Origin of the sequence: Amycolatopsis iheyensis, from assembly GCF_024703995.1 — a bacterium.
GTDB lineage: Bacteria > Actinomycetota > Actinomycetes > Mycobacteriales > Pseudonocardiaceae > Amycolatopsis > Amycolatopsis iheyensis.
Genome location: NZ_JAMXQV010000011.1, coordinates 1 through 56819, shown reverse-complemented (window position 1 = coordinate 56819; position 56819 = coordinate 1). Strand labels below are relative to the sequence as shown.

The following is a 56819-nucleotide window of genomic DNA, read 5'->3' as shown; positions in this document are numbered from 1 at the left end:
CGTTCAGCAGCCGGGACGCGTCGAAGTGCTTGCTCTTGAACGGCTCGTCGCCCTCGGCCCACATCTGCAGGACGTACTGGAGGTTCTCTTCCAGCAGCTCGAAGCGCTCGGCGACCGGCGGGAACGGGAAGCCGAGCCCGCGGGACTCGTCCTCGTTCCAGCCCGCGCCGATGCCGAGGATCGCGCGGCCGCCGGAGAGGACGTCCAGCGTCGTGATCGCCTTGGCGAGCAGGCCCGGGTGCCGGTAGAGCACCCCGGTGACGACGGTGAGCAGCTTCGCGCGTTCGGTGTGCGCGGCGATGAAGCCGAGCGTCGTGTACGCCTCGAGCATGTCGTTTTCGACGGGGCCGACCCCGCCGATCTGGAAGAAGTGGTCCATCACGGCGATGGAGTCGAAGCCCGCCCGGTCGGCGGTGCGGACGACGGCGGCCAGGTCGGCGCCCAGTGCGGACGCCCCGTTGGGCCAGGTGAAGTCGGGGATCTGCAGTCCGAGTTTCATGCTTTCCGACCGTATACCTGGAGTTACCCCAGCTGCCCACCTAGAAATCGCGGATGACGGAAACCCTGCCGTGCAACGGATCCGTGACGAACACCGTGCGCGTGCGCTGGTCGACGGCGACGTCGCCGGGGTTCACGCCCAGCGACACCTCGCCGGTCAGCGTCCCGCTCCCGCCGTCGACCCGGCTCAGCCCGTTCTGCCCGCCGTTGGTGTAGACGGTGTTCGTGCCCTGGTGCACGGCCAGCGCCGACGACTCGCTGCGTAGCAACACGGTCTTGCGCTCGGCGCGGGTCGCCGGGTCCACAATGGACATGTGGTGGATGCCGGAGTTCGCGACGTACACCGACCCGCTCGCGGCGTGCACGGCGACGGCGGTCGGCTTGGCCCCGACCTTGACGCTGGCGACGAACTTCCCGCTGTCGGCGCTGAACACCTCGACCGAATCCGTCGCGGTGCTGGCGCAGTAGGCCAGCTTGCGGCCGGGGTCGACGGCGATGCCGGCGAGGTTCGGCTTCGGGCCCGGCACGAGCGCGGCGAGGGTGCAGCTGACGCCGTCGAGCACGGCGAGCGTGCCGGTGGCGGCGCTGGCCGCGTAGACGCGGTTGGCCTCCTCGTCGACCGCCAGCGCGGACGCGCCGGCACCCGCGCCGATCACGCTCACCAGGTCGTGGGTGTGCCCGTCCAGCACCACGACCGTGCCGGCCGGCGGGTTCGCGACGTAGATCCGGTTGGCCTTCGCGTCGACCGCGATGCCACCCGGCTCGCCGCCGACGTGCACCACCGCGCCGATCGAGGCGGCGCGCGGGTCGATCACCGACACCGTGCCCGACTCGGCGTCGGTGACGTAGGCGAGCCCGGTGACGGGATTCACCGCGAGCCCGCCGGGTGTCCCGCCGACCTCGACCGACCGGACGTCTTCGGCGTGCGCCACCCCGGGCAGGAACAGGGCCCCGGCGCCCGCCGTGACCAGGGCGAACAGTGTCCTCCGGCGTACCTGGCGACCTCGCATCGGCGCCTCCGCTCATGATCAGCTCGCCGGCCGAGCCTAACCCGCGCGATGATCAAGTGAAGGAACTTCGCGTCCCCCGATCGCGTTGTTTCGACTGGGTATCCCCTGGAGAGCGGACGGAGGCGAGCACGCGTGCACGGGCACCAGAACGGACTCAAGACGGCGATGCTGCTCGGCCTGCTGTCGGCGATCATCATCGCGATCAGCGGGCTCTTCGGCCGGGGCGCCCTGGTCATCGGCCTGGTCATCGCCCTCGGGATGAACGCGTTCGCCTACTTCAACTCGGACAAGCTGGCGTTGCGCGCGATGCACGCGCGGCCGGTGTCCGAGGTCGAGCAGCCCGCGATGTACCGGATCGTGCGCGAGCTCGCCCAGGTCGCCCGCCAGCCGATGCCGCAGCTCTACCTGAGCCCGACGGTCGCGCCCAACGCGTTCGCGACCGGCCGCAGCCCGCGGCACGCGGCGGTCTGCTGCACCACCGGCATCCTCGACCTGCTCGACGAGCGCGAGCTGCGGGCGGTGCTCGGCCACGAGCTGTCCCACGTCTACAACCGCGACATCCTGATCTCGTGCGTCGCCGGCGCGCTGGCCAGCGTGATCAGCGTGCTGGCGAACATCGCGCTGTTCTTCGGCGGCAACAACCGCGACGGCAGCCCGCTGGTCAGCCTGATGCTGGTCTTCGTCGGCCCGATCGCGGCCGCCGTCATCCGGATGGGTGTCAGCCGGTCGCGGGAGTACCAGGCCGACGCGTCCGGCGCCGAGCTGACCGGCGACCCGCTGGGCCTGGCCTCCGCGCTGCGGAAGCTGGAGGCCGGCACGCGGGCCCGGCCGCTGGTCGCCGAGCCGCAGCTGGTGTCGCAGTCACACCTGATGATCGCGAACCCGTTCCGCCCCGGCGAGGGCCTGAGCAAGCTGTTCTCGACGCACCCGCCCATCGCCGACCGCATCGCCCGCCTGGAAGAAATGGCCCGCCGCCAGTTCTGACCCAAGCGGCACTTTCCCTATGAAAGTGCCGCTTTGAAGCGCAAAGCGTAGCTTTCACGTGAAAGCGGCGCTTTTCCCAGCTGGTGGGAGGAGGAATCCGGGGCCTGGCCGCGGAGTTCTCCAGGCATGGTCTCCGCAGAGCTGCACCTGGGCGTCGCCATCGACGGGGCCGGGTACCACCCGGCCGCGTGGCGGGTCTCCGCGGTCGAGCCCGCCGCGTTGTTCACCTCCGGTCACTACCTGAAGTACGCGAAGCTCGCCGAAGCGGCTTCGCTCGACTTCGTGACCCTCGACGACTCGCTGGCGCTGCAGTCCGGGGGCGAGGGGGTCGTGCGCGGCCGTCTCGACGCGCTGCTCACGCTGTCCGCCATCGCGGCGGGGACCAGCCGGATCGGCCTGGTCCCGACCGTCACGACCACGCACACCGAGCCGTTCCACGTCTCGACGTCGGTCGCGACCCTGGACCACGCGAGCCACGGCCGCGCGGGCGTGCTCGCGGTGCCGTCGCTGACCGACGCCGAGGCCGCGCACTTCGGCCGCCGCCCGGCGCCGTCTCCGGCGGACGGAGAGGCGGAGACCACCGAGGTCCTCGACGTCATCAGCCGGCTGTGGGACAGCTGGGAGGACGACGCGATCGTCCGCGACGCCGCCACCGGCCGGTTCATCGACCGGGAGAAGCTGCACTACGTCGACTTCGAGGGGCGCTTCTTCAGCGTGAAGGGCCCCTCGATCACGCCCCGCCCGCCGCAGGGGCACCCGGTGACCGCGGTCTACGGCGACTCGCCGCACGCGGTCGGCGCCGACCTCGTCGTGACCAAGGCGGACCACCTCGAGGCCGTGCGCGCCGCGGCCGTCCGGTTCCCCGGCGCGAAGGTGCTGGCCACGGTGTCGGTCGTGCTCGCCGAGACCGAGCAGGGCGCGCGCGACCGGCAGCGTCACCTCGACGCCCTGACGCCGTTCGAGCCCGAGGGCCTCGCGTTCACCGGCACACCCGCGCAGCTGGCCGCCGAGCTGCCGCGCTGGGCCGCCGAGACCGGCGTCGCCGGCTTCCACCTGCGGCCCGCCGTACTGCCTGACGACCTGGACCTGCTGGTCGGCGAGGTCGTCCCGGCCCTGCGCGCGGCCGGCGCGTTCCGGACCGCCTACCGCGGTGAGACGCTGCGGGAGCACCTCGGCCTCGGCCGCGCCGTCAACGCCTACGCCGTCACCCCGGGAGCGTGAGATGACCAAGCAGATCAAGCTCGCCGCGCACTTCCCCGGCGTCAACAACACGACGGTGTGGAGCGACCCGGCGTCGGGCAGCCAGATCGACTTCGCCTCCTTCGAACACCTCGCCCGCACCGCCGAGCGCGGCAAGTTCGACTTCCTCTTCCTGGCCGAGGGCCTGCGGCTGCGCGAGCACGCGGGCAAGATCCTCGACTCCGACGTCGTCGGCCGCCCCAACACGACCACCGTGCTGGCGGCGCTGGCCGGCGTCACCACGCACCTCGGCCTGGCCGGCACGCTGTCCTCGACGTTCAACGAGCCCTACGAGGTGGCCCGGCAGGTCGCGAGCATCGACCACCTGTCCGGCGGCCGGGCGGCGTGGAACGTCGTGACGTCGCCGGACGCGTGGACCGGCCAGAACTTCCGCCGTGGCGGCTTCCTCAAGCGCGAGGACCGCTACGCGCGGGCCGAGGAGTTCCTGGCCACCGTGCGCGAGCTGTGGGACAGCTGGCAGCCCGGGACATTGGTGGGGGACAAGGAGAACGGTGTTTTCGCGCGGGACCCCGGCAAGTTCGTCCACAGTGGACCGCAGTTCGACGTCCACGGCGAGTTCACGCTCCCGCGCACCCCGCAGGGGCAGCCGATCGTCATCCAGGCCGGCGACTCCGACGAAGGCCGCGAGTTCGCCGCGAAGACCGCCGACGTCATCTTCAGCCGCCACGGCACCCTCGAAGACGGCCAGGCGTTCTTCCACGACGTCAAGCGCCGCCTGGCGACCTACGGCCGCGAGCCCGGCGAGCTGCTGATCATGCCGGCCGCGACGTTCGTCCTCGGCGACACCGACGCCGAAGCCGAGGAGCACGCCCGGGAGATCCGGCTCCAGCAGGTCCGCCCGGCCACCGCGATCCAGTTCCTCGAGCAGGTGTGGAGCCGTGACCTGTCGGGCTACGACGTCGACGGGCCGCTGCCCGACATCGACCCGGACCCGGACGCCGAGCCGCTGACCTGGGGGCGCGTCCGGCACGAGAAGGACCCGGTCGCGACCGCGCGCCGGTGGCGGGCGCTCGCGGAGGAGAAGAAGCTCTCCATCCGCGAGCTCGTGATCGAGGCCACGGCCCGCCAGCAGTTCGTCGGCACGCCGTCGACGGTGGCTTCGACCATCGACGACTACGTGCAGTCGGACGCCGCCGACGGCTTCGTGCTGGTGCCGCACCTGACCCCCGGCGGACTCGACGAGTTCGTCGAGAAAGTCGTCCCCCACCTGCAGGAACGCGGGGTCTTCCGGACCGAGTACACCGGCACGACGCTGCGTGAACGGCTCTTCTAGGCGCCCGCGGCGACGGCGACTGCCTTCACGTAGTCGCCGTAGCCCGACTTCGCCAGCTTCTCGCCCAGCGCGTAGCACTCGGAAGCAGTGATGAAGCCCATCCGCAGCGCGATCTCCTCGAGGCACGCGATGCGGACGCCGGTGCGGTGCTCCAGCACCTGCACGAACTGGCCGGCTTCGAGCAGCGAGTCGTGCGTGCCGGTGTCCAGCCAGGCGAAACCGCGGCCGAGGTCGACCAGCGACGCCCGGTCCTGCCGCACGTAGGTGAGGTTGACGTCGGTGATCTCCAGCTCGCCGCGCGGCGACGGCGACAGCGCGCGGGCGATGTCGACGACCTCGTTGTCGTAGAAGTACAGCCCGGTGATCGCCTTGTTCGAGCGCGCCTTCGCGGGCTTCTCCTCGATGGAGACCAGCTTGCCGTCCGCGTCGACCTCGCCGACGCCGTAGCGTTCCGGGTCCTTGACCGGGTACCCGAACAGGACGCAGCCGTCGAGGTCGGCGACCGCGGTCTGCAGCCGCCCGGAGAAGCCCTGGCCGTAGAAGATGTTGTCGCCGAGCACGAGCGCCACGTCGTCGTCGCCGATGAAGTTCGCGCCGATGACGAAGGCCTCGGCGAGACCGTTCGGGCTGGGCTGCTCGGCGTAGGAGAACGAGACGCCGAACTGGTCGCCGTTGCCCAGCAGCCGGCGGAACATCGGCAGGTCGGCGGGGGTGGAGATGATGAGGATGTCGCGGATCCCGGCCAGCATGAGCACCGAGATCGGGTAGTAGACCATCGGTTTGTCGTAGACGGGCAGCAGCTGCTTCGACACCGCCTGGGTGATCGGGTGCAGGCGTGTCCCGCTGCCTCCGGCCAGCACGATGCCCTTCATTGACCGCCTCCTAGAAATCCGTCGTCGGCCCCACCCTACGGGCCGAGAGGGGTCTAGAAGACCTGTCCCTTGCCGAAGTAGGCCTTGCAGCCGAGGTTGTACTCGGTCGCGATCTCCAGCACGTTCTTGCCGCCGTCGACCGGTAGCAGCGTCGAGGAGTAGTTGGGGCAGAAGTTGTTGTAGATGCCGGTGATGTGCACCGGGGCGGGCAGCTCGTACCAGTTGCCGCTGCCGAAGTTGTCGTTGGCCAGCAGGACCTCGCCGTTGCCGGGCTGCGGCTGGCCCTTCGCGTTGGTGTAGATCTGCCCGACCATGACGATCCGGACGCCGTTCGGGCCGCCGGGGAACAGCGTGATCGTCTGCGCGTGCTGGAAGTAGTTGCCGTTCGCCGTGTTCACCCGGGTGCCGGGGTCGGTGGGGCTGCCCCAGTTGGCGCCGTCGGGCGAGATCTTGAAGTACGGGTCGCAGTAGCGGTCGCGGAAGTTGCAGATCTCGTAGGCGAAGTAGTACCGCCCGTCGGGCAGCCGGCGGATGATCGGCATGCCCGGGCGGACGCGGTCCGGCGGGATGGCCAGGGTGAGCTGCTTGGTGCCCCAGGTGACGCCGTCGGTGGAGGCGACCCGGTTGAGGACCTGCGCGTACTTCGGCGCCTGCGTCTCGTCGGCGAAGTGGAGCCAGAGCGTGCCGCCGGCGTCGACGGTGAACTCGGGCTCCCAGATGCCGTCGATGTTGTGCGAGCGGGCGGCTTCGGACAGGAAGACCCAGGTGCGGCCGCCGTCCTTGCTGGCCCAGACCTTGATCCCGACGCGCCGCTGCGCGCCGGCGTCCTGCCGGTAGGAGGCGGCCCACAGCAGGGTGCCCGCGCGGAGCCGGCCGACCCGCTGCGGCAGCTCGTAGACGGTGCCGCAGCACATGCCGTAGCGGCCGTCGGCGTCGCGGATCGCGCCGATCTGGTGGAACGACGCGCCTTCGTCGGTGCTCTCCATGATCGGCGTGAACTTGCCGCTGGCGTCTTCGCTGGTCAGGGAGGCGATGATGCGGCCGCGGCCGAAGATCGAGTGTTCGAGCCGGATCAGGCGGGGGTACGAGCCGTAGCCGGGCAGGAGCTGCCGGCGCTCGGCGGCGCTCGCGGGGGTCAAGGTCGTGCAGACCACGGTGAGTGCCAGCACCAAGGCGAGCAAACGGCGCATCCTGACCCTCTCCACGCGGTGACCGCGCGATTACAGCACGTCTTTTGCGGTTGCCCGGAGCGGTCACGCCGTGCGTCGCACGTTCGGGAGGTTTGGATCGCACCAATGGGTGATCGCTCACGTAACGCTTCGGCAAAGTCCGTCGAAAGATCACCAGAGGACCGGCGGTGGTCCTGAGGGGGAACGATGAGAGTCCGGCTGTCCTGCTTGCTGGTGTTGGTGCTGGCGTCCGCGTGCGCGCCTCCGGTGGGGTACGGCGTGATCGTGCCCGCGACGGCCGGTTCGGCTGTCGCACCGCCGGCTCCGTCGTCTTCGGCGGCGCCGGTGCCGCGGGAGGTGCCGACGGAGACGCACACGGGCAAGGGCAGCGGCGAGTTCGTGACCAGCTGGCCGGCCGACCAGCTGGGCTTCTTGAAGTTCGACTGCCCGAAGTGCTCGGCGAACGTGATCCTCGACACCGACGGCGGCGAGCACGGCCTGGTGAACGCGATCGGCCCGTACCAGGGCACGACATGGCTGAACACGTACCCGGCCCGCCCGACGAAGCACGTGACGGTCCACGCGAACGCCGCCTGGACGGCGACAATCACGGACTACCGGGCCCTCCCGATGGCGTCGGCGGGCCAGCCGTCTCCGGGCAAGGGCGACGGGGTGCTGCGCATCCCGGCGGGGGTGACGAAGGTCAAGTTCACGGCGAAGACGCGGGGTCACATCGCGCTGTGGATCCAGTCGGACGAGGACCAGGACCTGCTGCTCAACCAGATCGGCGACGTCGAGGTGGAGCGCGACGCGCGGGGGCCGGCGTATCTGAAGGTGGAGGGTTACGAGGCGAGCTGGACGCTGACGCCGTCCTGAGCGGGCACCCTGGTTGCTGCTTCGCCACGTCACAGAACGGCAACACTGTGTAACGTGTCGAGGGGATGATGTTATCTGTCACTCATGAGCGATGACCCGAAGAGCAGGTCAGGCAAAGAGTGTTTCGTCGTCTGCCCGATCGGGCCGGCCGGTTCGGACATCAGAAAGCGGTCGGACCAGGTCTACCGGCACATCATCAGCCCGGTGGTGGAAGAGTTCGGATACTCGCCCCAGCGCGGGGATCTGATTGAACAGTCGGGGCAGATCACGACCCAGCTCATCGACAAACTGCTGAATGCCGACCTGGTGGTGGCGGACCTGACCGATCAGAATCCGAATGTGTTCTACGAGCTGGCGATCAGGCACGCGGTTCGGAAGCCGTTCGTGCACCTGATGGCCCACGGCCAGATCGTGCCGTTCGACATTCGCGGGTTCCGCACCATCCTGGTCAACCACCGGGACCTCGACTCGGTCTTCGAGGCGAAAGAGCAGCTCAAGGGCATGCTGCGGACGATCGAGTCGGGCGCTCCGGTGGAGACGCCGGTGACCTACACGATCGACCTCCAGCAGCTCCGCCACTCCGAAAATTCCGAGGCGCGCGGGATTGCCGACATCATGGAGGAAATGCGCGCGATCAAGAAGTACGTGCAACCCACGCGTCGCCGTCCGAATATGGATCTGATCACACTGCGGCGATTCGTCGAGCGGTTGGGCGAAGCCGGCAGGCTGCAGTGGGCTGATCGAGATTTTCTCGTCACGTCGGAGACGACAAAGGCTCACGATGAGTGGGTCGACAAGGCGATGATCGGTGCCGACCCCTGGGGTGCGGCCCCGCCGCCCTCGGGCGGCGCGTTCGCAGATGACGAACCGCCGTTCTGATGCGACTCCAGATCTGCCGGTGCGCGACGCATGGATGCGGCTGATCGCGGCGACCGAGTTCCGGCGGACACCCGGTAACCGAGTGCCCGCCGGTCAACGACAGAGAGTCACCGGTAGTTGGTGAACTGCAGCGCGATCTCGAAGTCCTTGCCCTTGAGCAGGGCGATGACCTCCTGCAACTGGTCCTTCTTCTTCCCGGACACCCGCAGCTGGTCGCCCTGGATCTGGGCCTGGACGCCCTTCGGGCCTTCGTCGCGGATGAACTTCGCTATCTGCTTCGCCTTGTCCGAGGCGATGCCCTGGAGGATCTTGCCGCCGATCTTGTACGCCTTGCCCGACAGAGCCGGCTCGTCCGCTTCGAAGGCCTTCAGGGAGATGCTGCGCTTGATCAGCTTCTCCTTGAACACCTCGACCGCGGCCAGCGCGCGCTCCTCGGTCTCGGACTCGACCGTGATCGCTTCCTCGCCCGCCCAGGCGATCGTCGTGCCCGTGCCGCGGAAGTCGAACCGGGTGCCGAGCTCCTTGCTCGCCTGGTTCAGTGCGTTGTCCACCTCCTGGCGGTCGACCTTGCTCACGACGTCGAAAGAGGGATCCGCCACGTGTCCTCACACCTCGTACTCGCTTGTCAGGGGCCACCCAGCCTAGCCCCGGGTATCCCGGTTGACCCCCGCCGGGAGCCGTTCGGTAAGCTTCTCCCCGGCCGGTGCGACCGGCCATGGCGGGTTACCCGAGTGGCCAAAGGGGACTGGCTGTAAACCAGTTGGCTTACGCCTACGGGGGTTCGAATCCCTCACCCGCCACCCACGAAGGGCCCCGTGACCGCCGGTCACGGGGCCCTTTCGTTTTTACCGCCATCCGGGGTGTTCCGGGTCCGCCGGAAACACTCAGAGTATTATCGACGGCAGTGCCGGAGTGACAAATCCCGGACATTTCGTGGGCGTTGATTGTCCTACCGGAAACCTCGCGTTTCGCTGCTGTACAACGAGGTTTCGTCAGCTATGTGCGGAATGCGTGAGATGTCTCGAGTCAGCAGCCTGGTAAAAGAACCCGCGATTCGGCCGTAATTCCTCCGCGCAATGGATGAAGATTCATTCCGCCTTTCGACCGCATTTTTCCCATCCCGGGAAATTCCGTAACGGCCTTCACGATCGTCCCGACGCTGACAGTGGCCCGCGGGCCGCCGCAGGCCGAGCACGACAACAGTGGAGGTGCACATGCCGGTTTCCGGGACCCTCGAACGCCCGACGCGCGAGCAGCTCGTACGGGTCCAGTACGCCGATGCCCAGCTCGTCTCCGACTACGCGGCCGCGTTCGGCGGCTGGGGACCCACCGCGCGCTACCACCATTCCCGGATCCACGCCGTCGACCAAGTGCTCCTCGGGCGCGAGGGCACGCTACTCGACGTCGGCTGCGGGCCGGGAATGATGGTGGAACACCTGCTCGACGACCGGCCCGGCGCATTCACCGTCACCGGGTGCGACCGGTCGGCGGCGATGGTCGACGCCGGGCGGCGACGCGTCGGGAAAGAAGCGATCTTCGCCGTCGGGGACATCGAAGAAATGCCGTTCGCCGACGGCAGTTTCGACACCGCGCTCGCCATGGGCGTGCTCGAATACGTCGACATCGTGCCGGCGCTGCGGGAGATCGCGCGCGTCGTGAAACCCGGCGGGCTCGCGGTCGTCACCATGCTGAGCCCGCGCAGCCCCTACCGGCTCGTCGAATGGGGGATGTACTGGCCGGCCCGGCGCGTCCTGGGCGGCCTCGAACAAGCACTGCACGTCCCGCGGCGCCACGACGCGCGCCGCACCGGGATCGAAGCGCTCACCCCGCGGCGGCTGCGTCACGAACTGTGGCGGGCCGGGCTGCAGCCGGTGGACACCGTGTTCTACGACGTCACCGCGCTGGTGCCGCCGCTGGACCGGGTCGTGCGCCGGTGGGACCGCCGCTGGCGGGCGCACCCGGAGGCCACGATCGCCCGTGGCGCCAAGGGCCGGCTCGGCACCGGCTACCTGATCGCCGCGCGGCGCGTCGACGGGTCGGTCTGAGCACGTGAAGAACGGCCGGTTTCCCTGGGGGAAGGGGAAACCGGCCGTCCGGGGGTGGCGGAGTTCGGGGTTACGCCGCCTGGGAAACCGGCGTCGAAGCCGGGGTCAGGGCGAGGTCCAGGACCTCGCGGACGTTGGCCACCGCGTGCACGTCCAGCTGGGCCAGCACCTCGGCCGGGACGTCGTCGAGGTCCGGCTCGTTGCGCTGCGGGATGATCACCGTCTTCATCCCCGCCCGGTGCGCCGCCAGCAGCTTCTGCTTCACGCCGCCGATCGGGAGGACGCGGCCCGTCAGGGACACCTCACCCGTCATCGCGACGTCCGCCTTCACCACGCGGCCCGAGAGCAGCGACGCCAGCGCCGTCGTCATCGTGACGCCCGCCGACGGCCCGTCCTTCGGGACCGCGCCCGCCGGGACGTGCACGTGGATGCCGCGCTTGCGCAGGTCACCCACCGGCAGCTCCAGCTCCGCGCCGTGCGAACGCAGGTAGGACAGCGCGATCTGCACCGACTCCTTCATCACGTCGCCGAGCTGACCGGTCAGCTGCAGCCCGGACGCGCCGGACTCCTCGTCGGCCAGTGACGCCTCGATGTAGAGGACGTCACCGCCCGCGCCGGTCACCGCCAGGCCCGTCGCCACGCCCGGGGTCGCGGTCCGCTGGGTCGACGCGGGCAGCGACGACTCCGGCAGGTGCCGCGGGCGGCCCAGGTACGTCTCGAGGTCCGGGGCGTCCACCGTCAGCGGCAGCGAAGCCTCGTCCAACGCCACCTTGGTCGTGATCTTCCGCAGCACCTTCGCGATCGTCCGGTTCGCGTTGCGCACGCCCGCCTCGCGGGTGTACTCGGCGGCGATCCGGCTGAACGCGGCGTCCGTCAACGTCACGTCCGAGGCGCCCAGCCCGGCGCGCTCCAGCTCCCGGGGGAGCAGGTGGTCGCGGGCGATGGTGACCTTCTCGTGCTCGGTGTAGCCGTCCAGCGTGACGAGCTCCATCCGGTCCAGCAGCGGGCCGGGGATGGTCTCCAGCGCGTTGGCCGTCGCCAGGAACACGACGTCGGACAGGTCCAGCTCGACCTCGAGGTAGTGGTCGCGGAACGTGTGGTTCTGCTCCGGGTCCAGCACTTCGAGCAACGCCGCGGTCGGGTCGCCGCGGTAGTCGGCGCCGACCTTGTCGATCTCGTCGAGCAGCACGACCGGGTTCATCGAGCCGGCTTCCTTGATGGCGCGGACGATCCGGCCGGGCAGCGCGCCGACGTAGGTGCGGCGGTGACCGCGGATCTCCGCCTCGTCGCGGATGCCGCCCAGGGCGACCCGGACGAACTTGCGGCCCATGGCCTTCGCGACGGACTCACCCAGCGACGTCTTGCCGACCCCGGGAGGGCCCGCGAGGGCGAGCACGGCGCCGGACCGACGGCCGCCGACCGCGCCCAGGCCCGATTCCGCGCGGCGCTTGCGCACGGCCAAGTACTCGATGATGCGTTCCTTGACGTCGTCGAGGCCGGCGTGGTCGGCGTCGAGCACCGCACGCGCCGCGGCGATGTCGTAGCTGTCCTCGGTGCGCTCGTTCCAGGGCAGCTCCAGGACGGTGTCCAGCCAGGTGCGGATCCAGCCGCCCTCGGGGGACTGCTCGGACGTGCGGTCCAGCTTGTCCACTTCGGCCAGTGCGGCCTTCTTGACGGCGTCGGGCAGTTCGGCGCCCTCGACGCGGGCGCGGTAGTCCGTCTCGTCAGCGGTGCCGTCGAGCTCGCCGAGCTCCTTGCGGATGGCCTCGAGCTGGCGGCGCAGCAGGAACTCCTTCTGCTGCTTCTCCATGCCCTCGGCGACGTCCTTGCGGATCGTGTCGGTGACTTCGAGCTCGGCCAGGTGTTCCTTGCTCCACTCGAGCGCCTGCGCCAGCCGCGCGCTGACGTCCAAAGTGGACAGCAGGGTGAGCTTCTGGTCGGTGTCGAGGTACGGCGCGTTGCCGGACAGGTCGGCGATCGCGGAGGCGTCCTCGACCTGCTGGACGGCGTCGATCAGCTGCCAGCCGCCGCGCTGCTGCAGGATCGAGATGACGACGGCCTTGTACTCGGCCGCGAGCTTCGCGGTCTGCTCGTCGGTGGTCTCGGTGGCGTCCTCGGCGTGCACCCAGCGGGCGGCGCCGGGGCCGTCGGCGATCCGGCCGACGAGCGCGCGGGTCGTGCCGCGCAGCAGCACGGCGGCCTTGCCGCCGGGCACGCGGCCGATGCGCTCGACCGTCGCGACGGTGCCGTACTCGGCGTACTCACCGTGGACGCGCGGGACGATCAGGACCTCGGCCTTGCTCGCGCCGGTGGACCGGATGCCGGGGAAGGACGCCTGGCTCGGCGTCTTGGCCTGGGCGGACTCCACCGCGGCTCGCGTCTCGGTCTCGGTCAGGTCGAGCGGGACGACCATGCCCGGCAGCACGACGTCGTCATCGAGCGGGAGCACGGGCAGGAGGCGGGTGTCGGACATGTGCACTCCTCGTGTAGTTGAGTCTGCCTAGCTCAACTCTCCGATGGTCGGGTTTGTTTCCCGGAGTGCGTTCGCCCACAGCGATCACGAAAAGCTCAGGTCAAGACATGCGACGGCGCGGTTTCTCGATGTCCACCCCGGCCGGAGCGATCGGCGCTCCTTCGCTCAGGCGCCGGGCTTCTCCGCGACGGCGCACCACGCGTACGGGCGGGCCTCCGCCTCCAGCGCGTTGATCTTCCGGTCGGGCCGCCAGTCCGGCAGGTGCACGATGCCCGGCTCCAGCAGGGCCCAGTCGCCGAACAGCGGCTCGATCTCTTCGCGGTCGCGCAGCCACACCGGGTTGCTCGTCTTCCGGTACTGCTCGACGAACCAGCGCAGCCCGTCCAGCGTCGCGCCGCTGCCGTCGCCCTCGCTCATCTGCGAGATCGCCAGCCAGCTGCCCGGGGCGAGCGCGTTGCGGTACGTCGCCAGCAGGCCGTCCGGGTCGTCGTCCGGTCCGACGAAGTGCAGCACCGCCGCCATGATCAAGCAGACCGGCTGGGAGAAGTCGACGAGCCGTTTCGTCTCCGCCGCCCGCAGCACGGCCTTCGCGTCCCGCATGTCCGCCTGGACGATGCCGGCCCAGTCGGTCGCCATCTCCTCTTCGAGGATCAGCGTCGCGTGCGCGACCGCGACCGGCTCGTAGTCGACGTAGACGACCTTCGCGTCGTGGTCCTCGGGCAGCTCCGCCTCGACGACCTCGTGCACGTTCCCGGCCGTCGGGACACCGGAGCCGAGGTCGATGAACTGCCGGATCCCGGCCCGCAGCGCCGCCCGGACTGCGCGGTTCATGAACTCGCGGTTCTGCTTCGAGCCGGGGCGCACGAGCGGCCACTGCTGCTCCATGCGCCGGCCGAACTCGCGGTCCACGGCCCAGTTCTGGGTGCCACCCAGGTACCAGTCGTAGATCCGGGCCGCCGACGGCTTCTCCGTGTCGACCCCTTCGGGCGCTCTCGGCGCGGAATCCCGCTGATCGGTCACTTCCGGCTCCCCTCGCTCTCCGGGAGCCAGCCTATCGACCCACCGCACCTGCGGTAATCCGCCAGTGGCTCACCGAACGGCTGGTCGACGCTGCCAGTACGTCCACAGCGGCCGGTAGCCCTGCGCGTACCAGAACGGCGTCGACAGCGGGTTCGCCGCCGCGTGGTGCAGGAGGACGACGTCGGCGCCCTCCTCGTCCAGCACCTGGTGGGCGTGGGCGGCCAGCGCGGTGCCGACACCGGAGGAGCGCGCCTCCTTCGCGACGGCCAGCGACGACAGGTAGCCGACGCGGTCCGCCGCGACCCGGTCGCTGATCCAGCCGGTCTCGCCCGGGTGCTGGACGTTCACCATGCCGAGCGGACGGCCGTAGAGCTCGGCGATCCACAGTGGCGGCTCCGGGCGCTCCAGCTGCTCGGCGAGGTCCTTGGCCATGATGTCCTCGACGCCCTTGCGCAGGTTGACCGTGCCGTACTGGGCGTCGTAGGAGTGCAGCTCCAGGCCCAGCGCGACGACGGTTTCGAGGTCGCCGGGCTCGGCGCGGCGGATCTTGACGCCGGGGGTCCCGCGCGGGCCGGCCGGGATCATGCGCTCGGCCGGCCGCACGGCGATCACGCGCAGCGGCGCGAACCCGTGGTGCAGCATTTCGCGCGCGCCGTCCGCGTCCCGGCTCGCCCGCGGGACGATCGCCGCGGTCTCGGTGTCGCCGGGCTCGGCGACCGCGCGCAGATGTTCATCCCATCGGGTGAGGAGGGCGTCGAGGGCGGCCGCCGGCTGCGGGCCGGCCAGCTGGAGGTCGAGCCGGTGCTCGGTCAGCGCCCGCCACGGCGCGTTCGGCGCGTCCTGGTCGACCTGGATGCGCGAGGCGAGGGCGGAGGCGGCGGACTCACCCGTCGCGACCTCCAGCACCACCGCGTTTTCGGCTGCCTCGAAGGAAGAAGAACCGGGGAGCAGGGAGTCCACCGCCGCGAGCCGCGCCGCGTGTTCGGTGGCAATCACATCGCTGTGCATGGGCACATTGAAGCGCTACCCGGCTCTTCGTGCGAAGAGAACCGGCAAGGCGGAAGACACCCGACCTTTCACCCCTTGGTCCACGCAGGTCAGCGCCGTCGAGGCATTGTTAACCCTGGGGTGATCTCTTACTGTCTCGAAAGGGACACGGGTACGCCCTACGGGGTACGGTATGGCCCTTGTCCACACCCGAAGTCACGGATCAGCACCGGTGGACAAGCCGGGAGGGAAGGTCGGATGCCGGACACCAACGCCCACGGCGACGCCGTCGCGCAGGCGAAGCCCGGGCCGGGAGCCGCTTCCGGGACACCGCCCGTTTCCGTCGAAGCCCGCACGGACGAACGCCGGTTCCGCGCGTACACCTTCGCGGTGCTGAGCCTCGGGCTCGTCGCCGCGTTCGCGGTCGGCTCGTGGCTGCCGTTCCACTGGGACAGCCGTCTCCTGTGGATCGGGCCGGTCCTCGCCGTCGCCTTCCTGCTCGCCGAACAGCTCGGCATCAACGTCGACGTCCGCAGCGGCATCTCGTGGACCATCTCCTTCACCGAGATCCCGCTCGTCATCGGGTTCTTCGTCGCGCCCTTCGAAGTAGTGCTGGCCGCGCACCTGGTCGCCGGCATCGGCACGCTGCTCGCCCGGAAGGTCGCCGGCCGCGTCCTCTACAACGCGGGCGCGTTCCTGCTCGAGATCACCGGCGCCTTCGCGGTCGCCGGGCTGGTGAAGTTCGCCGTCGGCGCGGGCGCCGGCGACAAGATCCCGTGGGTCGCCGCCCTGGCCGGCACGCTGACCGCGCCGCTGGTGAGCACGCTGCTCGCGCTGGCCGCGGTGCGCGTCCTGCGCCGCCGGATGCGGGTCAGCACCGCGGTCCGGCTCACCGCGCGGATCCTGGTCGTCGGGTTCGTCAACGCCTCGGTCGGCCTGTCCGGCTACCTCGTCATCTCGACCACGCCCAAGGCGTGGCCGCTGGTGCTCGCCGTCTTCCTCGGCCTTACCGCGCTCTACTGGGCGTACTCGGACCTGCTGCGCGAGCAGCGGGACATGGAGGCGCTCTCCGACGTCAGCCTGATGGTGGCCCGCTCGGGTCAGCAGGCCGCGGCGCGCCCGGCCAGCCGCGCGGACGAGCTCGTCGGCGGCGTCGACGTCCGCGAATGGGCCACGATCGCCGAGCGCATCAAGGACCAGCTGGCCGCGGGCCGCGTCGTGCTGCGGCTGCGGCTCGAACCGAAGGACGTCATGCGGGTCGTCGTGGCCGGCGATGACCTCCCGGTCGCCGACCCGGCGGCCGACGACCCGCTGTTGCGGCTGCCCGGCGCGCACGTCCGCCACTTCCGGATCACCGAGGCCAACCCCGACGTCCGCGCCGCGCTGCTCGACCGCGGCGCGCAGGAGGCGCTAGTCGTCCCGCTGCGCAGCGCCAACCAGCTGCTCGGCGTCGTCGAGGCGCACGACCGGCTGTCGCGCTGGCGTGGTTTCGGCAAGTACGACGTCCAGCTGCTCGGCACGATGGCCAGCCACCTCGCGACGTCGCTGGACAACCGCCGGCTGCTGGCCACCCTGCGCCACGACGCCTACCACGACCCGCTCACCGGGCACCTCAACCGGCCGGGCTTCCGGCAGGTGGCGAAGGAGCCGCTGCGGGACTTCGCCAACGCGGTCGTGCTGCGGATCGACCTCGACGTCTTCTCCACGGTCAGCGACGCGCTGGGCTACGCGTGGGCCGACCGGATGGTGATCGCCGCCGGCCGCCGCATCCGCGACGCGCTCGGCCCCGACGTCCCGCTCGCCCGGCTCGAAGGCGCGTCGTTCGCGGCGCTGCTCGTCGGCTGCCCGCCGGAGGACGCCCACCACGCGGCGGAACGGCTGCGCGAGGAGCTTTCCGCGCCGTACCCGGTGGACCGGCTTTCGGTCGAGGCGAACGCGATCATCGGCTACGCGACGACGACGCCCGAGGAGTCCGGCGACGTCGTCGACATCGAAGGCCTGCTGCAGCGCGCCGACGTCGCCGTCCGCGCCACGAAGGGCGGCGAAGAGGTCCGCGGCTACGTGCCGAGCATGGGCCAGATCTTCCTGCGCCGCTTCCAGATGGTCACGCAGTTCCGGCAGTCCCTGGAGGACGGCCAGGTCAGCGTCCACTACCAGCCGAAGATCACCCTGCCGAACCGGCAGGTGGCCGGCGTCGAGGCGCTGGTCCGCTGGGTGCACCCGGAGTTCGGCCGGCTCGGCCCGGACGAGTTCGTCCCGGCCATCGAGGCGGCCGGCCTGATCGGCGTCCTGACGGGTTTCGTGCTCGGCGAGGCGCTCAAGCGCTGCCGCAAGTGGCTCGACGAGGGCCTGCGGATCTCGGTCGCGGTCAACCTGTCGGTGCGCAACCTCGCCGACGAGGACTTCCCGAACAAGGTGGCCCGCGAGCTGGAGCACTACGGCATCCCGCCGGAGCTGCTGACGTTCGAGCTGACCGAGTCCGGCGTGATGTCCGACCCGCAGAAGGCGCTGCCGATCCTGCGCGAGCTGCACTCGCTGGGCATCACGCTCGCGGTGGACGACTTCGGCACGGGCTACTCGTCGCTGGCCTACCTGCGGCAGCTGCCGGTCGACCAGGTCAAGATCGACAAGAGCTTCGTCCTGGGCATGGGCACCGATCTCGGCGACCTCGCGGTGGTGCGGTCGATCGTCGAGCTGGGGCACTCGCTCGGCCTGACGGTGGTGGCGGAAGGTGTCGAGGAGGACGTCGCCCGCGACCAGCTGGAGGCGATGGGCTGTGACGTCGCGCAGGGCTACCTGATCTCGCGGCCGCTGCCGGAGGACCGCCTCGAGGCGTGGCTGCAGGCCCGCACGGCGCGCTCGCCGGGGCGGCACTCGGAGACCGTGCTTACGCTGCTGACCTGAGGTTTTGTGCTAAGGGGACCCCGGTTGCACGACGGGGTGACGGGGCTTGCTAATCTTTCCAAGTCCTCGCGAGAGGCCAGGCCCCTTTAGCTCAGTCGGCAGAGCGTCTCCATGGTAAGGAGAAGGTCTACGGTTCGATTCCGTAAAGGGGCTCACGACCTCAGCCGCGTCACGCCTGCGTGTCGCGGCTTGGGTCATGTAAGGGCGGTGTAGCTCAGTTGGCAGAGCAAGCGGCTCATAATCGCTGTGTCGCCGGTTCAAGTCCGGCCACCGCTACGCGGTAACGACGGGGCTGGCCCCCGGACCTGAGAGAGAAGGAAACGCTGTGGCTGCCACCGACGTGCGACCCAAGATCACGCTGGCGTGCGAAGAGTGCAAGCACCGCAACTACATCACCAAGAAGAACCGGCGCAACAACCCGGATCGCCTGGAGATGAAGAAGTTCTGCCCGAACTGCGGTACGCACCGGACTCACAAAGAGACCCGCTGAGTAGCGCGTTCTCACCAGCTTCGAGAAGCCGCCCTGGACCACCAGGGCGGCTTCTTGCTGTTGGTAGCCTCCTCGGGTGCCCTTGGACGAGTCGTTCACCGGGCGGGTCTACCCGCCGCGGTCAAGCTATGAAGTGAGCCGGGAGAAGATCCGGGAGTTCGCCGACGCGATCGGCGACGCGAACCCGCTCTTCCGCGATCCCGAAGCCGCGAAAGCGGCCGGCTACCCGGACGTGATCGCACCCCCGACGTTCCTCACGATCATCAACCTGGCGTCGATCAACGCGATCGTCACCGACCCGGAGCTGGGCCTCGACTACTCCCGCATGGTCCACGGCGACCAGCAGTTCAGCTACACGCGCCCGGCCCACGCCGGCGACGAGCTGCTGCTGACCACGCACATCGACCGGATCATGGCCAGGGCGGGCAACGACTTCATCAACCTGCGCGCCGAGATCACCGACGCCGACGGCGCGCACATCGCCACCACGCGCGCCCAGCTCGTGGTGCGGGGGGAGGACGCGTGAACGTCGGAGACGAGCTGGCTCCCCTGGAGGTCCGCATCACCCGCGAGCAGCTGGTGCGCTACGCGGGCGCGGCACTGGACTTCAACCCGATCCACTGGAACGAGACGTTCGCGAAGGAGGTAGGCCTCCCGGACGTCATCGCACACGGCATGTTGACGATGGCGGTGGCCGGCCGCGTCGTGACGGACTGGCTGGGCGACCCAGGCCGCCTGGTGGACTTCAGCGCCCGCTTCACCCGCCCGGTCGTGGTGCCCAACACCCCCGAGGGCGCACTGGTGGAGATCACAGGCAAGGTGGGTGAACTCAAGGAAGACGGCATCGCCCGCATCGACCTGGTGGTGAAGTTCGACGGCAAGACGGTCCTGGGCAAGCCACAGGCCTTGGTGCGCGTCTAGAAGCCGCAAGGAACCCGAGAACCGGAACCGAAGAGCACCCAGACCCTCCCGCACCCCGATCCGAAGCCAAAACACGGCCGGCGGCGCCGGGTCAAGGCACGCTTTCCCGCCTTGACGCGGTGCTGCCGGCCGTAGTCACAATCAAAGCTTCGGGGTGCCGGAAGGACCCCTACGAGACCGGCAGCAGAGCGAGCACGGCATCAGCCATCCCCTGCTCCCCCCGAGCATTGGGATGCAGCGGAGCAGCGGGCGAAGCGGGCAAGACCCCCTCGACCCACCGCCGGTCGGAAGCGGAACAGACATCCCGCCCCTTCCCAGGAGTAGCGGTATCGGCATAACCAGCCCGATGCCCATCAGCCTGGTCCTCAAGCATCTTGTTCAACTTCCCGAGCGCCTCACGAAAATAAGCAACATCGCCGGCCCCGACAGGCAGCACAGGCCAACACCCATCCCCATCGGGAAGAACGGTCGGATACCCGACCACAACGACCCGCGCCCGCGGAGCCTTGGCATGAATCCGATCCAAAGCGGAGCCAACGACGGGAGCAGCGGCATCGATCCGCTCGGCAAGCTGATCACGCCCACCGGCAGTGAGCCGATCCTTGCAAGGCGACGAGGAGGGATGAGCGGTCGCACAAGAAGAAGCCAGCTGAAGAAACCCGACATCGTTCCCACCGATACCGAGCGTGACCAGCGTCGTCCGAGCGTTCACCGCGTCGAGCTGCGGCGGATTGGTCCCGTTCGAGGTCCGCTGCGCAGAGGTCAAGTTGGCAGTAGTAGCCCCACCACAGCTGACGTCGGCAAACTCAGCAGGCTTCAGCTTCGCGGAGACAAGGTGCGGATAGTTGTCATCGGAGCGCGCACACCCGACCGGAGTCCCCACCTGCCGCCCAGTACGCGGCGAGGACGTATAGGAATCACCGAGAGCGACGTACCGCCCACTGCCACCCCCGGTGTCCGCACCGTCGGGCGGCGCGGAAGAAGACCCGTGCTGCCACTTGTAGTACCCGAAGGCCAGCAACCCGGCCACGAGCACAAGCACGAGACAGCCACCCTTGTTCGCCACTCGTTCGTTTCTACCGGTCCCGCTCCCGCGCGGACCTAGTCAATCCGGGTGACGCGCTGCGCGAGCAGATCGTTCACCAGCCCAGCGCCGGTCTCCGGATCGTCCACGCTCACCAGCACGGTCCGCCCGCTCGCGAGGGACAACACGAGGGCGGGGCCACCACGCACCTTGTACGCGGTCGTGCCGGTTACCGGGTTGAACCGCAGGCCGAGCCCGGTGTCGCCGAACGTGGAAAGCTCCCGCGTGGTCGCCTCACGAAGGTGGCTCAACGCGATGTGCCGCCACGGGAAGCCGAGGCCGAACCGGATCGTCACGCCCTTGGCGTCGACGGTCGCCTTCAGGCGGTAGGTCATCGCGGCGACGAACCCGGCGACGAGCGCGATCCAGATCGCCATCGGCCAGGTGAGGCCGGCGGGCACGAAGGCGATGGCGGCGGGAACCGCGACGAGCCACCAGAGCATCGCCGGGTTCTCCGCCCGGCCCGACCAGTACGCGCGCTGGCCGGGCCGCAGGCCGACGCTCGGCCGCTCGGAGCTGGTTTCGAGCACCGGCGACGGCAGGCCGCCGACCACCGCGGCCACGACGCCGACCACGGCCGAGCCCAGCAGGAACAGCACCACGACGGCCCCGGCGCGGGCCGCGTGCCAGTCCGGCACGTCGAGGTTGGGCACGAGCACCGAGAGCAGCGTGGCCGGCGCCAGCGAGGCGAACGCGGCGCCGACGCCGACGGTGATGCGCGGGACCGGCCGCCCGCGACGAAGCGCGGTGACAGCTGTGGTCGCGAGGAGCACCGTCGCGACCGCGCCGAGCGCCAGGCAGACGGTGGTGAAGAGCGCGACCGGCGTGGAGCCGTTCGGCGCGCCGTTCCAGTGCGTCGCGATGGGGTCGGGCAGCCGGCCGGCCCAGGCGTTCGCGAGGAGCCCGGCGGTGACGAGCACCGCGCCCGGCAGCACGGCCGTCGCGGTGAGGACCCGGATCAGCTTGCTCATGAGTACTTCTCCTTAAGGATCCCGGTGAGCTCCTCGAACCCGACGCCCGCGCGCTTGGCTTCCCCGGCCAGCTCGCCGGCCAGCTCGGCCAGGCGTGCCCGCGCCGACGCCCCGCCGAGCACGACGGCGCCCCGGCGTCGCCGCAGGTCGATGAGGCCTTCGTCGCGAAGGAGCGCGTACGCCCGCAACACGGTGTGGACGTTGATTTCGAGTGCCGCCGCGAGCTCACGGGCGGGCGGCAGCTGTTCGCCCGGCGCCGGGCTGCCGTCCCCGAGGGCGCGGCGCAGCGACGCCGCCACCTGTTCGAAGAGCGGGACGGTCGAAGCCGGGTCGATCCGCACGAGCATAGTTCTAACTGTACTAGAACTATCAGGTTTTGGGTGGGCGACCCTGTGTGGGGGACACGACGGTTGCGTGCGACGCGGATCACAGCGAGGGTGGGGCCCGTTCCGAAGTCGAACCGAGAAAGGCAGGAAGCGCCGTGGGCCTGAACCTGAACAAACTCGTCGACAAGGCGTACGAGGACAAGTCGATCAAGGAGCTGCTGGACGCGCCGCCGTCCGCGCTCGAGGGGCTCACGCCGAAGCACGACGAGCTGCTCGCCGAACTGAAGATCAAGACGATCCGCGACCTCGCGAACTGGAAGTACGCGGCCAAGGCGCAGGCGCTCGCCGCCCTCGCCGACAGCGAGAGCTGAGCCGCTCAGGCGATCAGTTCGGCCGCCAGCTCCAGGGCGTGGTCGACGTCCTTCGCGACGTAGTGCAGGTCGACCAGGACCTCCGCGATGCCCTCCTCGCGGGCCACGTCCAGGCAGGCCGGCACGTCCGTGACCGTCTCGACCCCGGTGCCCGCGCGCGGGTTGATCCGCAGCACGCGCCGCAGCGCGCCGGGGTCGCGACCGGCCTTTTCGGCCGCTTCGAGCGCGACCGACCAGAGCCCGGCCAGGTACTGACGCGGCATCCAGCCCGCCAGCCAGCCATCCGCGCGGCGGCCGATCCGGGCCAGCGCCGGCGGCGAGAACCCGCCCAGCAGCACCGGCGGCCGCGGGTGCTGCGCCGTGCGCAGGCCCACCGTCGACGGCGCGATCCGCCACTGCGGGCCCTCGTGCGCCACCGGGTCGCCGGTCCACAGCGCCTCGAGCGCGTCGAGGACGTCCTCGAGTCGCTTGCCGCGACCCTCCCAGGGCACGCCGGTCGCGAAGTACTCCTCGCGCAGCCAGCCGAGCCCGAGACCGACGTCGAGCCGGCCGCCGCTGGCCAGGTCGAGCGAGGTCAGGGCGCGGGCGAGCAGCACCGGGGAGTACACCGGGCCGGTCAGCGCGCTCATGCCCAGGCGGGCCGTGCGGGTCACGGCGGCCGCGGTCGCCAGCGTCGTGAACGGGTCCGCGAAGGTCTCGAACTCCTTCGGGTACGGGTGTTCCGGTGTGCCGCCACCCGGGTACAGGTCCGACGGCTCGCGCGGCGTGAGGATCCGGTCGCCGACCCACAGCGAGCCGAACCCGAGGTCTTCGGCCGCGGTCGCGAAGCGCGCGACGGCCGCGGGGTCGGCGAGCGCGCCGTACTGCGGCAGCGCCAGGCCGAGCCGAATCCCGCGCACCGGTGAGCGGGACTCCGGGGTGTCCGTCATGGCGGACATCCTGGCATGATCAGGAGGCCGGCGGGGAGTTTTCCGCAGGCCGACCGGGGTTCGGCGGTCGATCGGGGGGCGCGGTTGCGGGCTCTCGCGAGGCTTGCCGTAGACTTCGGGACTTGGAACGCACTACGGTCATCCCCGCCTGGATGGTGGGGACGATGGAATGCGTCCAACGGGGCTCCGAGAGATCGGGTCCCCACAGGGGTGTAGCTCAATTGGCAGAGCAGCGGTCTCCAAAACCGCAGGTTGCAGGTTCAAGTCCTGTCACCCCTGCGTAACGGAACTGGTGGAGCGGAGGAGTGGTCGTGAGCGACAGCGACGCCAGCGGCGGCGAGCAGGAGCAGGACGGCACCGGGCAGAAGCCCGAGAGCCAGTCCCGTCCCGTCACAGCTGCTGCCCGGCGTGAGCGCCGTGCGACCGCTCGTCCGGCGGGGAAGTCCGCGGCACGTGCGGACGACAAGTCCCGGCCGGCCGGGAAGTCGGGGGAGAAGACCGCTCCCGACGCGAAGGGCGCTCCGACTCCGAAGCGGGACCAGAAGGCGAAGAAGGCCTCCGTGTTCGCGCGGCTCATGCGCTTCATCCGCGAGGTCTGGGCGGAGCTGCGCAAGGTCATCTGGCCGAACCGCAAGCAGATGGTGACCTACACCGCCGTCGTGCTGGTCTTCGTGGTGTTCATGGTGGCCCTGGTGAGCGTCTTGGACTGGGCGTTCAAGAAGGGCATCGGCGCGATCTTCGGCTGAACCGCCGTCTGTCGCGCGGGCCGGCCTCGCCGGACCCGGCAAGCGATCAACTGAGAGGACGGAACGTGACCTCCGACAACGGCACAACAGCCGGTCACGACCTGACCGAGCTTTCCGACGAGCAGGTGCACGCGGCACTCGGTGACGAGGAGTCCGCGCACCTCGAGCCCGTCGACGTGCCCGAGGAAGAGGTCGACGAAGCCGCTTCCAGCGCCGAGAGCACCGAAGACGCGGCCGAGGACACCGCCGCCGACGAGACCGACGGCGAGGCCGAGCCCGCCGCGGCGGACGACGACCCGGTCGCGACGTTGCGCGCGGAGCTGCTCGCCGCGCCCGGCGAGTGGTACGTGGTGCACTCCTACGCCGGGTACGAGAACAAGGTGAAGACCAACCTCGAAACCCGGACGCAGACCCTGGACGTCGAGGACTACATCTTCCAGATCGAGGTCCCGACCGAAGAGGTCACCGAGATCAAGAACGGCCAGCGCAAGCAGGTGCAGCGCAAGGTGCTGCCCGGCTACATCCTGGTCCGGATGGACCTGAACGACGCCTCGTGGAGCGCGGTGCGCAACACGCCGGGTGTCACCGGGTTCGTCGGCGCCACTTCGCGGCCGTCGCCGCTGACCGTCGACGAGGTGCTCAAGTTCCTCGCGCCGCAGGTCGAGAAGGAAGCCCCCGCGAAGGCGGGCAAGGGCGAGTCCACCGCGACCGCGGCCCCGCTCGGCGGCCCGGCCGTCGAGGTCGACTTCGAGATCGGCGAGTCGGTCACGGTCATGGACGGCCCGTTCGCCACGCTGCCGGCGACGATCTCCGAGGTCAACGTCGACGGGCAGAAGCTGAAGGTCCTGGTGTCGATCTTCGGCCGGGAGACCCCGGTCGAGCTGTCGTTCAACCAGGTCTCCAAGATCTGACGGCCGCACGCTCGGCCGCAGTCCCCACGTCCACGGCAGGTACGCGGGGAACGTAGTACAGGACAGGAAAAGAAATGCCACCCAAGAAGAAGAAGCTTGCGGCGATCATCAAGCTGCAGATCAAGGCGGGTGCGGCCAACCCCGCGCCGCCGGTCGGCCCGGCGCTGGGTCAGCACGGCGTCAACATCATGGAGTTCTGCAAGGCCTACAACGCCGCGACCGAGTCGCAGCGCGGGGACGTCGTCCCGGTCGAGATCTCCGTCTACGAAGACCGGTCGTTCGACTTCAAGCTGAAGACGCCGCCGGCCGCCAAGCTGCTGCTGAAGGCCGCGGGCGTGGAGAAGGGCTCCGGCGAGCCGCACAAGACCAAGGTCGCCAAGGTCACTTGGGACCAGGTCCGCGAGATCGCCAAGACCAAGGAGACCGACCTCAACGCGCACGACATCGACCAGGCCGCGAAGATCATCGCCGGCACTGCCCGGTCGATGGGCATCACGGTCGTCGACGCCTGATTCGGCTGCTTTACCCGTGGGAGAGCCAGTGCTGGCTCTGACACCACACTGATCCGTTTTTGAAGTAAGGGACAGAAGCATGACCAAGCACAGCAAGGCTTACCGCCAGGCTGCGGAGCTGATCGACAAGGCGCGCCTGTACGCGCCGCTCGAGGCCGCGAAGCTGGCGAAGGAAACCTCCAAGACCAAGATGGACGCGACCGTCGAGGTCGCGATGCGTCTCGGTGTGGACCCGCGCAAGGCCGACCAGATGGTCCGCGGCACCGTGAACCTGCCGCACGGCACCGGTAAGACCGCCCGCGTCATCGTCTTCGCCGTCGGCGACAAGGCCGCCGAGGCCGAGGCCGCCGGCGCGGACGCGGTCGGCACCGACGAGCTGATCGAGCGCATCCAGGGTGGCTGGCTCGACTTCGACGCCGCGATCGCGACGCCGGACCAGATGGCCAAGGTGGGCCGCATCGCCCGCATCCTCGGCCCGCGTGGCCTGATGCCGAACCCGAAGACCGGCACGGTGACCCCCGCGGTCGCGAAGGCCGTTTCGGACATCAAGGGCGGTAAGATCAACTTCCGCGTCGACAAGCAGGCCAACCTGCACCTGGTGATCGGCAAGGCTTCGTTCGACACGGACAAGCTGGTCGAGAACTACGCGGCGGCGCTGGACGAGATCCTCCGGGCCAAGCCGTCGTCGGCGAAGGGCCGCTACCTGAAGAAGGTCACCTTCACCACCACGATGGGCCCGGGCATCCCGGTCGACCCGCTGCGGACCCGCAACCTCCTTTCCGAGGACGCGGCTGTCTGAGTCGGACATCACCAGAAAGGGCGTCCCCGCTTGCTGCGGGGGCGCCCTTTCTTCGTGTCTGATGGACGGCATGCCCACTTTCGCGTCGTTCGACGGCCTCCGGTTGAACTACACCGCGTGGGAGGGCGACGGCGCCCACCACCCGGTGCTGCTGCAACACGGCTTCGCGGCCGACACGAACGCGAACTGGATCTCCACGGGCGTGGTCGCGGCGTTGCGCGCCGCCGGCCTGACGGTCATCTCGTTGGACGCGCGCGGCCACGGCCGCTCGGAGAAGCCCCACGACGAGTGCCGCTACACGGGCGACAGCATGGCCCGCGACATCTCGGCCCTGCTCGACGAGCTCGGCCTCGACGAGGTCTCCCTGGTGGGCTACTCGATGGGCGCGATCGTGGCGTTGGCGGCCACGGCGGCGGACAAGCGCATCCGCTGCCTGGCCACGGGCGGAGTGGGTTCGGGCATCGTCGACTTCGGCGGCGTCGACCTGCGGGTCGTGAAGCCGGCGGACATCGCTTCGGCACTGCTGGCGGAGGACCCGTCGACGGTTCCGCCGTCAGGTGTCCCGTTCCGTCTCCTGGCCGACGCGGTGGGCGGGGATCGTCAGGCACTGGCAGCGGTGGCGCTGGCGACGCGCGAGGGAAGCCTGAACCTCTCGGCGATCGGCGTCCCGACGTTGGTGCTGGCGGGGGACCAGGACCTGCTGGCGGCAGAGCCGGAGCGCCTCGCGGCGGCGATCGCGGGGGCGCGGCTGGTGCGGATCCCGGGCGACCACATGTCGGCCGTGATGTCGCCGGCGTTCTCGGAGGCGCTGGTCGCTTTCCTGGCCGCGCCGCACCCGCGCTGAGTCAGCTGGTCGGCGGCGCCGCCGGGCACGGGGTGGGTTCGTTGGTGTGCGCGGTGATGAGCCACTGGCTCTTGTCGACCTTCTGCACGGTGAACGCGCCGAGCGCCGGGCCACCCCTGATGCCGAACCGGCACGAGCTGATCGTGAACCGGTCGCCGGGCAGCGGCTCGGACACGTACGACGGCATCGACTCGGCGTAGTCGTTCTTGCTGGTGACCTTGCGGTTCAGCTCGTGCACCGCGACCTGGCAGTCGGCGTAACCCAGGTCCTGGGCGAACTTCTGCTGGACGGGCTCGTCCATCCGCCCGCAGGCCTGCGGGACGAGGTTCTGCGCGACGGCGTCGTAGACCTCGCGGACCGCTTCGTACGGACTGGTCGAGAGGATCCGGTTCGTGTGGTAGGTCCCGCCGCCCTCCTGGGCCAGCTGGGCCGACGACTTGCCCGCGTCGCTCGGGAAGAAGTGGTTGTACAGCCACGTTCCCGCCACACCGAGGATCACGATTGCCAGCACCCAGGCGAGCACCTTCTTGCCCAGCCACTTCACCCACCGGGGCGGGCCGCCGCCGCGGCGGTCCTCGCGGACCAGCTGGTAGCCCGGGGGGATCACCGGGGGCTGCGGTGGTGACGCCTGGACCAGCCCGGCGTCCGGCGGCGGCGCCGGCTCGTTGCCCTGCTGGGCCTGGGTGAACCTCAGGTAGTCCTGGAACTGCTGGAACTGGCGGAACTGCTCGAGCTGCGCCGGATCCACCGGTGGCTGCGAAGCCGGCGTCGAAGGGCCCGCCGGTTCGACTTCCGCGCCCGGCTTTCCGTCATCACGCTGCTCCGCCACGTGACCATGATGCCCCACGCCGCCGCGAAGGTGGACCCCGGAGCAGGGGCTTCTCCTTGACAAGGTATTCTCGACAACGGTTCTACCGAAGACCGCTGGTTTTCCCCGCAAGGGGAACGAAGGTCCCGCAACTCGCCGGGCGGCCCGCGCAGGAGGAACGAGGCCCCGGCCGTCATGCCGGAAGAACGCCCCGCGCCTGCTTGCGCGAGGGCGTTTCGTCGTTTCGGGGGTCCCTCGGGCGCCAGTGGAAACACTAGCCAAGAGAGGAGGCGACCATGGCGAAGCCCGACAAGGTGGCGGCCGTCGCCGAGATCGCGGAGAGCTTCCGCACCAGCTCGGCCACCGTCGTTACCCAGTACACCGGCCTCTCCGTGTCCCAGCTGTCCCAGCTGCGCCGCGCTCTCGGCACCAGTGCCAAGTACCGGGTCGCGAAGAACACCCTCGTCAAGCGCGCTGCGGAAGACGCGGGCGTGACGGGGCTCGAGGACCTGTTCGTCGGCGCGACCGCCATCGCCTTCGTCGAGGGTGAAGCGGTCGACGCCGCCAAGGCGCTTCGCGACTTCGCGAAGGACAACAACGCGCTTGTGATCAAGGGCGGCTACATGGACGGCAAAGCGCTGTCCGTGGACGAGATCAACCGGATCGCCGATCTCGACAGCCGTGAGGTCCTGCTCGCCAAGGCGGCGGGCGCGTTCAAGGCGAAGCTGTCCCAGGCCGCCGCGCTGTTCCAGGCGCCGGCGTCCCAGGTCGCCCGCCTGGCTGCCGCGCTGGAGGAGAAGCAGCGCAACGCCACCGGTACCGAAGCAGCCGAAGCACCCGCCGAGAGCTGAACCACCCCCACCCCGAACGTCTAGTTCGTTTTCTGAGAGGAAGCCATCATGGCGAAGCTGAGCACCGCCGAGCTGATCGACGCCTTCAAGGAGCTGACCCTCCTCGAGCTGTCCGAGTTCGTGAAGGAGTTCGAAGAGGTCTTCGACGTGACCGCCGCCGCGCCGGTCGCCGCCGTTGCCGCCGGCCCCGTGGGTGCCGCCCCGGCCGCCGCCGAGGAGCAGGACGAGTTCGACGTCGTCCTCGAGTCCGCCGGTGACAAGAAGATCCAGGTCATCAAGGTCGTCCGCGAGGTCGTCTCCGGTCTGGGCCTGAAGGAGGCCAAGGAGCTGGTCGAGGCCGCTCCCAAGGCCCTCCTGGAGAAGGTCGACAAGGAGGCCGCCGAGGCCGCCAAGGAGAAGCTCGAGGCCGCGGGCGCCAAGATCTCCATCAAGTGATCCCAGGCGCGCGAGCGCCGCAGCATCACGCCGCGAACGGGCGGGCACCCACACGGGTGCCCGCCCGTTCCGCGTCTACGACTTCCTGAGCTGCGGGAGCTTCGCACTCCCTAGGAGCGGTGTCCGAATAGCCCCCGGGTCCCTAAATCGCGGTTCCGGGGTTCCGGAGATCTGCGTCGTTGCCCCGAATGGACTACGGTGCCTGCAGTTGCCGATCACGGCGGGGTGACGATGGAACCGGGGCTGGCCAGAAAAGAAAACTGGTGAGTAACCTGTTCGCACTCAGCTCGTTGCACCTGGTTGACGCGGGTTCACGGGGCGCCAGGCGCCCGCACCCCGCCGCCGACGCGGGCGGCATGGGTGTGGCAGCGGGCGCAATGACGCGGAACAGCTCCTGGAGGTGCGATGGGTGCCGAGGTGGTCATCGAAGGCCTGACCAAGTCCTTCGGTAAGCAGGCCATCTGGCGGGACGTCACGCTGACGCTCCCCCCGGGCGAGGTGTCGGCGATGCTCGGTCCGTCCGGAACCGGCAAGTCGGTGTTCCTCAAGTCGATGATCGGGCTGCTCAAGCCCGACCGCGGCCGCTGCGTGATCAACGGGGTGGACATCGTCACCTGCTCCGAGCACAAGCTGTACGAGATCCGGAAGCTCTTCGGCGTCCTGTTCCAGGACGGCGCGCTGTTCGGCTCGATGAACCTGTACGACAACGTCGCCTTCCCGCTGCGCGAGCACACGAAGAAGTCCGAGACGGAAATCCGCCGGATCGTCCTCGAAAAGCTCGACATGACCGGTCTGAACGGCGCCGACAAGAAGCTGCCCGGTGAGATCTCCGGCGGTATGCGCAAGCGCGCCGGCCTCGCCCGCGCCCTCGTGCTGGACCCCGAGATCATCCTGGTCGACGAGCCGGACTCGGGTCTCGACCCGGTCCGCACGACCTACATCTCGCAGCTGTTCCTCGACGTCAACGCGCAGATCGACGCGACGTTCCTGATCGTCACGCACAACATCAACCTGGCCCGCACGGTCCCGGACAACCTGGGCATGCTCTTCCGCAAGGAACTGGTCATGTTCGGCCCGCGCGAGGTGCTGCTGACCAGCGAGGAGCCGGTCGTCAAGCAGTTCCTCAACGGCAAGATGCAGGGCCCGATCGGCATGTCCGAGGAGAAGGACAGCGCCCAGATCGCGGCCGAGCAGGCGATGTTCGACGCCGGGCACCACGCCGGCGGGGTCGAGGACGTCTCCGGCGTGCCGCCGCAGATGCAGCCGACGCCGGGCGTGCCGACCCGGATGGGCGCGGTCCGCCGCAAGGACCGGGTCATGGAGATCATGCACCGGCTCCCGGACGCCGCCCAGCAGAGCATCATCGCCTCCCTGAGCCCCGAGGAGCAGCGCCACTACGGCGTCAGCCCCCGGCAGGTGGCCCACGCCCAGCAGCAGCAACAGCAGCAGCAGGTCCCGGCGGGCGCCCGGCAGGGTGACGGCGTGCCGAACCAGCACCACGGCCAGCTGCCCGCGGACCAGGTCGCGCGGATCCCCGGCGGCCAGCAGCCGAGACCCGGCGGCCGGCGCATGCCACCGCCGCCGAACAACGGGCCAGGTGGCCGGTGAGCTCTCCCGCATCACAGGCGAAGATTCCCGGGATCGGCATGCTCCGCGAGACCGGGAACCTGTTCGCTCTCGGCCTGGACATCGTCCGCGGCCTGTTCCAGCGCCCGTTCCAGCTGCGGGAGTTCATCCAGCAGTCGTGGTTCATCGCGAGCGTGACCATCCTGCCGACGGCCCTGGTGGCCATCCCCTTCGGCGCGGTCATCTCGCTGCAGTTCGGTTCGCTCGCCCGCCAGCTGGGCGCGCAGTCCTACACCGGCGCGGGCTCCGTGCTCGCCACCGTGCAGCAGGCCAGTCCGCTGGTCACCGCGCTGCTGGTGGCGGGCGCGGGCGGCTCGGCCGTCTGTGCTGATATCGGCGCCCGGACCATCCGCGAAGAGATCGCCGCGATGGAGGTGCTCGGCGTCTCCGCGGTGCAGCGGCTGATCGTCCCGCGCACCCTCGCGATGATGCTGGTCGCGCTGCTGCTCAACGGCATGGTCAGCGTCATCGGCGTGCTGGGCGGCTACTTCTTCAACGTCGTGCTGCAGGGCGGGACGCCGGGTGCGTACCTGGCGAGCTTCTCCGCCCTCGCGCAGCTGCCCGACCTCTGGGTCGGCGAGCTCAAGGCGCTGATCTTCGGGTTCATCGCCGCCGTCGTCGCGGCCTACCGGGGCCTCAACCCCTCCGGCGGCCCGAAGGGCGTCGGGGACGCGGTGAACCAGTCGGTGGTCATCACGTTCCTGCTGCTGTTCGTCGTGAACTTCGTGATCACCCTGATCTACCTGCAGATCGTGCCCGGAAAGCTGGACTAGCGCCATGACGTTCCTCCAGGGCGCGAAACGCGTCGCCAACCGCCCGCTCCAGACGCTGGACACCTTGGGTGACCAGATGTCGTTCTACGGCCGGGCGTTGCTGTGGACGCCGCGGACGCTGCGCCGCTACACGAAGGAAGTCCTGCGGCTGCTGGCCGAGGTGTCCTTCGGCTCCGGCTCGCTGGCGGTCATCGGCGGCACGGTCGGGGTGATGGTCGGTCTGACGCTGTTCACCGGTGTCCTCGTCGGCCTCCAGGGCTACTCGGCGCTGAACTCGATCGGGACGTCGGCCTTCACCGGCTTCCTGACCGCGTTCTTCAACACCCGGGAAATCGCCCCGCTGGTCGCCGGTCTCGCCCTGAGCGCCACCGTCGGCGCCGGGTTCACCGCGCAGCTGGGCGCGATGCGGATCTCCGAGGAGATCGACGCGCTGGAAGTCATGGGCGTGCCGAGCCTGCCGTACCTGGTGACGACGCGGATCATCGCCGGGTTCGTCGCGGTCATCCCGCTCTACATCATCGGCCTGCTGAGCTCGTACCTCGCGTCGAGACTGGTCGTCATCTACATCTACAACCAGTCCGCGGGTACCTACGACCACTACTTCGACCTGTTCTTACCACCGCAGGACGTGCTGTATTCGTTCATCAAGGTGCTGCTCTTCAGCGTCTTGATCATCCTGTCGCACTGCTACTTCGGGTATCGCGCGACCGGTGGCCCGGCCGGCGTGGGCGTGGCGGTCGGCAAGGCCGTCCGGCTCTCGATCGTCACGGTGTCGATCATGAACTTCTTCATCGGCTTCGCCATCTGGGGAACCGACGTCACGGTAAGGATCGCGGGATGAGGACGCTCCGACGCAGGCTGCTCGGCCTGCTGCTCATCGCCGTGATGGTCGGCGGGGTGGCGCTGTCCATCGCGCTCTACGACAAGGCGTTCACGCCGGTCGTCACGGTGAAGCTCCAGGCCGACAAGATCGGCAACCAGCTGATCAAGCAGTCCGACGTCAAGGTGCGCGGGCTGATCGTCGGGTCGGTCCAGGACATCGTCGCCACCGACCACGGCGCCGAGCTCACCCTCGCGCTCCAGCCGGAGTCGGCCAAGCTGATCCCGGAGAACGTCTCGGCGCGGTTCCTGCCCAAGACGCTCTTCGGCGAGCGGTTCGTCTCGCTGGAGCTCCCCAAGGACCCGTCGGAGAAGACGCTGGCCAGCGGGGACGTCATCCCGCAGGACCGCACGTCCAGCGCGATCGAGCTGGAGCAGGCGTTCTCCCACCTGATGCCGGTGCTGCAGGCGGTCCAGCCGCAGAAGCTCTCGGCGACGCTCACCGCGATCTCGACCGCGCTGTCGGGCCGCGGCGACCAGCTCGGCGACACGCTCTCGCAGCTGGGCACCTACATCGGCGAGCTGAACCCGCACGAGCCCGAGCTGCAGCACAACCTCAAGGCGCTCGCGGAGTTCTCCGATCACCTCAAGGACGCGGCGCCGGACCTGGTGCAGAGCCTGGACAACCTCAGCACGACGACCCGGACCGTGGTCGACGAGCAGCAGAACCTGGCGAACCTCTACGGCAGCCTGACCAAGGCGTCGATCGACCTGCAGACGTTCCTGCAGAACAACAAGGAGAACATCATCTCCCTCGCCGACACGGCCCGGCCGACGGCCGAGCTGCTGGCGAAGTACGCGCCCGAGTACCCCTGCGTGATCTCGCAGATGGCCGACAACGTGCCGCTGATCGACCAGGCGCTGGGCAAGGGCACCGACAAGCCCGGCCTGCACGCGACCATCGAGATCATCGTGCCGCGCGCGCCGTACGAGGCAGGCAAGGAAGAGCCGCGGTTCGAGGACAAGCGCGGGCCGCGCTGCTACGACATGAAGGACATCCCGAAGCCGTTCCCGTCCGAGCCGCCGGACGGCGCGTTCAAGGACGGCACGAAGCACCAGGCCGCGCCGAAGACGGTTGGCGAGGGCCTCAACCCCGCCAAGTTCAAGCAGGACGCGGCGGGCGGCAACGGCAGCGGCGGTGATCTGGCGTATTCGCCGGCGGAGCAGGGCTTCCTGGCCGACCTCCTCGGCCCGCAGCTCGGCATGAACGCCGCGGACGTCCCCGGCTGGAGCTCGCTCCTGGTCGGCCCGCTCTACCGCGGGGCGGAGGTGACGGTGAAGTGAGGGGCCTGCTCGCGCCGCTGATCAAGCTCGGCATCTTCGTGGTCGTCACCGTGCTGTTCACGACGATCCTCGGGATCAGCATCGCCAACATCAACACCACCAGCACCAACGCCTACAAGGCGCGCTTCACCGACGCGACGCTGCTGCTGCCCAACGACGACGTCCGCATCGCCGGCGTCCGGGTCGGGCAGGTCAAGGACGTCAAGATCGTCGACAAGCGCCAGGCCGAGGTCGAGTTCGAGGTCGACGCCGGGCGGCAGCTGCCCGCCGGGGTGACCGCGCAGATCAAGTTCCGCAACCTGGTCGGCCAGCGCTACGTCTCCCTCGGCGAGGGCGAGAACAGCGGCGGCAAGACGCTCGGCCCCGGCGGCACCATCCCGCTGGACCGCACCACGCCGGCACTGGACCTGACCGAGCTGTTCAACGGCTTCAAGCCGCTGTTCACCGCGCTCAACCCGGACGACGTCAACAAGCTGTCCTACGAGGTCATCCAGGTCCTGCAGGGCGAGGGCGGCACGGTCGAAAGCCTGCTTTCGCACACCGCGTCGCTGGCCACCACGATCGCGAACAAGGACCAGGTGATCGGCGAGGTCATCGACAACCTCAACTCGGTCCTCGACACGGTCAACGCGCACACGCCGCAGCTCAACGACCTCATCATCAAGCTGCAGCAGCTGACGTCCGGGCTGGCCGCGGACCGCAAGCCGATCGGGGACGCGATCGAGAGCCTGGGCAACCTGGCCGAGACGACGTCCGGGCTGCTCGGCGAGGTCCGCGAGCCGCTGAAGAACGACATCAGCGCGCTCGGGAACCTCACGAACGAGCTGAACAAGAACGAGCCGGAGCTGGAGCACTTCATCCAGTTCCTGCCGACCAAGGTGAGCACGCTGACCCGCACCGCGGACTACGGCTCCTGGTTCAACTTCTACGCCTGCGAGTTCTCCGGGACGGTCAGCTTGCCCCCATTGATTCCGCCGGTCGACCTGCCGTTGATCCCGGCCAACCGGTCGAGGTGCTCGGGATGAAGTCCTTCCAGAAGCGCAACCCCGTCCCGATCGCGCTGGTCGGCATCGCCGTACTGGCGCTCGGCTTCATCGCCGCGCTGAACTCCGAAGACCTGCCGGTGATCGGCGGCGGCACGACCTACTCCGCCGAGTTCAGCGAGGCGTCCGGCCTGCAGGTCGACAACGACGTCCGGGTCGCCGGCGTCAAGGTCGGCAAGGTCAGCGACATCGAGCTCGACGGCGGCTCGGTCAAGGTCTCGTTCAAGGTCAAGGACGCCTGGCTGGGCGACCGGACCAGCGCCGCGATCAAGATCAAGACGCTGCTCGGCCAGAAGTACCTGTCGCTCGATCCGCAGGGCGAGGGCTCGCTGAACCCGGGCACCGGGATCCCGCGGGACCGCACGATGGCCCCTTACGACGTCCTCGACGCCTTCCGCGGGCTGTCGCAGACCGTCGACAACATCGACACCAAGCAGCTGGCGCAGAGCTTCGACACCATCTCGGGGACCTTCGCGAACACGCCGGAAGACGTGAAGGGCGCGCTGTCCGGGCTGTCGAAGCTGTCGGACACGATCGCCTCGCGTGACACCCAGCTGTCGAACCTGCTGGCCAACACCCGCGAGGTGTCGCAGACCCTGGTCGACCGCGACGCCGAGGTGCAGAAGCTGCTCACCGACGGCAACAAGGTGCTCGACGAGCTGTCGAAGCGCGAAGACGCGATCACCTCGCTGCTCAACGGCTCGCGCGAGCTGGCGACGCAGCTGCAGGGCCTGATCGACGACAACGACAAGCAGCTCGACCCGGTGCTCACCTCGCTGGACCAGCTGACCTCGATGCTGCAGCGCAACCAGGACTCGCTGGCCCAGGGCATCGCGAAGTTCGCGCCGTTCATCCGCGTCTTCACCAACACCATCGGCAACGGGCGCTGGTTCGACAACTACATCTGCGGCCTGGTCCTGCCGTCCTTCGGCCCGATCAACGAAGAGGGGTGCTACACGAAATGAGTGACACCCGCTTCGGCGTGGCCCTGACCCGGGGCTTCACCATCGCGATCGTCCTGGCGCTCGTGGTCGCCGGCGGCATCTGGTGGACCCTCAAGGACGCCGGCCGCAACCACCTGACCGCGTACTTCGCCGGCGCCGTCGGCCTGTACGAGGGCAACAGCGTGCGGATGCTCGGCGTCGACATGGGCACGGTCACCAAGATCCAGCCCATGGGCAACCAGGTGAAGGTCGAGTTCGAGTACGACCGCTCGGTCGCCGTCCCGGCCGACGCGAAGGCGCTCATCGTCGCCCCGTCGCTGGTGTCCGACCGCTACGTCCAGCTCGCTCCGGCCTACACCGGCGGCCCGCGGATCTCCGACGGCGCGGTCATCGGCCTCGACCGCACCGAGGTGCCGCTGGAAGTCGACCAGCTGGCGTCGAGCCTGGCCCGGGTCAGCGAGACCCTCGGCCCGAACGGCGCCAACAAGAACGGCTCGCTGTCGAACCTGCTGAACACCGCGGCGGCCAACGTCGACGGCAACGGCCAGGCCCTGCACGACACGATCACCAAGCTCGGCCAGGCGGCCGGCACGCTGGCCGGCAACAAGGACGACCTGTTCTCCACCGTCGAGAACCTCGGCAAGTTCTCCCAGACCCTCGCCGACTCCGACAAGCAGGTCCGCACCTTCGAAAGCCAGCTCGCCGACGTCAGCGGCTACCTGGCGTCCGAAAAGGACAACCTGGCCGCGACCGTGCAGCAGCTGGGCACCACGCTCACCGCGGTGCAGGCGTTCATCGACCAGAACCACGACCGGCTCAAGTCCAATGTGGACAAACTGGCCGGGGTGACCAAGGTGCTCGTCGACCAGCGCAGCTCGCTCGCCGAGATCCTCGACGTCGCGCCGGTCGGCCTGAGCAACCTGGTCAACACCTACAACGGCTCGGCGGGCACGCTCGACGCCCGGCCGAACCTCAACGAGCTGACCCAGCCGCCGCTGGTGATGATCTGCCGGCTGCTCAAGCAGGTCGGCACCAACAGCATTCCGGACGTGCTCGGCAACGCCTGCGAGGGCATCGCCGGCGTCGTCGACAAGGCGATCCCGCTGCCGTCCGTGGCGCAGACCGTGCAGGCCCTGCAGTCCGGTCAGCTGCCGCCGCTCCCGCTGCCCATCGCCGGGCAGCTCTACGGAGGTGGCCAGTGAAGAAGCTACTGACCGTCGGGGCACTGGCCACAGTGTCCGCGCTGACGCTGTCGGGCTGCGCGTTCAACGGCATCTACGACCTGCCGCTGCCCGGCGGCGCCGACCTCGGCGACCACCCGTACACGGTGAACGTCGAGTTCCGCGACGTGCTCGACCTGACCCCGCAGGCCGGGGTCAAGGTCGACGAGGTGCCGGTCGGCCGGGTCGAGAACGTCGGGCTCACCAAGGACGGCTGGCACGCGCTGGTCACGCTGAAGGTGAACGGCGGCATCAAGCTGCCGGCCAACGCGATCGCCAACGTCAAGCAGTCCAGCCTGCTCGGCGAGAAGTACGTCGAGCTGGCTTCGCCCGGCGACGACCAGGCCCAGGGCAAGCTCGCGGACAACGCGACCATCCCGCTGGCCCGCACCAACCGCAGCGTCGAGGTCGAAGAGCTGCTCGGCGCGCTGTCGCTGCTGCTCAACGGGGGTGGGGTCGACCAGCTCAACACCATCACCAAGGAGCTCAACAACGCCACCTCCGGCCGCGAGCCGGACATCAAGGCGCTGCTGGACAACGCGAACCAGCTGGTCACCAACCTCGACCAGCAGTCGCGCAACATCACCCGCGCGATCGACGGGCTGAACCGGCTCTCCTCGACCCTCAACGGGCAGAAGGACAAGCTGGTCGGCGCGGTCGACAACCTCGGGCCCGGGCTCGGCGTGCTGGAGCAGCAGCGCGGCCAGCTGGTCACGATGCTGCAGGCCCTGGACAACCTCTCCGGCGTCGCCACCGACACGGTGAACCGGTCGCAGAAGGACCTGGTCGCCGACCTGAAGGCGCTGACGCCGACGTTGCAGAAGCTCGGCGAGGCGGGCAACGACCTGCCGAAGGCGCTGGAGATCCTGCTGACGTTCCCGTTCAGCGACCAGGCCGTCAACGACGTCAAGGGCGACTACTTCAACCTGTTCGCGAAGGTGGACCTGAACCTGAAGACCGTCGTCGAGAACCTGGGCAACAGCCGCCAGAACATCCTGTCCGGCCAGCTGCCGCTCGCCGGCCTGACCGGCGGCACCGAAGGCGCGTCGGGCAACCCGCCGCTGCCGATCCCGGGGGAGAGCGGCCAGCCGCAGTCCGGGCAGGCCAAGCCGGGGCTCGGCAACCTCTTCGGGCTCCTGTCGGGAGGTGCGGGCTGATGCTGGTGCGCAAGACGAGGATCCAGCTGGTCGCGTTCGCGGTGATCTCGATCGTCGCGATCGTGTACGCGCTGATCCGGTTCGCCGGGCTCGGCACCGTGTTCGGCAACGACGGCTACACGGTCAAGCTGCAGCTCAACGAGTCGGGCGGCATCTTCACCAACGCCGAGGTCACCTACCGCGGCTACAACATCGGCCGGGTCGGCGAGCTGAAGCTCACCCAGACCGGGCTCGAGGCCGACCTGAACATCGACCCGTCGGCGCCGCAGGTGCCCGCGGACCTCGACGCCGTCGTCGCGAACCGGTCGGCGGTCGGCGAGCAGTACGTCGACCTGCGGCCCAAGGCCGACAAGGGCCCGTTCCTGGCGGCCGGGTCGGTCATCCCGGCGGCCAAGACGACCACCCCGGTCAGCACCGACCGGCTGATCGGCGACCTCGACACGCTCGCCGCGTCGGTCCCGGTCGACTCGCTGCGCACGGTCGTCGACGAGTCCTACGACGCGTTCCGCGGCACCGGCGGCGACCTGCAGAAGCTGCTCGACACCGCGCGCAGCTTCACCACGACCGCGCAGGAGTACCTGCCGCAGACGATCCAGCTGCTCGACGCGGGCGGCAAGGTGCTGGACACGCAGAACGACGAGGCCGAGAACTTCGCGTCGTTCAGCAAGAGCCTCAACGAGCTCACCGGCACGCTGAAGAACTCCGACGGCGACCTCCGCAAGCTCATCGGCGTCACGCCGCAGGTGGCGACGCAGATCAGCCAGGTGCTGCAGGAGTCCGGTCCGGGCCTCGGCGCGCTGACGGCGAACCTGCTCACCACGGCCAACCTGACCGTGACCCGGCTCGACGGCATCGAGCAGGGCCTGGTCACCTACCCGGCGCTGGCCGGCGCGGCGAGCAGCGTCGCGCCCGGCGACGGCACCGCGCACCTCGGCCTGGTGCTCAACCTGTTCAACCCGCCGGCCTGCACCAAGGGCTACCTGCCGTACTCGCAGTACCGCACCGGGAACGACACTTCGGCGAAGCCCGCGAAGGAAGACGCGTACTGTGCCGAACCGAAGGGCAGCCCGATCAACGTGCGCGGCGCGCAGAACGCGCCGTACGGCGGGGTCCCGGTCGCGCCGTCGCAGGGCGACGTCGACGCGAACGCGAACCGGCCGGCGCAGGAGCTGGCCGAGGAGCGTGACACGCGGGGGGTGCCGGGCATCGTCGGCAGCCCCGGTGTCAGCCTGAACAGCCTGGGCTCGCTGCTCGGCCTCGCCTGACGTGGATTTGATGACCGTTACCTACCCTGGAGTGCCATGAGTACGGACGAGCCGGCCGCCACGGCGGTGGACGAGATCGAGGAACCGGTCTCGGACCCCGAGACCCCGGCGCGGGAGTCGTCCTCGCGGATCCTCGTGCTCGGCGCCGCGGCGCTGGCGCTGGCCGCGCTGATCGCGGCGGCGTTCTTCGGGATCCAGTGGTGGGCGGCGGCGGCCGACGACAACGCCGGCCTCGCGGCGTCCCGGGAGTCCGTGGTCAAGGCGGGCACCAACGCGCTGAAGGCCTACACCGAGGTCGACTACACCGACCTCGACGGCTTCTTCCAGCGGCAGAAGGCCGTGTCGGACGACAAGATGTCGCAGCAGATCGACCAGTCGGCGCCGACGTTCCGCAAGGCGCTCTCGGACGCCAAGACGAAGGTCACCACCGACGTTCAGGACATCGCCGTCGAGGAGCTGGACGACCACGAAGGCAAGGCCAGCTTCCTCGCCGCCATCGCCACGACCGTCACCCAGGGCGACAAGAGCAGCGCGAAGCCGCTGCGCCTCGAGGTGTCGATGACCCGCGTCGGCGACGAGTGGAAGCTGTCCGGCATCGACAGCGTCCCGCTCGTCGCGGCCGGCCAATAGCGTCACCCCGTAAGGAGCCTGTAGTGCCCCCCTCCCGCCGCCAGCCGCCTCGCAGCGGCAGCAGCACCCCGCCGTCGCGCCGGCCGCGTGTGGCCGGGCTGCGCAAGCCCTCGACGGACGAGACCGCCCCGGAGCGGACCGGCCAGCTCCCCGCCGTGCCGGCGGAGACCAAGAAGCCGCGTCCCCGGCCCGCGCCGCGGCCGGTGCCGCGCCCGGCCGCCAAGCCCGAGTCGTTCGAAGCCGCGAACGGGCAGCTCGACACGGCGCCGGCCGAGGACACCGCGGTCTTCGCGGCGGTCGGCACCGAGGACGAGCCGAAGGTCGACGCCCTCACCGGCGAACCCGAAGCCGACGAGGCCCCTTCGCGGCCGGCCCCGCGCCGGAAGAAGCGCGACACGGGGATCGCGAAGCCGACCGACGTCGACGAGGTCCCGGTCGACGACGACGAGCCGGCGGCGCCCGCGGGCTCGAAGGCCCAGCGGCCGTACGTGGTCGCGGGCGCGCTGGTGCTGGTGGCGCTGCTGCTGGGCGGGCTGGCGTTCTGGTTCAAGTCGGAGGAGGTCAAGGTCTCCGACGCGACCAGCAACACCGCGTTGCTCGACGTGGCCAAGACCGCGCAGGTCAAGGACTCGGTGTCGAAGGCCGCCGAGGCGCTGTTCTCCTACGACTTCAACAACATCAAGAAGACCGAGGACGCGGCGAACGACCTGCTCGCCAACGACGACGTCAAGAACAAGTACAACTCGCTGATGGGCGAGGTGAAGCGGCTCGCGCCGGCGCAGAAGATGGTCGTCACCTGCAAGGTGACCCGCGCGGCGGTGATCATGCTCAACGACGACCTGGCGAAGGTGATGGTCTTCGTCGACCAGACCTCGACCCGCACGGACACGAAGAAGACGACCGCGGGCACCGCCCAGCTCCACCTGAACGCCCAGCTCCAGGGCGACAAGTGGAAGATCACCGACATGGACACCTACAACGCGCCGAAGGTCCCGGCGGCCACGCAGGCCCCGGCGTCCCCGGCGCCGTCGTCGCCCTCGCCGACCAAGTAGCCCTCTCTGGCTGCGGCCCGTGAACCCGGATGGGGTCGCGGGCCGCAGCTGTGTCCGGGGGTCCTCAGGCGGCTCAGGGGGCCGGTGCCGGCCGACCGGACCACCGGGGCACCGGAGGAGCACTCCGGGCCCCTCCGGCGGCCTCCGGGGCCGCGGAACACGTGTGACACGTGGGGCCCCCGGGGCACCGCCCCGCCGGTTACCGAAAACCCGGGCGACACGCCGCCGAAAGCGGAACCGGTACCGTCCGAAGTGGCCTGGAACACAGCCCCGACCACTCACAAAACGATGAAAAGCCCCTGGTCCAACCCCTATTGCTGGCGCTACCAGCCGGTAACTGGAAGACTATTCGGCCGCTCACGCTCCGCTGACCCTCTTCCACGCTGCGCCAACCGGGCCGACCCCCGTGTGGCATCTTGACTCTCGGGCCCGGTGGGTTCACGCTTACTCCCGACGGCGAAACCGGCGGCCCTTGCGGGAGGGACAACCGGCTCGCCTGGAGGCATACCTGAAGACGTCGCGAGGCAGGCTGGGCCCCATCGGGAGCGCCCCCTGGACAGACCGCGCCGTTCGGGCTAGACTGCCTCTTTGCGCTGCCCTCTTTCAGGCTGCCCGGAGCCGGTAGTTAGGATAGTGGGCACACGGCACCCTTGACAGTCGCTCATAGCTGTTGCTATGGCGGCCGTCACCGCTCATTGTCCCCGGAAGGACGCATCTTGGCAGTCTCTCCCGCGAACCAGGCCACTGCTGCGACCACCTCGGCTGAATCTCGCTCGGAGTCCACGGGAATCCCCGGCGCGCCCAAGCGGGTTTCCTTCGCAAAGATTCGCGAACCCCTCAGCACCCCCAACCTGCTCGACGTCCAGATCCAGTCGTTCCAGTGGTTCACCGGGGACGAAGCGTGGTTCGAACGCCGTGTCGAAGAAGGAGAAGAGAACCCGGTCGGCGGCCTCGAAGAGGTCCTGAACGAGATCTCGCCGATCGAAGACTTCTCCGGTTCCATGTCCCTCTCCTTCTCCCAGCCGCGCTTCGACGAGGTCAAGGCCTCGATCGAGGAGTGCAAGGACAAGGACATGACGTACGCCGCGCCGCTGTTCGTCACGGCCGAGTTCGTCAACAACAACACGGGCGAGATCAAGAGCCAGACGGTCTTCCTGGGCGACTTCCCGGTCATGACCGACAAGGGCACGTTCATCATCAACGGCACCGAGCGTGTCGTCGTGTCCCAGCTGGTCCGCTCGCCGGGTGTCTACTACTCGAAGGACGTCGACAAGACGACCGACAAGGACGTCTTCAGCGTCCGCGTGATCCCGAGCCGCGGCGCGTGGCTCGAGTTCGACGTCGACAAGCGCGACACCGTCGGCGTCCGCATCGACCGCAAGCGCCGCCAGCCGGTCACCGTGCTGCTGAAGGCGCTGGGCTGGACCACCGAGGCGATCCGCGAGCGCTTCTCCTTCTCGGAGACGCTGCTGGCGACCCTCGAGAAGGACCACACCGCGGGCACCGACGAGGCGCTGCTCGACATCTACCGCAAGCTGCGCCCGGGCGAGCCGCCCACGAAGGAGAGCGCGCAGACCCTGCTGGAGAACCTGTTCTTCAAGGCGAAGCGCTACGACCTGGCGAAGGTCGGCCGGTACAAGCTCAACAAGAAGCTGGGCCTGACCACGCCGTACGACACCGGGACGCTGACCGAAGAGGACATCGTCACGACCATCGAGTACCTGGTCCGGCTGCACGCCGGCGAGGACAAGATGAACGAGGGCGAGCTCGAGGTCCCGGTCGAGACGGACGACATCGACCACTTCGGCAACCGGCGCCTGCGCACGGTCGGCGAGCTGATCCAGAACCAGATCCGGGTCGGTCTCTCCCGCACCGAGCGCGTCGTGCGCGAGCGCATGACCACGCAGGACGTCGAGGCGATCACGCCGCAGACCCTGATCAACATCCGCCCGATCGGCGCGGCGATCAAGGAGTTCTTCGGCACCTCGCAGCTGTCGCAGTTCATGGACCAGAACAACCCGCTGTCGGGCCTGACGCACAAGCGTCGTCTCTCGGCCCTCGGCCCGGGTGGTCTGTCCCGTGAGCGCGCCGGCATGGAGGTCCGGGACGTCCACCCGTCGCACTACGGCCGGATGTGCCCGATCGAGACGCCGGAAGGCCCGAACATCGGCCTGATCGGCTCGCTCTGCTCCTACGCGCGGGTCAACCCGTTCGGCTTCATCGAGACGCCGTACCGCAAGGTCGTCGAGGGCCGGGTCACCGACCAGGTCGACTACCTGACGGCGGACGAGGAAGACCGGTACGTCAAGGCCCAGGCCAACGCGCCGATCGGTGACGACGGCACGTTCGTCGAAGACCGGGTCATGGCCCGCCGCAAGGGTGGCGAGGTCGAGCTGATCGACCCGCTCGACATCGACTACATGGACGTCTCGCCGCGGCAGATGGTCTCGGTCGCGACGGCGATGATCCCGTTCCTCGAGCACGACGACGCGAACCGCGCCCTGATGGGTGCGAACATGCAGCGCCAGGCCGTGCCGCTGCTGCGCAACCAGGCCCCGTACGTGGGCACGGGTGTGGAGCTGCGCGCCGCGGTCGACGCCGGTGACGTCCTCGTCGCCGAGCAGGCCGGCATCGTCGAGGAGCTCTCGGCGGACCTGATCACGATCATGCACGACGACGGCACGCGGAAGAGCTACGGACTGTACAAGTTCCGCCGCTCCAACCACGGCACCTGCTTCAACCACCGCCCGATCGTCAACGAGGGCGACCGGGTCGAGCAGGGGCAGGTCATCGCCGACGGCCCGTCCACCGAGAACGGTGAGATGGCGCTCGGCAAGAACCTGCTCGTCGCGGTCATGCCGTGGGAGGGCCACAACTACGAGGACGCGATCATCCTCTCGGAGCGCCTGGTGCAGGACGACGTGCTGACGTCGATCCACATCGAGGAGCACGAGATCGACGCCCGCGACACGAAGCTGGGCGCCGAGGAGATCACCCGGGACATCCCGAACGTCTCCGAAGAGGTCCTGGCCGACCTCGACGAGCGCGGCATCATCCGGATCGGCGCCGAGGTCCGCGACGGCGACATCCTGGTCGGCAAGGTCACGCCGAAGGGCGAGACCGAGCTGACGCCGGAAGAGCGCCTGCTCCGCGCGATCTTCGGCGAGAAGGCCCGCGAAGTCCGCGACACCTCGCTGAAGGTGCCGCACGGCGAGACCGGCAAGGTCATCGGCATCCGCGTGTTCTCGCGCGAGGACGACGACGAGCTGCCCCCGGGCGTCAACGAGCTGGTCCGCGTCTACGTGGCCCAGAAGCGCAAGATCCAGCCGGGCGACAAGCTCGCCGGCCGCCACGGCAACAAGGGCGTCATCGGCAAGATCCTGCCGGTCGAGGACATGCCGTTCATGGAGGACGGCACCCCGGTCGACATCATTCTGAACACGCACGGTGTGCCGCGACGGATGAACATCGGCCAGATCCTCGAGCTGCACCTGGGCTGGCTGGCCTCGCAGGGCTGGACGATCGAGGGCGACCCGGACTGGGCGAAGAACCTTTCGCCGGAGCTCTACGACGTCGCGCCGAACACGAACACCGCGACCCCGGTGTTCGACGGCGCGAAGGAAGAGGAGCTCACCGGGCTGCTCGGGGCGACCAAGCCGAACCGCGACGGCGAGCGCATGGTCAAGGAGAACGGCAAGGCGACCCTGCTGGACGGCCGCTCCGGCGAGCCGTACCCGTACCCGGTCGCGGTCGGCTACATGTACATCCTGAAGCTGCACCACCTGGTCGACGACAAGATCCACGCCCGCTCCACCGGCCCGTACTCGATGATCACGCAGCAGCCGCTGGGTGGTAAGGCGCAGTTCGGTGGCCAGCGCTTCGGTGAGATGGAGTGCTGGGCGATGCAGGCGTACGGCGCTGCCTACACGCTGCAGGAGCTGCTGACGATCAAGTCGGACGACGTGGTCGGCCGCGTCAAGGTGTACGAGGCCATCGTCAAGGGGGAGAACATCCCCGAGCCGGGCATCCCGGAGTCGTTCAAGGTGCTCCTCAAGGAGCTCCAGTCGCTGTGCCTCAACGTCGAGGTGCTCTCCAGCGACGGCGCGGCGATCGAGATGCGCGACTCCGACGACGAGGACCTCGAGCGCGCCGCGGCCAACCTCGGCATCAACCTGTCCCGCAACGAGTCGCCCTCGGTGGACGACGTCGTGCACTGATCGGAGCTGAGGCGGGCCCCACCTCCCGCGGGGCCCGCCTCGCCCGCCGACCCCTCATCTAGCCGATACAACCCCAAGGGGACTTAGACGTGCTGGACGTCAACTTCTTCGATGAGCTCCGCATTGGTCTCGCCACGGCCGACGACATCCGTCAGTGGTCGTACGGCGAGGTCAAGAAGCCGGAGACCATCAACTACCGGACGCTCAAGCCCGAGAAGGACGGCCTCTTCTGCGAGAAGATCTTCGGTCCGACCCGGGACTGGGAGTGCTACTGCGGCAAGTACAAGCGCGTCCGCTTCAAGGGCATCATCTGTGAGCGCTGCGGCGTCGAGGTGACCCGCGCCAAGGTGCGCCGCGAGCGGATGGGCCACATCGAGCTGGCCGCCCCGGTCACCCACATCTGGTACTTCAAGGGTGTTCCCTCGCGCCTCGGCTACCTGCTGGACCTGGCGCCGAAGGACCTCGAGAAGATCATCTACTTCGCTGCTTACGTCATCACGGGCGTGAACACGGAGCTGCGCCACAACGACCTGCCGACCCTCGAGAACGAGATCGGCGTCGAGCGCAAGAACCTCGAGACCAAGCGCGACGCGGACATCGAGACCCGCGCGCAGAAGCTGGAAGCCGACCTGGCCGAGCTGGAGGCGGAGGGCGCCAAGTCCGACGTCCGCCGCAAGGTCAAGGAAGGCGGCGAGCGCGAGATGCGTCAGCTGCGTGACCGCGCCGGTCGCGAGCTGGACCGCCTCGAGGAGGTCTGGACGACCTTCACGAAGCTCGACACCCGCCAGCTGATCGCCGACGAGCTGCTCTACCGCGAGCTCGTCGACCGCTACGGCGAGTACTTCACCGGCGGCATGGGCGCGGAGGCCATCCAGAAGCTGGCCACCGAGTTCGACGTCGCCGCGGAGGCGGAGAGCCTGCGCGACACGATCCGCAACGGCAAGGGGCAGAAGAAGCTCCGCGCGCTGAAGCGGCTCAAGGTCGTCGCGGCGTTCCAGGCCACCGGCAACGACCCGCGCGGCATGGTGCTCGACGCCGTCCCGGTCATCCCGCCGGACCTGCGTCCGATGGTGCAGCTGGACGGTGGCCGCTTCGCGACCTCCGACCTGAACGACCTGTACCGCCGCGTGATCAACCGCAACAACCGCCTCAAGCGGCTGATCGACCTCGGCGCGCCCGAGATCATCGTCAACAACGAGAAGCGGATGCTGCAGGAGGCCGTCGACGCGCTGTTCGACAACGGCCGCCGCGGGCGTCCGGTCACCGGCCCGGGCAACCGGCCGCTGAAGTCGCTGTCCGACCTCCTCAAGGGCAAGCAGGGCCGGTTCCGCCAGAACCTGCTCGGCAAGCGCGTCGACTACTCGGGCCGTTCGGTCATCATCGTCGGCCCGCAGCTGAAGCTGCACCAGTGCGGTCTGCCGAAGGACATGGCGCTCGAGCTGTTCAAGCCGTTCGTCATGAAGCGGCTGGTCGACCTGAACCACGCGCAGAACATCAAGTCCGCCAAGCGGATGGTGGAGCGCTCGCGGCCGCAGGTGTGGGACGTGCTGGAAGAGGTCATCACCGGCCACCCGGTGATGCTGAACCGCGCGCCGACCCTGCACCGCCTCGGCATCCAGGCCTTCGAGCCGCAGCTGGTCGAGGGCAAGGCCATCCAGCTGCACCCGCTGGTCTGCGAGGCGTTCAACGCGGACTTCGACGGTGACCAGATGGCGGTGCACCTGCCGCTGTCGGCCGAGGCGCAGGCCGAGGCCCGGATCCTGATGCTGTCGGCGAACAACATCCTTTCGCCGGCGTCGGGCCGTCCGCTCGCCATGCCGCGACTGGACATGGTGACGGGTCTGTTCCACCTGACCCGCCTCAACGAGAAGGCCGAGGGCGCGGGCAACGCGTACTCGTCGCCGGCCGAGGCCATCATGGCCTTCGACCGCAAGGCGCTGGGCCTGCACGCCCCGATCAAGATCCGCGTCACCGACCGTCAGCCGGCGAAGGCCGACGAAGCGGCGCTCGCGGAGAAGGGCTGGGAGCCGGGCAAGGCGTGGCTGGCCGAGACGACCCTGGGCCGCGTGCTGTTCAACGAGCTGCTGCCGGCGGACTACCCGTTCATCAACGAGCCGATGCCGAAGAAGCGGCAGGCCGCGATCGTGAACGACCTCGCCGAGCGGTACTCGATGACGCAGGTCGCGCAGACCCTGGACCGCCTGAAGGACGCCGGTTTCTACTGGGCGACCCGCTCGGGCGTCACCGTCGCCATCTCGGACGTGCTCACCCCGGTGGGCAAGAAGGCCATCCTCGACGAGTACGAGGGCAAGGCCTCCCAGGTGGAGAAGCGCTACCAGCGTGGTCAGCTGTCGCACACCGAGCGCAACAACGAGCTCGTCAAGGTGTGGACGCAGGCCACCGAAGAGGTCCACAAGATCATGGAGACGGCGCTGCCGGACGACAACCCGATCGCCATGATCGTGAAGTCGGGCGCGGCGGGCAACATGACGCAGGTCCGGTCGCTGGCCGGCATGCGTGGCCTGGTGTCGAACCCGAAGGGTGAGTACATCCCGCGTCCGATCAAGGCCAACTTCCGTGAGGGCCTGTCGGTGGCGGAGTACTTCATCGCGACGCACGGTGCCCGGAAGGGTCTGGCGGACACGGCGCTGCGTACCGCCGACTCGGGTTACCTGACCCGGCGTCTGGTGGACGTCTCGCAGGACGTCATCGTCCGCGAGATCGACTGCGGCACCACGCGCGGCATCATGATGCCGATCGGCGAGGACATCGGCGACGGCAAGGTCCTGCGCGACCAGCACGTCGAGACCTCGGTCTACGCGCGGAACCTCGCGACGGACGCGGTCGACGCCAAGGGCAACGTCGTGCTGAACGCGGGCGACGACATCGGCGACCCGGCCATCGAGAAGCTGCTCGGCAGCGGCATCTCGAAGGTCAAGGTCCGCTCGGTGCTGACCTGCGAGTCGGCCGTCGGCATCTGCGCGACCTGCTACGGCCGCTCGATGGCGACCGGTCAGCTCGTCGACGTCGGCGAGGCCGTGGGTATCGTCGCGGCCCAGTCGATCGGTGAGCCCGGCACGCAGCTGACGATGCGTACGTTCCACCAGGGTGGTGTCGCCGGTGACGACATCACGACCGGTCTGCCCCGTGTGCAGGAGCTCTTCGAAGCTCGTGTCCCGAAGGGCAAGGCGCCGATCGCCGACGTCGATGGCCGTGTGCGCATCGAGGAGAGCGAGCGGTTCTGGAAGATCACGCTGATCCCGGACGACGGCGGCGAAGAGATCGTCTTCGACAAGCTGTCCAAGCGTCAGCGGCTCGCGAACACCCCGAACGGCCCGCTGGGCGACGGCGACCACGTCAACGTCGGCCAGCAGCTGCTCGAGGGCACGCCGGACCCGCACGAGGTCCTGCGGGTCATGGGGCCGCGCGAGGCGCAGATGCACCTCACGGACGAGGTCCAGAAGGTGTACCGGGCGCAGGGTGTGTCGATCCACGACAAGCACATCGAGGTCATCGTGCGGCAGATGCTGCGCCGCGTGACGATCATCGACTCCGGTGCCACGGACTTCCTGCCGGGCGAGCTGCCCGAGCGGACCAAGTTCGAGGCGACGAACCGGGCCGCGGTCGCCGAGGGCGGCGAGCCGGCTTCGGGCCGTCCGGTGCTGATGGGGATCACGAAGGCGTCGCTGACCACGGACTCGTGGCTGTCGGCGGCCTCGTTCCAGGAGACCACGCGAGTCCTGACCGACGCGGCCATCAACGGCCGCTCGGACAAGCTCGTGGGCCTCAAGGAGAACGTGATCATCGGTAAGCTGATCCCGGCCGGTACGGGCATCAACAAGTACCGCAACATCCAGGTGCAGCCGACCGAGGAGGCCCGGGTCGCGGCGTACGCGATCCCGTCCTACGACGACGGTTACTACACCCCGGACGTGTTCGGTACGGGCACCGGTGCCGCGGTTCCGCTGGACGACTACGACTTCGGCCGCGACTTCCGCTGACCGAGGTTTCGGACAACGAGTTCCGATCAACGGGAAAGGCCCTCGCCGGGTTTCCGGCGGGGGCCTTTCCCGTTTCCGAAATGTCACCTTCACCTCGGCGAAACTCGCTAGAGTAACCCGGTTCACGCGGTTCGGGGGCTTTGCGCGTTTCCAACGGGTATTTCAGGGGTGACTGTTCGTGAACAAATTGAGTTCCACCATGCGAAGAACCGCGGTCTACTTGGCCGCGCTCGCCACCGCGTCGGCGTTGACCGGCGCGTTCGCCGCGCCGGCGGTGGCCCAGGAGGAGCCGACCGCCACCGCGCCGTCCACTTCGGAATCGGCGCCGCCGAGCAGTTCCGCGGCGCCGACGTCGTCGTCGTCCACCGCGCCGAGTTCCAGCGCGCCGGAGAGCAAGCCGCCGGTGAAGCAGGACGCGCCCGTGGAACGCGCCCAGGTCGAGATTTCGGTCGCCCTGGACAAGGAGACGTACCAGACCGACGACGAAATCCACTTCACCTTCAAGGTGACGAACGTCGGCTCGACGACCGCGAAGGGCCTCTGGGTTTCCCCGTCGTACGACCCGACCGACCTGTACGTGCCCTACGAGCCGGGCTGGGGTCCGCTCACCGGCAGCAACCCGGGTCTCGATCTCGAGCCGGGGAAGACGTTCGTGCTCCACGGCACCGGGCAGGTCCGCGACGTCGAGCAGGACACCGTCGTGCTGCGGGGCGTCATGTTCGACGCGACCCACTTCGGCGTCGGCGAGTTCTCGACCAAGGCGAACGTCGTCAAGGCGCCCGGCCACGCCGAAGGCACCGTCTACGGCGACAAGAACGGCAACGGCAAGTTCGACGCCGGCGAGGCGCTGGCCGGCGCGAAGCTCACGCTGCGGTACGTCAACAGCAACGGCGGCGGCACGCACTCCGCGACGAGCGACGAGCACGGGCACATCGTCTTCGACGTCCCGGGTGCGTCGTACTACCTCGGCGGCGAGGTCGTCGACGGCTGGCTGATCCCGTTCCGGATCGTCCGGATCGGCGCGCACACCCAGCTGGACGTGCGCGGGGCGCCGCCGCTGAACGGCGCGCTCAAGGCGTCGATGGCCTTCACCCAGGACAGCTACAAGCCGGGCGAGCTGGCGCACGTCACGGTGACCCTGTCGAACTCGGGCCCGATCCCGCTGACCGGCATCACGGCGTCCTGCAACCGCATCGGTGACCCGTACATCCTCAGCGGCCGCGGCCCCGGCTGGGGCGAGCTCGCCGCGGACGGGGTGACGATCGCGCCGGGTGAGACCCGCACGATCGACGTGTCCGAGACGGTCCCGCAGGCCGCCTTCAACCGCGGCATCGTGGTCGCCTCCTGCGACTTCGGCTACGACGAGGTCGACATCGACAACCACGCGCAGGCCCACGACCAGGCCGCGGTGCCGGGTGCGAAGGCGGTGGTCGAGGGCAACGTCGGCGTCTTCGACGACCAGGGACAGGTGAAGGACGGCCTCGCCGGGGTCAAGGTCGTGCTCGTCTCCGACCAGCACTGCCCGGTCGTCGGCGAGCGGACGACGGACGCGAAGGGGCACTTCGAGTTCCTGGACGTGGCGCCGGGGCCGCAGTTCCACCTGTACCTGCAGCCGCCGGACGGCTGGAAGATCAAGTACGAGAACCCGATGTGGGTCAGCGTCTACGGCCCGCCGGAGAACCACTACCCGTACCGGATCGACGTGGAGAAGGGTGACGCCCCGGTGCCGGGCGTCCCGGCCACCCCCGCGGACTGCACGGCCACGAACCCGACGTCGACGACCGGCGCGGCCGGCGGCACGGGTGGCGGTCAGAGCAGCGGCAGCGGCCTGGCGAGCACCGGCGTGGAGGCGTACGGGCTCGGCGCGCTGGCGCTGATCGCGTTGGCGCTCGGTGGCGGGCTGGTGCTCGGCGCGCGTCGCCGGCGGCATTCGGCCTGACGAACGCGAAAGCGCCCCCGGTCCATTGTGGACCGGGGGCGCTTTTCGCGTTCAGCGGGACACCGGGAAGTCGAAGTAGGTGTCGGGGAAGGGCTCGTTGTCGAGCGTGTAGTGCCACCATTCCTCGGGCAGGTTGTGGAAGCCGGCCGCGATCATCTCGCTCCGCAGCAGATCGCGGTTCCGCCGCGCGGCGCCGGTGATCGCCGGGTTGTCGGTGTGGGCCAGCGGGTCGAAGCAGTCGTAGCCGGTGCCCATGTCGACCGTGTTGTCGGGGAACCGCCGGCCCTGCGGCGCGAAGCACGGCTTGAGCGGCTCACCGGGGAAGTACGGCCGCTGGAACCGCGGCGGCAGCCGCACGATGGTGAGGTCCATGGTGCTGCCGCGGCTGTGCCCGGACTTCTCGGCGATGTAGCCGTCCTCGAACAGCCGGTCCTTGGCGACGTTCGGGTAGAACTCCGCCTTCATCTTCTCGTCGGCGAGGTCCTTCGCCCACCGCACGAAGTGGTCGACCGCGCGTTGCGGGCGGTAGCAGTCGTACACCTTGAGCGTGTAGCCCCGCTTCCGCAGCCGGGACTGGACCTGACGCAGGCCTTCGGCGGCCTGCCGGGTCAGGATGCAGGTGGGGTCGAGGTACCCGTCGACGCGGGTGCCGACGAAGTTGTGCGGGGTGGCGTAGCGGATGTCCTGCAGGATCGACGGCGCCACCTCGGAGAGCTCGACGAACGCACGAGGTTCGGCCTGGGCGGGAACGGCGAAGGCGGTCAAGGCGATGAGCGCGACGGCCAGCGCACGGAAGATCGGCATCCCCCTCGTTTATCAGCCGGGCGCCGGGCAAACAGCCGCCAACCGGTCAGGACCAGCCTTCCGAGGTCGTCGCGCGCAGGAAGTCGTCCGACGGTGGCTCCACCGGGCGGCCCTCGAACTGCGTCGACAGCACCACCGACGACCGCAGCTCGCCGTGTTTGCCCAGGCGCTCCAGCAGCCCCTCGAAGTGCTCCAGCGACGCCGCGCGGATCTTCAGCATCGTGCAGTGGTCGCCCGACAGCCGGTGGATCTCCACCACCTCCGGGTAGTCCTCGGACTTCGACGTCTTGAGCAGGCAGCTGCTCAGCGCGCAGCGCATCTCGACGAACGCCTGCAGCGGCTGGCCGGCGCGCCGCGCGTCGACCAGGGCGCGGTAGCCGGTGATCACGCCCGTCTCCTCGAGCCGCCGGACCCGCTCGGCCACCGCCGGCGCCGAGAGGTTGATGCGGCGGCCGAGCTCCTTGAACGACAGCCGGCCGTCGGCCTGCAGGAGCTCCAGCAGCCGCCAGTCGATGTCGTCCAGGGGCTTTTCCGAACGAAAGGTCATGGGCCCCATCTTCCTTCCGAACCGCCGCCGGAGCGACGGATTTGCCGTTCGGCGGCCCTTCGAACGGGTGCCGGGAGTTCGTAAAGTTGCTGGTCATGGGGACTTTGACGGTGACCGGGCGGACCCGGTCGATGGGGGCGCTGTTCGCCGGCGTCGCGCTGCTCAACACGGCCACGGTCGGCCTGAGCACGGCCGCCACGCTGATCGTCGCCGCGGGGAACGGGCCGGGGTGGAGCGGGCTGCCGAGTGTCGCGAACGTGCTCGGCACCGCCGGCGGCGCGCTCGGCGCGGGGCTGCTGCTGGCCCGGCACGGCCGGCGCCGGGTGCTGGCCGCCGGGTACGGCGTCGCCGTGCTCGGCGCGCTGGTCGCGTTGGCCGGCGCGCTGACGACGTCGCTCGTGCCGCTGCTGCTGGGCATGCTGCTGGTCGGCATCGGCAACGGCGGCGCGCAGCTTTCGCGCTACCTGGCCGCCGACCTCTACCCGGAGGAACGCCGGGGCCGTGCGCTTTCGACCGTCGTCTGGGGCGGCACGATCGGCGCCCTCGTCGGCCCGGCGCTCATGGCGCCCGCGGCGCACGTCGTGAGCGGCTTCGGCTGGCCTTCGCTCTCGGGCCCGGTCGCGGTGGCGGTGCTGGCCACGGCGGGGGCCGCGCTGGCGGCGGCCTTCCTGCCGAGGCACGTCCCACCGCCGCGGGAAGCGCCGGTGGCCGCCCCGGTCCGCGCGACCGGCGTCGGGCGGCCGCTGCTCGCGATGGTCGCCGCGCAGCTGGCGATGGTCGCGGTGATGACCATGACGCCGCTGCAGCTGGAGGGCCACGGGCACGGCCTCGACGTCGTCGGCTGGGTGCTGAGCGCGCACCTGGTCGGCATGTTCGCGCTGGCGCCGCTGTCCGGGCGGATCGCCGACCGCTGGGGGCCGCGCGTGACGATCAACGCCGGCCTCGGCGTGCTCGCGCTGGCGTCGGCGACCGCGCTCGCGGCGCCGACCGCGCACACCTCCGGCCTGCCGGTGGCGTTGTTCCTGCTCGGCTACGGCTGGAACCTGGTGTTCGTCGGCGCCAGCGCGCAGCTGTCGCGGGACCTCGCGCCGGAGACGCGCAGCCGGGTGCAGGGCACCGTCGACGCGGTCGTCTGGTCGGCGTCCGCGCTCGCCGGGCTGGGCTCGGGGCAGCTGTTCGCCGGCGGTGGGTTCGCGCTCGTCACCGTCGTCGGCGGGGTGCTCGCGCTGCTCCCGCTGGCCCTGCTCGTGCCTCGTGACGGCCGGTAGCCGGGCCGTTGTCGGCAAATCTCTCGTCGCCGGGAGCGCGGGTGGCTGGCGAAGATGGGCTGTGGCTGACTCTGTGCCCTTCACGGACAACTTCTCGGACCTCTCCAACACGCAGGGGTACCAGTTCGAGTTCCGGTGCGAACGCTGCGGCAACGGCTTCCGCTCCGCCTTCCAGCGCGACAACGTCGAGACCGGCCGCAGCGTGCTCCGCGCCGTCGGGTCGTTCTTCGGCGGCACGCTGCGGGACCTGAGCAACTCGGCCGACCAGTGGCGCTACGACCGCGCGACCAACTCGCCGGCCAAGGACAAGGCGCTCGCCGAGGCGGTCAAGGAGATCACCCCGAGCTTCCGCCAGTGCCGCGGCTGCGGCGACTGGATGTGCCACGACCAGTGCTGGAACGAGGAGATCGGCCAGTGCCTGCGGTGCTCGCCGAGCGTCGCCGAGGAGATCTCGCGCGCGCAGGCCTCGGCGCAGCGCGACCAGATCTGGGACAAGGCCCGCGAGAAGGACTGGACGTCCGGCCTCGACCTCGACACCCGGGCCAAGGTCACCTGTCCGGGCTGCGGCCTGAAGGCCGAGGGCGGCAAGTTCTGCTCGTCGTGCGGGACCTCGCTGGCGCTCAAGGTCCGCTGCGGCGGCTGCGGCAGCGAGAGCAACAAGCCGGGTGCGCTGTTCTGCTCGGACTGCGGCACCAAGCTCTGATCGGCCCTTCATAACGAATACGTAACTCGCAGCCCCGGCGTTCAGGCGCCGGGGCTGCGCCATTGTGACCAACCGTGACACCGCCGGTTGGTCCAGCACCCGCGCTCACCCGTTCGGCCCAGTGGTGCCCGTCAAATCGGCCCACCCCGTGGGAGATTGACCCATTCGGGGCGATTCTCATTCTTTGATCACCGCTGGACCCTTTGCGCGCTTGGCGCGAATATCCCGTCCAGGTCGGCTGACGTCAGCTTTCCGTTGTGCCCCAACGGTTTCCAACCGTGCCGAAAAACAGGGAGAACCATGCGATCAACCCCGTCGCGTCCGGGCCGGTGGCGAAAGGTGGTGACCGGCGCCGCGGTACTCGCCCTCGCGGTCGGCGCCGTCACCTACACCGGCTCGGCCACCGGCGCCTACGCCGACGTCCAGACGATCACCGACGCGAAGACGGCGTCGGACGGCAAGCAGTACTGGGTGCAGAACCACCTGGTGGCCAAGGATCTCGCGCGTTCGGAGAGCGCGACGCCGAAGAAGTGGCTGCTCGTCTGGGCCGGTGACGAGAACATCGCCGACACGCTCGTCAAGGACGTCAAGAACCTGCCGGGCACGCTCGGCGGCGGCCTCAACAAGATCAAGAACGCCCTGCCGGGCCCGGACTTCCTCGCCGTCATCGACGCGACGCAGGGTTCGCCGACGTACGGCAAGGTCGTCAACACCGCCACGGTCGGCCCGCTGGTCGAGAACGAGCCGCACCACATGCAGTACGTGTGGCACAAGGGCGACACGGTCTACGCCGGCGCGCTGTTCGCGGCCGCGACGTACGCCTTCGACGTCAGCGCGTTGCCGCAGCTGAAGCTCAAGGGCGTCAGCCTGCCGACGAACACCCTCGGCGGCAGTGTCCCGGACGCCTACTGGGTGCTCAAGGACGGCACCGCGTACGGCACCTACATGGGCGGCCCGGTCGTGCCCGGCCCGCACGCCTACGCCGACGGCTCCACCCAGATCGGCAACGGCTTCGCGGGCAGCCCCGGCGAGGTTGTCCACTTCGGACAGAACGCCGAAGTCCTGTCGGAGAACCCAGCGGCGACCCCGCAGGGCGACAACCAGAAGCTGTGCGACAACTTGCCGCAGCTGGGCAAGCCGACGTGCGCCAACCCGCACGGCGTCCAGGCCCGCGAGGACCTGAACACGCTCGTCACCAGTGACTACGCCGAGCCGCGCAACATCATCCTCGACCCGGTGAAGCAGCCGTCGCCGTACCTGCGTCGGCCGACCGTGCGGACCTGGGACATCGCCGACCGCAACCACCCGAAGCTGAAGTCGGTGTCGTACCTGCAGGACGGCCCCCGCGCCGATCCCGCCGACCCGCTGCACGCCGAGAGCCGCGCGGTCATGGAGACCACCGTGACCAACCTGCCGGGTCACAAGGGTGCGTTCGCCCAGACCATGCAGGGCGGCGCGGTGTTCTACACGCCGGACATCACCGCGGCCGAGCCGCACTGGATCGAGGTGTTCGACGACGGCGCCGCGAACAAGTCCATCTACGCGAACAACGACTCGAACGGCGCCAGCTCGAACGGCGGCTGGATCCAGACGAGCCCGGACGACAAGTACCTCTACCGCGCGATCGTCGGGCGGCAGAAGGGCACCCTCTCGGCCGACGACCCCGGCACCACCGGCGGCGTCTACGTCCTCGACATCCAGAAGCTGGTCAACGCCGGCGACCGGATCGAGGACATCCAGGGCCGGGTCGACACCAAGGCGAAGGCGCAGCAGGGCGGGGGCGGCGACCTGCCGACCGTTGTCGGCGCGGCGCCGATCAACCCCGGCACGCCGGGCGCGGGTCCGCACTGGGGCGCCTACGACAACTGGGCGCTCGGCGAGGACGGCTTCTACCGCGAAACGACGTCGCCGCAGCACCTCGCGGTGTCGAACTACTTCGTCGCGCGGTCCGGTTTGGACGGTGACCACAAGGTCAACCTGCTGAACCTCGGCCCGGACGGGAAGGTGTCGGTCGACTCGAACTTCCGGGACGAGTTCACCGGCCAGGTCGGCATCAACTTCAACCGCAAGTCGTGGCCGCACGGGGACTTCGGCAACGCCAAGCCGCACTCCGAGCTGTTCGTGGTCGCCGACGCGAACATCAAGTAACGCGGTCGTGGGGGGGTGGGGGGGGGTTGGAACCCCCCCCCCCCCCAAACCCCCCCCCCCGGGGGGGTGTT

Annotated in this window: 50 protein-coding genes and 4 tRNA genes (1 of these 54 running past the window's edge); 39 read left to right on the top strand and 15 right to left on the bottom strand. The window is 69.4% G+C overall.

Going from position 1 to position 56819, the window contains the following annotated elements; genetic code table 11:
- Together M8542_RS21075 and M8542_RS21070 are read right to left on the bottom strand one after the other, a co-directional pair.
- Nucleotides 1-499, bottom strand: the 5' portion of a protein-coding gene (locus M8542_RS21075) for an LLM class F420-dependent oxidoreductase (protein ID WP_257921916.1). Its footprint begins 377 nt before the window's first position; the window shows 499 of its 876 coding nt (coding positions 1-499); its start codon is at nt 497-499; its stop codon lies beyond the left edge, outside the window.
- 40 nt (nt 500-539) lie between these two features.
- On the bottom strand, nt 540-1508 hold the full coding sequence (locus tag M8542_RS21070; RefSeq protein ID WP_257921915.1) for a YncE family protein: 969 nt from the start codon (nt 1506-1508) through the stop codon (nt 540-542).
- Nucleotides 1509-1640: 132 nt separating this feature from the next.
- Here M8542_RS21070 and htpX point away from each other — a divergent pair, with 132 nt between their 5' ends.
- From htpX to M8542_RS21055, 3 genes are all read left to right on the top strand, one after another.
- Nucleotides 1641-2492 (top strand): zinc metalloprotease HtpX, encoded by an 852-nt coding sequence (htpX, locus tag M8542_RS21065; RefSeq protein ID WP_257921914.1) that lies wholly within the window; start codon nt 1641-1643, stop codon nt 2490-2492.
- Nucleotides 2493-2618: 126 nt separating this feature from the next.
- The gene (locus M8542_RS21060; protein ID WP_257921913.1) at nt 2619-3713 is read left to right on the top strand and encodes an LLM class flavin-dependent oxidoreductase; all 1095 of its coding nucleotides are present in this window, start codon (nt 2619-2621) and stop codon (nt 3711-3713) included.
- 1 nt (nt 3714) lies between these two features.
- A complete protein-coding gene (locus tag M8542_RS21055; RefSeq protein WP_257921912.1) occupies nt 3715-5025 on the top strand; it encodes an NtaA/DmoA family FMN-dependent monooxygenase in 1311 nt (436 codons plus the stop codon).
- On the opposite strand, the gene rfbA is transcribed toward M8542_RS21055, so the two are convergent.
- A complete protein-coding gene (gene rfbA, locus M8542_RS21050) occupies nt 5022-5897 on the bottom strand; it encodes a glucose-1-phosphate thymidylyltransferase RfbA (RefSeq protein ID WP_257921911.1) in 876 nt (291 codons plus the stop codon). The two genes, M8542_RS21055 and rfbA, sit on opposite strands and share 4 nt — an antisense overlap.
- A 53-nt stretch (nt 5898-5950) precedes the next feature.
- On the bottom strand, nt 5951-7087 hold the full coding sequence (locus tag M8542_RS21045; RefSeq protein ID WP_257921910.1) for a sialidase family protein: 1137 nt from the start codon (nt 7085-7087) through the stop codon (nt 5951-5953).
- Between the two features lie 186 nt (nt 7088-7273).
- Between M8542_RS21045 and M8542_RS21040 the strand changes: the two genes are divergently transcribed.
- Together M8542_RS21040 and M8542_RS21035 are read left to right on the top strand one after the other, a co-directional pair.
- Nucleotides 7274-7942: a hypothetical protein gene (locus M8542_RS21040; protein WP_257921909.1), complete on the top strand. Its 669-nt coding sequence runs from the start codon at nt 7274-7276 to the stop codon at nt 7940-7942.
- Nucleotides 7943-8026: 84 nt separating this feature from the next.
- Nucleotides 8027-8821 carry a hypothetical protein gene (locus tag M8542_RS21035; protein ID WP_257921908.1) on the top strand — a complete coding sequence of 265 codons (795 nt, stop codon included), beginning with the start codon at nt 8027-8029 and terminating at the stop codon, nt 8819-8821.
- A gap of 107 nt (nt 8822-8928) precedes the next feature.
- Here M8542_RS21035 and M8542_RS21030 read toward each other — a convergent pair whose 3' ends face one another.
- Complete coding sequence (locus M8542_RS21030; RefSeq protein WP_257921907.1) at nt 8929-9420, bottom strand: YajQ family cyclic di-GMP-binding protein; 492 nt, start codon at nt 9418-9420, stop codon at nt 8929-8931.
- A gap of 118 nt (nt 9421-9538) precedes the next feature.
- On the opposite strand from M8542_RS21030, the gene M8542_RS21025 reads away from it, so the two are divergent.
- A tRNA-Tyr gene (locus M8542_RS21025) sits at nt 9539-9621 on the top strand.
- Nucleotides 9622-10035: 414 nt separating this feature from the next.
- The gene (locus M8542_RS21020; RefSeq protein WP_257921906.1) at nt 10036-10866 is read left to right on the top strand and encodes a class I SAM-dependent methyltransferase; all 831 of its coding nucleotides are present in this window, start codon (nt 10036-10038) and stop codon (nt 10864-10866) included.
- 70 nt (nt 10867-10936) lie between these two features.
- Here the strand turns inward: M8542_RS21020 and lon are convergent, their stop codons facing one another.
- From lon to M8542_RS21005, 3 genes are all read right to left on the bottom strand, one after another.
- Nucleotides 10937-13339: an endopeptidase La gene (gene lon, locus M8542_RS21015; RefSeq protein ID WP_257921905.1), complete on the bottom strand. Its 2403-nt coding sequence runs from the start codon at nt 13337-13339 to the stop codon at nt 10937-10939.
- 165 nt (nt 13340-13504) lie between these two features.
- The gene (locus tag M8542_RS21010; protein WP_257921904.1) at nt 13505-14359 is read right to left on the bottom strand and encodes an SAM-dependent methyltransferase; all 855 of its coding nucleotides are present in this window, start codon (nt 14357-14359) and stop codon (nt 13505-13507) included.
- 69 nt (nt 14360-14428) lie between these two features.
- Complete coding sequence (locus M8542_RS21005) at nt 14429-15367, bottom strand: GNAT family N-acetyltransferase (RefSeq protein WP_257921903.1); 939 nt, start codon at nt 15365-15367, stop codon at nt 14429-14431.
- A gap of 237 nt (nt 15368-15604) precedes the next feature.
- Here M8542_RS21005 and M8542_RS21000 point away from each other — a divergent pair, with 237 nt between their 5' ends.
- From M8542_RS21000 to M8542_RS20975, 6 genes are all read left to right on the top strand, one after another.
- Nucleotides 15605-18250: a putative bifunctional diguanylate cyclase/phosphodiesterase gene (locus M8542_RS21000; protein ID WP_257921902.1), complete on the top strand. Its 2646-nt coding sequence runs from the start codon at nt 15605-15607 to the stop codon at nt 18248-18250.
- Between the two features lie 80 nt (nt 18251-18330).
- Nucleotides 18331-18403 (top strand) — tRNA-Thr (locus M8542_RS20995).
- 50 nt (nt 18404-18453) lie between these two features.
- A tRNA-Met gene (locus M8542_RS20990) sits at nt 18454-18526 on the top strand.
- 49 nt (nt 18527-18575) lie between these two features.
- Nucleotides 18576-18740, top strand: a complete 165-nt coding sequence (gene rpmG, locus M8542_RS20985; protein ID WP_005152047.1) for a 50S ribosomal protein L33 — start codon at nt 18576-18578, stop codon at nt 18738-18740.
- Nucleotides 18741-18816: 76 nt separating this feature from the next.
- On the top strand, nt 18817-19266 hold the full coding sequence (locus tag M8542_RS20980) for a MaoC family dehydratase N-terminal domain-containing protein (RefSeq protein WP_257921901.1): 450 nt from the start codon (nt 18817-18819) through the stop codon (nt 19264-19266).
- Nucleotides 19263-19661, top strand: coding sequence for a MaoC family dehydratase (locus tag M8542_RS20975; protein WP_257921900.1), 399 nt, complete (start codon nt 19263-19265; stop codon nt 19659-19661). The genes M8542_RS20980 and M8542_RS20975 overlap by 4 nt, the downstream gene beginning before the upstream one ends.
- 169 nt (nt 19662-19830) lie before the next feature.
- Here M8542_RS20975 and M8542_RS20970 read toward each other — a convergent pair whose 3' ends face one another.
- The 3 genes from M8542_RS20970 to M8542_RS20960 are packed head-to-tail and all read right to left on the bottom strand — an operon-like array spanning nt 19831 to nt 22063.
- Entirely contained in the window at nt 19831-20703 is an 873-nt protein-coding gene (locus M8542_RS20970; protein ID WP_257921899.1) for an SGNH/GDSL hydrolase family protein, read from the bottom strand.
- A 59-nt stretch (nt 20704-20762) separates the two neighbouring features.
- A complete protein-coding gene (locus tag M8542_RS20965) occupies nt 20763-21716 on the bottom strand; it encodes a hypothetical protein (protein ID WP_257921898.1) in 954 nt (317 codons plus the stop codon).
- The gene (locus M8542_RS20960) at nt 21713-22063 is read right to left on the bottom strand and encodes a GntR family transcriptional regulator (RefSeq protein ID WP_257921897.1); all 351 of its coding nucleotides are present in this window, start codon (nt 22061-22063) and stop codon (nt 21713-21715) included. The genes M8542_RS20965 and M8542_RS20960 overlap by 4 nt, the downstream gene beginning before the upstream one ends.
- A 134-nt stretch (nt 22064-22197) precedes the next feature.
- On the opposite strand from M8542_RS20960, the gene M8542_RS20955 reads away from it, so the two are divergent.
- The gene (locus M8542_RS20955) at nt 22198-22413 is read left to right on the top strand and encodes a hypothetical protein (RefSeq protein ID WP_257921896.1); all 216 of its coding nucleotides are present in this window, start codon (nt 22198-22200) and stop codon (nt 22411-22413) included.
- A gap of 5 nt (nt 22414-22418) precedes the next feature.
- Here M8542_RS20955 and M8542_RS20950 read toward each other — a convergent pair whose 3' ends face one another.
- Complete coding sequence (locus M8542_RS20950; protein ID WP_257921895.1) at nt 22419-23342, bottom strand: TIGR03619 family F420-dependent LLM class oxidoreductase; 924 nt, start codon at nt 23340-23342, stop codon at nt 22419-22421.
- A gap of 206 nt (nt 23343-23548) precedes the next feature.
- Here M8542_RS20950 and M8542_RS20945 point away from each other — a divergent pair.
- The 6 genes from M8542_RS20945 (at nt 23549) to M8542_RS20920 (ending at nt 27154) form a co-directional block, all read left to right on the top strand.
- Nucleotides 23549-23621: transfer RNA gene (locus tag M8542_RS20945), tRNA-Trp, on the top strand.
- 26 nt (nt 23622-23647) lie between these two features.
- Complete coding sequence (gene secE / locus M8542_RS20940) at nt 23648-24088, top strand: preprotein translocase subunit SecE (protein WP_257921894.1); 441 nt, start codon at nt 23648-23650, stop codon at nt 24086-24088.
- 65 nt (nt 24089-24153) lie between these two features.
- Nucleotides 24154-24999 carry a transcription termination/antitermination protein NusG gene (gene nusG / locus M8542_RS20935; RefSeq protein ID WP_257921893.1) on the top strand — a complete coding sequence of 282 codons (846 nt, stop codon included), beginning with the start codon at nt 24154-24156 and terminating at the stop codon, nt 24997-24999.
- Nucleotides 25000-25073: 74 nt separating this feature from the next.
- Entirely contained in the window at nt 25074-25511 is a 438-nt protein-coding gene (rplK, locus tag M8542_RS20930; RefSeq protein WP_043781763.1) for a 50S ribosomal protein L11, read from the top strand.
- 79 nt (nt 25512-25590) lie between these two features.
- Complete coding sequence (rplA, locus tag M8542_RS20925; RefSeq protein WP_257921892.1) at nt 25591-26310, top strand: 50S ribosomal protein L1; 720 nt, start codon at nt 25591-25593, stop codon at nt 26308-26310.
- 70 nt (nt 26311-26380) lie between these two features.
- A complete protein-coding gene (locus tag M8542_RS20920; protein WP_257921891.1) occupies nt 26381-27154 on the top strand; it encodes an alpha/beta fold hydrolase in 774 nt (257 codons plus the stop codon).
- A gap of 1 nt (nt 27155) precedes the next feature.
- Here M8542_RS20920 and M8542_RS20915 read toward each other — a convergent pair whose 3' ends face one another.
- A complete protein-coding gene (locus M8542_RS20915) occupies nt 27156-27983 on the bottom strand; it encodes a hypothetical protein (protein ID WP_257921890.1) in 828 nt (275 codons plus the stop codon).
- 275 nt (nt 27984-28258) lie between these two features.
- Between M8542_RS20915 and rplJ the strand changes: the two genes are divergently transcribed.
- The 16 genes from rplJ (at nt 28259) to M8542_RS20835 (ending at nt 51278) form a co-directional block, all read left to right on the top strand.
- A complete protein-coding gene (gene rplJ / locus M8542_RS20910; protein ID WP_257921889.1) occupies nt 28259-28813 on the top strand; it encodes a 50S ribosomal protein L10 in 555 nt (184 codons plus the stop codon).
- A gap of 48 nt (nt 28814-28861) precedes the next feature.
- Nucleotides 28862-29248 (top strand): 50S ribosomal protein L7/L12, encoded by a 387-nt coding sequence (rplL, locus tag M8542_RS20905; protein ID WP_257921888.1) that lies wholly within the window; start codon nt 28862-28864, stop codon nt 29246-29248.
- Nucleotides 29249-29653: 405 nt separating this feature from the next.
- A complete protein-coding gene (locus tag M8542_RS20900) occupies nt 29654-30856 on the top strand; it encodes an ABC transporter ATP-binding protein (protein ID WP_257921887.1) in 1203 nt (400 codons plus the stop codon).
- A 38-nt stretch (nt 30857-30894) separates the two neighbouring features.
- On the top strand, nt 30895-31647 hold the full coding sequence (locus M8542_RS20895) for an MlaE family ABC transporter permease (protein WP_257922145.1): 753 nt from the start codon (nt 30895-30897) through the stop codon (nt 31645-31647).
- A 4-nt stretch (nt 31648-31651) separates the two neighbouring features.
- On the top strand, nt 31652-32488 hold the full coding sequence (locus tag M8542_RS20890) for an MlaE family ABC transporter permease (RefSeq protein WP_003060266.1): 837 nt from the start codon (nt 31652-31654) through the stop codon (nt 32486-32488).
- Entirely contained in the window at nt 32485-33810 is a 1326-nt protein-coding gene (locus M8542_RS20885) for an MCE family protein (protein WP_257921886.1), read from the top strand. The genes M8542_RS20890 and M8542_RS20885 overlap by 4 nt, the downstream gene beginning before the upstream one ends.
- Nucleotides 33807-34835 carry an MCE family protein gene (locus M8542_RS20880; protein ID WP_257921885.1) on the top strand — a complete coding sequence of 343 codons (1029 nt, stop codon included), beginning with the start codon at nt 33807-33809 and terminating at the stop codon, nt 34833-34835. The genes M8542_RS20885 and M8542_RS20880 overlap by 4 nt, the downstream gene beginning before the upstream one ends.
- Entirely contained in the window at nt 34832-35818 is a 987-nt protein-coding gene (locus M8542_RS20875) for an MCE family protein (RefSeq protein WP_257921884.1), read from the top strand. The genes M8542_RS20880 and M8542_RS20875 overlap by 4 nt, the downstream gene beginning before the upstream one ends.
- Nucleotides 35815-36999, top strand: a complete 1185-nt coding sequence (locus M8542_RS20870) for an MCE family protein (protein WP_257921883.1) — start codon at nt 35815-35817, stop codon at nt 36997-36999. The genes M8542_RS20875 and M8542_RS20870 overlap by 4 nt, the downstream gene beginning before the upstream one ends.
- Nucleotides 36996-38174: an MCE family protein gene (locus M8542_RS20865; RefSeq protein ID WP_257921882.1), complete on the top strand. Its 1179-nt coding sequence runs from the start codon at nt 36996-36998 to the stop codon at nt 38172-38174. Before M8542_RS20870 ends, M8542_RS20865 begins: the two co-directional genes overlap by 4 nt.
- Complete coding sequence (locus M8542_RS20860; RefSeq protein WP_257921881.1) at nt 38174-39439, top strand: MCE family protein; 1266 nt, start codon at nt 38174-38176, stop codon at nt 39437-39439. Before M8542_RS20865 ends, M8542_RS20860 begins: the two co-directional genes overlap by 1 nt.
- A 36-nt stretch (nt 39440-39475) precedes the next feature.
- Nucleotides 39476-40069, top strand: coding sequence for a hypothetical protein (locus M8542_RS20855; protein WP_257921880.1), 594 nt, complete (start codon nt 39476-39478; stop codon nt 40067-40069).
- 89 nt (nt 40070-40158) lie between these two features.
- The gene (locus tag M8542_RS20850) at nt 40159-41121 is read left to right on the top strand and encodes a hypothetical protein (RefSeq protein WP_257922144.1); all 963 of its coding nucleotides are present in this window, start codon (nt 40159-40161) and stop codon (nt 41119-41121) included.
- A gap of 716 nt (nt 41122-41837) precedes the next feature.
- Nucleotides 41838-45338, top strand: coding sequence for a DNA-directed RNA polymerase subunit beta (rpoB, locus tag M8542_RS20845; RefSeq protein ID WP_257921879.1), 3501 nt, complete (start codon nt 41838-41840; stop codon nt 45336-45338).
- An 89-nt stretch (nt 45339-45427) separates the two neighbouring features.
- Complete coding sequence (locus M8542_RS20840) at nt 45428-49339, top strand: DNA-directed RNA polymerase subunit beta' (RefSeq protein WP_257921878.1); 3912 nt, start codon at nt 45428-45430, stop codon at nt 49337-49339.
- Nucleotides 49340-49538: 199 nt separating this feature from the next.
- Entirely contained in the window at nt 49539-51278 is a 1740-nt protein-coding gene (locus M8542_RS20835; protein ID WP_257921877.1) for a hypothetical protein, read from the top strand.
- Between the two features lie 51 nt (nt 51279-51329).
- Here M8542_RS20835 and M8542_RS20830 read toward each other — a convergent pair whose 3' ends face one another.
- Nucleotides 51330-52082 (bottom strand): M15 family metallopeptidase, encoded by a 753-nt coding sequence (locus M8542_RS20830; RefSeq protein ID WP_257921876.1) that lies wholly within the window; start codon nt 52080-52082, stop codon nt 51330-51332.
- Between the two features lie 46 nt (nt 52083-52128).
- Entirely contained in the window at nt 52129-52629 is a 501-nt protein-coding gene (locus M8542_RS20825) for an Lrp/AsnC family transcriptional regulator (RefSeq protein ID WP_257921875.1), read from the bottom strand.
- 95 nt (nt 52630-52724) lie between these two features.
- Between M8542_RS20825 and M8542_RS20820 the strand changes: the two genes are divergently transcribed.
- From M8542_RS20820 to M8542_RS20810, 3 genes are all read left to right on the top strand, one after another.
- Nucleotides 52725-53897, top strand: coding sequence for an MFS transporter (locus tag M8542_RS20820; protein ID WP_257921874.1), 1173 nt, complete (start codon nt 52725-52727; stop codon nt 53895-53897).
- Nucleotides 53898-53958: 61 nt separating this feature from the next.
- Entirely contained in the window at nt 53959-54600 is a 642-nt protein-coding gene (locus tag M8542_RS20815) for a zinc ribbon domain-containing protein (RefSeq protein ID WP_257921873.1), read from the top strand.
- A 300-nt stretch (nt 54601-54900) separates the two neighbouring features.
- Nucleotides 54901-56748 (top strand): selenium-binding family protein, encoded by a 1848-nt coding sequence (locus M8542_RS20810; RefSeq protein ID WP_257921872.1) that lies wholly within the window; start codon nt 54901-54903, stop codon nt 56746-56748.
- Nucleotides 56749-56819 lie beyond the last annotated feature (71 nt).

What these genes read in the sequence shown, in the direction of transcription:
- rfbA (WP_257921911.1), bottom strand. Translation starts at nt 5,897, where the DNA reads ATGAAGGGCATCGTGCTGGCCGGAGGCAGCGGGACACGCCTGCACCCG.
- M8542_RS20860 (WP_257921881.1), top strand. Translation starts at nt 38,174, where the DNA reads ATGCTGGTGCGCAAGACGAGGATCCAGCTGGTCGCGTTCGCGGTGATC.
- M8542_RS20830 (WP_257921876.1), bottom strand. Translation starts at nt 52,082, where the DNA reads ATGCCGATCTTCCGTGCGCTGGCCGTCGCGCTCATCGCCTTGACCGCC.
- M8542_RS21005 (WP_257921903.1), bottom strand. Translation starts at nt 15,367, where the DNA reads ATGCACAGCGATGTGATTGCCACCGAACACGCGGCGCGGCTCGCGGCG.
- M8542_RS20875 (WP_257921884.1), top strand. Translation starts at nt 34,832, where the DNA reads ATGAAGTCCTTCCAGAAGCGCAACCCCGTCCCGATCGCGCTGGTCGGC.
- M8542_RS21040 (WP_257921909.1), top strand. Translation starts at nt 7,274, where the DNA reads ATGAGAGTCCGGCTGTCCTGCTTGCTGGTGTTGGTGCTGGCGTCCGCG.
- M8542_RS21000 (WP_257921902.1), top strand. Translation starts at nt 15,605, where the DNA reads ATGCCGGACACCAACGCCCACGGCGACGCCGTCGCGCAGGCGAAGCCC.
- M8542_RS20885 (WP_257921886.1), top strand. Translation starts at nt 32,485, where the DNA reads ATGAGGACGCTCCGACGCAGGCTGCTCGGCCTGCTGCTCATCGCCGTG.
- M8542_RS20855 (WP_257921880.1), top strand. Translation starts at nt 39,476, where the DNA reads ATGAGTACGGACGAGCCGGCCGCCACGGCGGTGGACGAGATCGAGGAA.
- rplL (WP_257921888.1), top strand. Translation starts at nt 28,862, where the DNA reads ATGGCGAAGCTGAGCACCGCCGAGCTGATCGACGCCTTCAAGGAGCTG.
- M8542_RS21020 (WP_257921906.1), top strand. Translation starts at nt 10,036, where the DNA reads ATGCCGGTTTCCGGGACCCTCGAACGCCCGACGCGCGAGCAGCTCGTA.
- M8542_RS20870 (WP_257921883.1), top strand. Translation starts at nt 35,815, where the DNA reads ATGAGTGACACCCGCTTCGGCGTGGCCCTGACCCGGGGCTTCACCATC.
- M8542_RS21035 (WP_257921908.1), top strand. Translation starts at nt 8,027, where the DNA reads ATGAGCGATGACCCGAAGAGCAGGTCAGGCAAAGAGTGTTTCGTCGTC.
- M8542_RS20835 (WP_257921877.1), top strand. Translation starts at nt 49,539, where the DNA reads ATGCGAAGAACCGCGGTCTACTTGGCCGCGCTCGCCACCGCGTCGGCG.
- M8542_RS21045 (WP_257921910.1), bottom strand. Translation starts at nt 7,087, where the DNA reads ATGCGCCGTTTGCTCGCCTTGGTGCTGGCACTCACCGTGGTCTGCACG.
- M8542_RS20820 (WP_257921874.1), top strand. Translation starts at nt 52,725, where the DNA reads ATGGGGACTTTGACGGTGACCGGGCGGACCCGGTCGATGGGGGCGCTG.
- M8542_RS20900 (WP_257921887.1), top strand. Translation starts at nt 29,654, where the DNA reads ATGGGTGCCGAGGTGGTCATCGAAGGCCTGACCAAGTCCTTCGGTAAG.
- M8542_RS20890 (WP_003060266.1), top strand. Translation starts at nt 31,652, where the DNA reads ATGACGTTCCTCCAGGGCGCGAAACGCGTCGCCAACCGCCCGCTCCAG.
- rplJ (WP_257921889.1), top strand. Translation starts at nt 28,259, where the DNA reads ATGGCGAAGCCCGACAAGGTGGCGGCCGTCGCCGAGATCGCGGAGAGC.
- lon (WP_257921905.1), bottom strand. Translation starts at nt 13,339, where the DNA reads ATGTCCGACACCCGCCTCCTGCCCGTGCTCCCGCTCGATGACGACGTC.
- M8542_RS20895 (WP_257922145.1), top strand. Translation starts at nt 30,895, where the DNA reads ATGCTCCGCGAGACCGGGAACCTGTTCGCTCTCGGCCTGGACATCGTC.
- M8542_RS20810 (WP_257921872.1), top strand. Translation starts at nt 54,901, where the DNA reads ATGCGATCAACCCCGTCGCGTCCGGGCCGGTGGCGAAAGGTGGTGACC.
- rplK (WP_043781763.1), top strand. Translation starts at nt 25,074, where the DNA reads ATGCCACCCAAGAAGAAGAAGCTTGCGGCGATCATCAAGCTGCAGATC.
- M8542_RS21070 (WP_257921915.1), bottom strand. Translation starts at nt 1,508, where the DNA reads ATGCGAGGTCGCCAGGTACGCCGGAGGACACTGTTCGCCCTGGTCACG.
- rplA (WP_257921892.1), top strand. Translation starts at nt 25,591, where the DNA reads ATGACCAAGCACAGCAAGGCTTACCGCCAGGCTGCGGAGCTGATCGAC.
- M8542_RS20960 (WP_257921897.1), bottom strand. Translation starts at nt 22,063, where the DNA reads ATGCTCGTGCGGATCGACCCGGCTTCGACCGTCCCGCTCTTCGAACAG.
- M8542_RS20965 (WP_257921898.1), bottom strand. Translation starts at nt 21,716, where the DNA reads ATGAGCAAGCTGATCCGGGTCCTCACCGCGACGGCCGTGCTGCCGGGC.
- M8542_RS20920 (WP_257921891.1), top strand. Translation starts at nt 26,381, where the DNA reads ATGCCCACTTTCGCGTCGTTCGACGGCCTCCGGTTGAACTACACCGCG.
- M8542_RS20825 (WP_257921875.1), bottom strand. Translation starts at nt 52,629, where the DNA reads ATGACCTTTCGTTCGGAAAAGCCCCTGGACGACATCGACTGGCGGCTG.
- M8542_RS21055 (WP_257921912.1), top strand. Translation starts at nt 3,715, where the DNA reads ATGACCAAGCAGATCAAGCTCGCCGCGCACTTCCCCGGCGTCAACAAC.
- M8542_RS21060 (WP_257921913.1), top strand. Translation starts at nt 2,619, where the DNA reads ATGGTCTCCGCAGAGCTGCACCTGGGCGTCGCCATCGACGGGGCCGGG.
- M8542_RS20950 (WP_257921895.1), bottom strand. Translation starts at nt 23,342, where the DNA reads ATGACGGACACCCCGGAGTCCCGCTCACCGGTGCGCGGGATTCGGCTC.